The organism is Ruegeria sp. AI3 (assembly GCF_056541245.1).
Genome location: NZ_JBQFYA010000008.1, coordinates 1 through 54943, shown reverse-complemented (window position 1 = coordinate 54943; position 54943 = coordinate 1). Strand labels below are relative to the sequence as shown.

Annotated in this window: 56 protein-coding genes (1 of these 56 cut by a window edge); 30 read left to right on the top strand and 26 right to left on the bottom strand. The window is 60.3% G+C overall.

Annotation, left to right across the window (positions count from 1 at the left end):
- The 3 genes from ACRZ95_RS13160 to ACRZ95_RS13150 all read left to right on the top strand — a co-directional run.
- Window positions 1-320 carry the 3' portion of an RNA pyrophosphohydrolase gene (locus tag ACRZ95_RS13160; protein WP_170679418.1) on the top strand. The gene continues 166 nt to the left of window position 1, outside the view, so the window shows 320 of its 486 coding nt (coding positions 167-486); the start codon falls outside the window, past its left edge; its stop codon occupies window positions 318-320.
- A gap of 66 nt (window positions 321-386) precedes the next feature.
- Window positions 387-1760: a radical SAM protein gene (locus ACRZ95_RS13155; RefSeq protein ID WP_170679416.1), complete on the top strand. Its 1374-nt coding sequence runs from the start codon at window positions 387-389 to the stop codon at window positions 1758-1760.
- Complete coding sequence (locus tag ACRZ95_RS13150) at window positions 1757-2596, top strand: DUF547 domain-containing protein (protein WP_170679414.1); 840 nt, start codon at window positions 1757-1759, stop codon at window positions 2594-2596. The genes ACRZ95_RS13155 and ACRZ95_RS13150 overlap by 4 nt, the downstream gene beginning before the upstream one ends.
- 175 nt (window positions 2597-2771) lie before the next feature.
- Here the strand turns inward: ACRZ95_RS13150 and ACRZ95_RS13145 are convergent, their stop codons facing one another.
- Window positions 2772-3761, bottom strand: a complete 990-nt coding sequence (locus tag ACRZ95_RS13145; protein ID WP_170643666.1) for an adenosine kinase — start codon at window positions 3759-3761, stop codon at window positions 2772-2774.
- Complete coding sequence (gene nth / locus ACRZ95_RS13140; protein ID WP_170379832.1) at window positions 3758-4402, bottom strand: endonuclease III; 645 nt, start codon at window positions 4400-4402, stop codon at window positions 3758-3760. Before nth ends, ACRZ95_RS13145 begins: the two co-directional genes overlap by 4 nt.
- A 118-nt stretch (window positions 4403-4520) precedes the next feature.
- Here nth and ACRZ95_RS13135 point away from each other — a divergent pair, with 118 nt between their 5' ends.
- Entirely contained in the window at window positions 4521-5363 is an 843-nt protein-coding gene (locus ACRZ95_RS13135; protein WP_170679412.1) for a bifunctional helix-turn-helix domain-containing protein/methylated-DNA--[protein]-cysteine S-methyltransferase, read from the top strand.
- A gap of 50 nt (window positions 5364-5413) precedes the next feature.
- Here ACRZ95_RS13135 and ACRZ95_RS13130 read toward each other — a convergent pair whose 3' ends face one another.
- Window positions 5414-6853 carry an aldehyde dehydrogenase family protein gene (locus ACRZ95_RS13130; RefSeq protein WP_170679410.1) on the bottom strand — a complete coding sequence of 480 codons (1440 nt, stop codon included), beginning with the start codon at window positions 6851-6853 and terminating at the stop codon, window positions 5414-5416.
- 203 nt (window positions 6854-7056) lie between these two features.
- Between ACRZ95_RS13130 and ACRZ95_RS13125 the strand changes: the two genes are divergently transcribed.
- On the top strand, window positions 7057-7707 hold the full coding sequence (locus tag ACRZ95_RS13125) for a peroxiredoxin (RefSeq protein WP_170459651.1): 651 nt from the start codon (window positions 7057-7059) through the stop codon (window positions 7705-7707).
- Window positions 7708-7774: 67 nt separating this feature from the next.
- On the opposite strand, the gene ACRZ95_RS13120 is transcribed toward ACRZ95_RS13125, so the two are convergent.
- Entirely contained in the window at window positions 7775-8506 is a 732-nt protein-coding gene (locus tag ACRZ95_RS13120) for a glycosyltransferase family 25 protein (RefSeq protein ID WP_170679408.1), read from the bottom strand.
- Between the two features lie 198 nt (window positions 8507-8704).
- Here ACRZ95_RS13120 and ACRZ95_RS13115 point away from each other — a divergent pair, with 198 nt between their 5' ends.
- Window positions 8705-9340, top strand: a complete 636-nt coding sequence (locus tag ACRZ95_RS13115; RefSeq protein ID WP_170473102.1) for a DUF1326 domain-containing protein — start codon at window positions 8705-8707, stop codon at window positions 9338-9340.
- Between the two features lie 3 nt (window positions 9341-9343).
- Here the strand turns inward: ACRZ95_RS13115 and ACRZ95_RS13110 are convergent, their stop codons facing one another.
- Together ACRZ95_RS13110 and pnp are read right to left on the bottom strand one after the other, a co-directional pair.
- On the bottom strand, window positions 9344-9733 hold the full coding sequence (locus ACRZ95_RS13110) for a nuclear transport factor 2 family protein (RefSeq protein WP_170679406.1): 390 nt from the start codon (window positions 9731-9733) through the stop codon (window positions 9344-9346).
- 87 nt (window positions 9734-9820) lie between these two features.
- Window positions 9821-11968 (bottom strand): polyribonucleotide nucleotidyltransferase, encoded by a 2148-nt coding sequence (gene pnp / locus ACRZ95_RS13105; protein ID WP_170679404.1) that lies wholly within the window; start codon window positions 11966-11968, stop codon window positions 9821-9823.
- 426 nt (window positions 11969-12394) lie between these two features.
- Here pnp and ACRZ95_RS13100 point away from each other — a divergent pair, with 426 nt between their 5' ends.
- A complete protein-coding gene (locus tag ACRZ95_RS13100; RefSeq protein ID WP_170555456.1) occupies window positions 12395-13996 on the top strand; it encodes a BCCT family transporter in 1602 nt (533 codons plus the stop codon).
- Between the two features lie 108 nt (window positions 13997-14104).
- Here ACRZ95_RS13100 and rpsO read toward each other — a convergent pair whose 3' ends face one another.
- From rpsO to rbfA, 6 genes are all read right to left on the bottom strand, one after another.
- Entirely contained in the window at window positions 14105-14374 is a 270-nt protein-coding gene (rpsO, locus tag ACRZ95_RS13095) for a 30S ribosomal protein S15 (protein WP_170379357.1), read from the bottom strand.
- 143 nt (window positions 14375-14517) lie between these two features.
- Complete coding sequence (locus ACRZ95_RS13090) at window positions 14518-15507, bottom strand: calcium-binding protein (RefSeq protein WP_170679402.1); 990 nt, start codon at window positions 15505-15507, stop codon at window positions 14518-14520.
- 97 nt (window positions 15508-15604) lie between these two features.
- Window positions 15605-16108, bottom strand: a complete 504-nt coding sequence (locus tag ACRZ95_RS13085; RefSeq protein WP_170679400.1) for a DUF1643 domain-containing protein — start codon at window positions 16106-16108, stop codon at window positions 15605-15607.
- A 21-nt stretch (window positions 16109-16129) separates the two neighbouring features.
- Complete coding sequence (truB, locus tag ACRZ95_RS13080) at window positions 16130-17035, bottom strand: tRNA pseudouridine(55) synthase TruB (protein ID WP_170679398.1); 906 nt, start codon at window positions 17033-17035, stop codon at window positions 16130-16132.
- A 60-nt stretch (window positions 17036-17095) separates the two neighbouring features.
- On the bottom strand, window positions 17096-17830 hold the full coding sequence (locus tag ACRZ95_RS13075) for a phosphodiester glycosidase family protein (protein WP_170679396.1): 735 nt from the start codon (window positions 17828-17830) through the stop codon (window positions 17096-17098).
- A complete protein-coding gene (gene rbfA / locus ACRZ95_RS13070) occupies window positions 17827-18222 on the bottom strand; it encodes a 30S ribosome-binding factor RbfA (RefSeq protein WP_170379347.1) in 396 nt (131 codons plus the stop codon). The genes ACRZ95_RS13075 and rbfA overlap by 4 nt, the downstream gene beginning before the upstream one ends.
- 91 nt (window positions 18223-18313) lie before the next feature.
- Here rbfA and dapB point away from each other — a divergent pair, with 91 nt between their 5' ends.
- Window positions 18314-19123, top strand: coding sequence for a 4-hydroxy-tetrahydrodipicolinate reductase (gene dapB, locus ACRZ95_RS13065; protein ID WP_170679394.1), 810 nt, complete (start codon window positions 18314-18316; stop codon window positions 19121-19123).
- A gap of 94 nt (window positions 19124-19217) precedes the next feature.
- Entirely contained in the window at window positions 19218-20327 is a 1110-nt protein-coding gene (locus ACRZ95_RS13060) for an NADase-type glycan-binding domain-containing protein (protein ID WP_170679392.1), read from the top strand.
- A gap of 3 nt (window positions 20328-20330) precedes the next feature.
- Here the strand turns inward: ACRZ95_RS13060 and ACRZ95_RS13055 are convergent, their stop codons facing one another.
- From ACRZ95_RS13055 to tmpA, 3 genes are read right to left on the bottom strand one after another with little or no spacing between them, the layout of a single operon-like run.
- The gene (locus ACRZ95_RS13055; protein WP_170679390.1) at window positions 20331-20999 is read right to left on the bottom strand and encodes an ureidoglycolate lyase; all 669 of its coding nucleotides are present in this window, start codon (window positions 20997-20999) and stop codon (window positions 20331-20333) included.
- The gene (gene tmpB, locus ACRZ95_RS13050) at window positions 20996-21586 is read right to left on the bottom strand and encodes a (R)-1-hydroxy-2-trimethylaminoethylphosphonate oxygenase (RefSeq protein WP_170555472.1); all 591 of its coding nucleotides are present in this window, start codon (window positions 21584-21586) and stop codon (window positions 20996-20998) included. Before tmpB ends, ACRZ95_RS13055 begins: the two co-directional genes overlap by 4 nt.
- Window positions 21583-22719, bottom strand: a complete 1137-nt coding sequence (gene tmpA / locus ACRZ95_RS13045) for a 2-trimethylaminoethylphosphonate dioxygenase (RefSeq protein WP_170679388.1) — start codon at window positions 22717-22719, stop codon at window positions 21583-21585. Before tmpA ends, tmpB begins: the two co-directional genes overlap by 4 nt.
- Before the next feature lie 100 nt (window positions 22720-22819).
- On the opposite strand from tmpA, the gene ACRZ95_RS13040 reads away from it, so the two are divergent.
- On the top strand, window positions 22820-23674 hold the full coding sequence (locus ACRZ95_RS13040) for a LysR family transcriptional regulator (RefSeq protein ID WP_170679386.1): 855 nt from the start codon (window positions 22820-22822) through the stop codon (window positions 23672-23674).
- A 4-nt stretch (window positions 23675-23678) separates the two neighbouring features.
- Here the strand turns inward: ACRZ95_RS13040 and ACRZ95_RS13035 are convergent, their stop codons facing one another.
- Window positions 23679-23861 (bottom strand): DUF1674 domain-containing protein, encoded by a 183-nt coding sequence (locus ACRZ95_RS13035; RefSeq protein WP_170482141.1) that lies wholly within the window; start codon window positions 23859-23861, stop codon window positions 23679-23681.
- A gap of 90 nt (window positions 23862-23951) precedes the next feature.
- On the opposite strand from ACRZ95_RS13035, the gene ACRZ95_RS13030 reads away from it, so the two are divergent.
- The 8 genes from ACRZ95_RS13030 to ACRZ95_RS12995 all read left to right on the top strand — a co-directional run bounded on the left by ACRZ95_RS13030 (window position 23952) and on the right by ACRZ95_RS12995 (window position 32784).
- Entirely contained in the window at window positions 23952-25208 is a 1257-nt protein-coding gene (locus ACRZ95_RS13030; protein WP_170679384.1) for a transcription antitermination factor NusB, read from the top strand.
- Between the two features lie 90 nt (window positions 25209-25298).
- Window positions 25299-27038, top strand: coding sequence for a heparinase II/III domain-containing protein (locus ACRZ95_RS13025; protein ID WP_170679382.1), 1740 nt, complete (start codon window positions 25299-25301; stop codon window positions 27036-27038).
- Between the two features lie 22 nt (window positions 27039-27060).
- Window positions 27061-28650, top strand: a complete 1590-nt coding sequence (purH, locus tag ACRZ95_RS13020) for a bifunctional phosphoribosylaminoimidazolecarboxamide formyltransferase/IMP cyclohydrolase (protein WP_170679380.1) — start codon at window positions 27061-27063, stop codon at window positions 28648-28650.
- On the top strand, window positions 28650-29120 hold the full coding sequence (gene lspA / locus ACRZ95_RS13015) for a signal peptidase II (protein ID WP_170679378.1): 471 nt from the start codon (window positions 28650-28652) through the stop codon (window positions 29118-29120). Before purH ends, lspA begins: the two co-directional genes overlap by 1 nt.
- 50 nt (window positions 29121-29170) lie before the next feature.
- The gene (locus ACRZ95_RS13010) at window positions 29171-29686 is read left to right on the top strand and encodes a DUF3035 domain-containing protein (RefSeq protein WP_170555488.1); all 516 of its coding nucleotides are present in this window, start codon (window positions 29171-29173) and stop codon (window positions 29684-29686) included.
- A gap of 82 nt (window positions 29687-29768) precedes the next feature.
- Window positions 29769-31109: a M16 family metallopeptidase gene (locus ACRZ95_RS13005; protein WP_170679376.1), complete on the top strand. Its 1341-nt coding sequence runs from the start codon at window positions 29769-29771 to the stop codon at window positions 31107-31109.
- Window positions 31106-32410: a M16 family metallopeptidase gene (locus ACRZ95_RS13000; protein ID WP_170679374.1), complete on the top strand. Its 1305-nt coding sequence runs from the start codon at window positions 31106-31108 to the stop codon at window positions 32408-32410. The genes ACRZ95_RS13005 and ACRZ95_RS13000 overlap by 4 nt, the downstream gene beginning before the upstream one ends.
- 209 nt (window positions 32411-32619) lie before the next feature.
- A complete protein-coding gene (locus tag ACRZ95_RS12995) occupies window positions 32620-32784 on the top strand; it encodes a hypothetical protein (protein WP_170379318.1) in 165 nt (54 codons plus the stop codon).
- Between the two features lie 52 nt (window positions 32785-32836).
- Here the strand turns inward: ACRZ95_RS12995 and ACRZ95_RS12990 are convergent, their stop codons facing one another.
- Genes ACRZ95_RS12990 through deoC form a run of 3 tightly spaced genes read right to left on the bottom strand, consistent with a single transcriptional unit; the run spans window position 32837 to window position 37015 of the window.
- Window positions 32837-33646 carry an SDR family oxidoreductase gene (locus ACRZ95_RS12990; RefSeq protein WP_170679372.1) on the bottom strand — a complete coding sequence of 270 codons (810 nt, stop codon included), beginning with the start codon at window positions 33644-33646 and terminating at the stop codon, window positions 32837-32839.
- Between the two features lie 25 nt (window positions 33647-33671).
- The gene (locus ACRZ95_RS12985; RefSeq protein ID WP_170679370.1) at window positions 33672-36005 is read right to left on the bottom strand and encodes an aldehyde dehydrogenase family protein; all 2334 of its coding nucleotides are present in this window, start codon (window positions 36003-36005) and stop codon (window positions 33672-33674) included.
- 11 nt (window positions 36006-36016) lie between these two features.
- Window positions 36017-37015, bottom strand: coding sequence for a deoxyribose-phosphate aldolase (gene deoC / locus ACRZ95_RS12980; protein WP_170679368.1), 999 nt, complete (start codon window positions 37013-37015; stop codon window positions 36017-36019).
- Between the two features lie 202 nt (window positions 37016-37217).
- Here deoC and ACRZ95_RS12975 point away from each other — a divergent pair, with 202 nt between their 5' ends.
- From ACRZ95_RS12975 to ACRZ95_RS12945, 7 genes are all read left to right on the top strand, one after another.
- Window positions 37218-38171: a metal ABC transporter solute-binding protein, Zn/Mn family gene (locus ACRZ95_RS12975; protein ID WP_170679366.1), complete on the top strand. Its 954-nt coding sequence runs from the start codon at window positions 37218-37220 to the stop codon at window positions 38169-38171.
- Between the two features lie 3 nt (window positions 38172-38174).
- Window positions 38175-38978, top strand: a complete 804-nt coding sequence (locus ACRZ95_RS12970; RefSeq protein ID WP_170679364.1) for a metal ABC transporter ATP-binding protein — start codon at window positions 38175-38177, stop codon at window positions 38976-38978.
- Window positions 38979-38981: 3 nt separating this feature from the next.
- On the top strand, window positions 38982-40187 hold the full coding sequence (locus tag ACRZ95_RS12965; protein ID WP_170679362.1) for a metal ABC transporter permease: 1206 nt from the start codon (window positions 38982-38984) through the stop codon (window positions 40185-40187).
- A complete protein-coding gene (locus ACRZ95_RS12960) occupies window positions 40184-41113 on the top strand; it encodes a metal ABC transporter permease (RefSeq protein WP_170679360.1) in 930 nt (309 codons plus the stop codon). Before ACRZ95_RS12965 ends, ACRZ95_RS12960 begins: the two co-directional genes overlap by 4 nt.
- Before the next feature lie 287 nt (window positions 41114-41400).
- Window positions 41401-43263 (top strand): DNA mismatch repair endonuclease MutL, encoded by a 1863-nt coding sequence (gene mutL, locus ACRZ95_RS12955; protein WP_170679358.1) that lies wholly within the window; start codon window positions 41401-41403, stop codon window positions 43261-43263.
- A 57-nt stretch (window positions 43264-43320) separates the two neighbouring features.
- On the top strand, window positions 43321-44550 hold the full coding sequence (locus ACRZ95_RS12950; protein ID WP_170679356.1) for a DNA recombination protein RmuC: 1230 nt from the start codon (window positions 43321-43323) through the stop codon (window positions 44548-44550).
- A 28-nt stretch (window positions 44551-44578) separates the two neighbouring features.
- Window positions 44579-45895 (top strand): adenylate/guanylate cyclase domain-containing protein, encoded by a 1317-nt coding sequence (locus ACRZ95_RS12945; protein ID WP_170679354.1) that lies wholly within the window; start codon window positions 44579-44581, stop codon window positions 45893-45895.
- 13 nt (window positions 45896-45908) lie between these two features.
- Here the strand turns inward: ACRZ95_RS12945 and ACRZ95_RS12940 are convergent, their stop codons facing one another.
- The 3 genes from ACRZ95_RS12940 to ACRZ95_RS12930 are packed head-to-tail and all read right to left on the bottom strand — an operon-like array spanning window position 45909 to window position 47535.
- Window positions 45909-46313, bottom strand: coding sequence for a hypothetical protein (locus tag ACRZ95_RS12940; RefSeq protein ID WP_170679352.1), 405 nt, complete (start codon window positions 46311-46313; stop codon window positions 45909-45911).
- Window positions 46314-46358: 45 nt separating this feature from the next.
- On the bottom strand, window positions 46359-47009 hold the full coding sequence (locus tag ACRZ95_RS12935; RefSeq protein WP_170679350.1) for a ChrR family anti-sigma-E factor: 651 nt from the start codon (window positions 47007-47009) through the stop codon (window positions 46359-46361).
- 10 nt (window positions 47010-47019) lie between these two features.
- Window positions 47020-47535, bottom strand: coding sequence for a sigma-70 family RNA polymerase sigma factor (locus ACRZ95_RS12930; RefSeq protein ID WP_475220036.1), 516 nt, complete (start codon window positions 47533-47535; stop codon window positions 47020-47022).
- Between the two features lie 291 nt (window positions 47536-47826).
- Here ACRZ95_RS12930 and ACRZ95_RS12925 point away from each other — a divergent pair, with 291 nt between their 5' ends.
- The 4 genes from ACRZ95_RS12925 (at window position 47827) to ACRZ95_RS12910 (ending at window position 49629) form a co-directional block, all read left to right on the top strand.
- Entirely contained in the window at window positions 47827-48597 is a 771-nt protein-coding gene (locus ACRZ95_RS12925; RefSeq protein WP_170679347.1) for a DUF1365 domain-containing protein, read from the top strand.
- An 87-nt stretch (window positions 48598-48684) separates the two neighbouring features.
- Window positions 48685-49002, top strand: coding sequence for a DUF3775 domain-containing protein (locus ACRZ95_RS12920; RefSeq protein WP_170379290.1), 318 nt, complete (start codon window positions 48685-48687; stop codon window positions 49000-49002).
- 139 nt (window positions 49003-49141) lie between these two features.
- A complete protein-coding gene (locus tag ACRZ95_RS12915) occupies window positions 49142-49369 on the top strand; it encodes a DUF1127 domain-containing protein (protein WP_170379288.1) in 228 nt (75 codons plus the stop codon).
- A gap of 56 nt (window positions 49370-49425) precedes the next feature.
- On the top strand, window positions 49426-49629 hold the full coding sequence (locus ACRZ95_RS12910; RefSeq protein ID WP_170492715.1) for a DUF1127 domain-containing protein: 204 nt from the start codon (window positions 49426-49428) through the stop codon (window positions 49627-49629).
- A gap of 102 nt (window positions 49630-49731) precedes the next feature.
- On the opposite strand, the gene ACRZ95_RS12905 is transcribed toward ACRZ95_RS12910, so the two are convergent.
- From ACRZ95_RS12905 to ACRZ95_RS12890, 4 genes are read right to left on the bottom strand one after another with little or no spacing between them, the layout of a single operon-like run.
- Window positions 49732-50874, bottom strand: coding sequence for a saccharopine dehydrogenase C-terminal domain-containing protein (locus tag ACRZ95_RS12905; protein ID WP_170679345.1), 1143 nt, complete (start codon window positions 50872-50874; stop codon window positions 49732-49734).
- A 3-nt stretch (window positions 50875-50877) separates the two neighbouring features.
- Window positions 50878-51933, bottom strand: coding sequence for a saccharopine dehydrogenase (locus tag ACRZ95_RS12900; RefSeq protein ID WP_170679343.1), 1056 nt, complete (start codon window positions 51931-51933; stop codon window positions 50878-50880).
- 14 nt (window positions 51934-51947) lie between these two features.
- Window positions 51948-52562 carry a glutathione S-transferase family protein gene (locus ACRZ95_RS12895; RefSeq protein WP_170679341.1) on the bottom strand — a complete coding sequence of 205 codons (615 nt, stop codon included), beginning with the start codon at window positions 52560-52562 and terminating at the stop codon, window positions 51948-51950.
- A gap of 10 nt (window positions 52563-52572) precedes the next feature.
- On the bottom strand, window positions 52573-53223 hold the full coding sequence (locus ACRZ95_RS12890; RefSeq protein WP_170528781.1) for a histidine phosphatase family protein: 651 nt from the start codon (window positions 53221-53223) through the stop codon (window positions 52573-52575).
- A gap of 135 nt (window positions 53224-53358) precedes the next feature.
- Between ACRZ95_RS12890 and ACRZ95_RS12885 the strand changes: the two genes are divergently transcribed.
- Window positions 53359-54552, top strand: coding sequence for a Zn-dependent hydrolase (locus tag ACRZ95_RS12885; RefSeq protein WP_170679339.1), 1194 nt, complete (start codon window positions 53359-53361; stop codon window positions 54550-54552).
- The last annotated feature ends 391 nt before the right edge of the window (window positions 54553-54943 follow it).

Genomic DNA, 54943 nt, shown 5'->3' with positions numbered 1-54943 from the left:
CACTGCGTGAGCTGTGGGAAGAAACCGGGGTGACGGCTGATCTGGTCGAGGTCGTGGCCGAGACTGACGGCTGGCTGCCCTATGATCTGCCCCACGACATCGTTCCAAAAATCTGGAAAGGCCGTTATCGCGGGCAAGAGCAGAAGTGGTTTCTGCTGCGCTTCACCGGCCATGACGACCAGATCAATATTGCAACGGACCATCCCGAATTCACCAGCTGGAAATGGCAGGCCCCGGATCAACTGGTTGAAGAAATAGTGCCGTTCAAACGCGCGGTCTACGAACAGGTGATCGCGGGTTTTGCGGATCATCTGAGCTGATCACCAGCCTGCACGTTGCCGTGAGGGGGCGTGGTTCGGGTCAAGGCGTGCCTCTAGCTTGGGTGCATGAAAGACACCGTGCCAGACCCCATCACCATCAAACCCGCCGGACGGCGCTTTCAGGGCTCGGACCAGCGCGCGCCTCTGCGTGAGGGATTGCGCGGGTGCGGAGAGTTCGGCCCCTCTCAGACGGCAGGGCGGTTCTACCCGATGGCCTGCGTCGCGCTTGAGGTGACGCAGCGCTGTAATCTGGACTGCACGCTCTGCTACCTCTCGGACCGGGCCGAGATGACTTATGATCCTCCGCTTTCGGTCCTGTTCGCGCGGATTGCCACGATCCGCAGCCATTATGGCCGCGGCGTTTCCGTTCAATTGACCGGCGGCGACCCGACCCTGCGCAAGGTTGAGGACCTTGAGGCGCTTTGCCGCGAGATCAGGCGGCTGGGTATGCGCTCCTGCCTGATGACCAACGGCATCCGCGCCAGCCGGGCGATGCTGACGCGATTGGCCGCAGCGGGGCTGGATGACGTGGCCTTTCACGTGGACATGACGCAAGAGCGCAACGGGTTCACCTCCGAAATGGAGCTCAACCGCGTGCGCAAAGCCTATATCGACCGGGCGCGCGGTTTGGGGCTGCGTATTCTCTTCAACACAACCGTTTTTGGCGGCAACTTTGCTGAAATCCCCGCCTTGGCCCGCTTCCTGAGGGACCAGCCCGAGGTCGGTTTTGTTTCGTTCCAGATGCAGGCGGATACCGGGCGCGGCGTGTTGCGGGTGCGACCCGATGGAATCACGCAAGACAGCGTCATCCGCGCGGTCGAGCAAGGCTATGGCACGTCTTTACATTTTGACTCGGCAGCCGTCGGGCATTCCAGTTGCAACCGGTATAGCAGCGTAGTTTCGGCGGGGGGCAAGGCCGTGTCGTTGCTGTCGAACCAGCGCCTGGTGCAGCGGGTGATTGCGGCGCTTGAGGAGGTGGATGCAGGCCAAGACGCTCATATCCGCATCCGCCCGAGCGTGGGACGCCTGATCCGCCGCCATCCACTGCTGGCCCTTTGGGCGCTTGGCCATCTGGCGGGCTGCCTTTTGCGGCTGGGGTCGGGGGTGCTACGCGGACCGATACGGCGGCAGGCCGTGTTCATCCACAATTTCATGGCTGCGGATGCGTTAGAGGAGGACCGCTGCGCCTCCTGCGTGTTCATGGTTGCGACGGCCAACGGGCCGCTCTCCATGTGTGTCCACAACGCACAGCGCGATCAGCATCTGGCCGCGCCGGATCGAGTAGACAGCCCGATGGGCACCTATTGGTGGAACGCGGCGACGCGCGGCCTGTCGGCTCGCCCGGACTTGCCCGCGCTGAAAGACCCTAGGGTGGCCCCGCTGAAACGCCTCAAAGGGCAGTTGCGCGCTGCTCGTCAAAGCCGAAAGGACGCTTCATGAGACAGGTTCTGATCCTGATGCTGCTGCCGCTTCTGACCGCCTGCGCCAGTGTGGAGAGGCTGGCCTTGCCCGCCGCGACGCCCTTGCCCGACACGGCCCTGACCCGCGCCGCGCCCCCTCCGGGCGAAAGGGTGGATCATGGCGATTGGACCCGCTTTCTGACCCGCTACGTAGCCCCCGATGCGCGTGGAGTGAACCGGGTGGCTTATGGGCAGGTGAGCGCGGCAGATCGTGCGCTGCTGGATGATTATCTGACCGAGCTGCAGGCTGTTGATCCGGCCAATCTGACCCGCGATCAGCAATTGGCCTATTGGATCAACCTCTATAACGCGCTGACGGTGGATGTGGTGCTTGAGGCCTATCCGGTCGCCTCGATCCGAGACATCAAGGATGGGCCGTTGTCGATTGGCCCGTGGGGTCGCCCTTTGACTGTGGTCTCTGGCCAGAGCTTAACCCTGAACGACATCGAACACCGCATCATCCGACCAACTTTCAATGAGCCGCGCATCCACTACGCGCTGAACTGCGCAGCGGTGGGGTGTCCGAACCTGATGGCCCGCGCGTGGGAGGCCAAGACGCTGGAACGTGACCTCGCCGCATCCGAGCACGCCTATGTCAACGACCCGCGTGGGGTGCGGTTTGATGATCAGGGGCGGTTGATCCTGTCGAAAATCTACATCTGGTTCCGCGAGGATTTTGGGCCGAATGAACAGGCCGTGATTGCCTATCTCGGAACAGCAGCCGACCCGGAGTTGCATCAGCGCCTCAAACAGGCGCGACGTGTGAACGCTTATGAGTATGATTGGGCGTTGAACGATGCAGGGGCTGGCTCCTAACGGCGCGGAGCAAAGGCCATAGGCCGCCGCGCCAGCGCCGACCCGCCCCCAACGGGGCGGCGCTTTTGCAGCCTTGAATATTGCTCGAACCTATCAGTATCTGACTGCCATAAAGCTTTTATATCCGAGGCCGGATGCGCCACCCCGCGGGTCGGCGCTGTCCCGGCTCAGCGCTTTACAGCAATCCTTCTTCCCGCAGCAATTCTTGCAAGTTGGCTTCGGGGCGTGGGCCGATATGGCTGATCACTTCGCGTGCACAGACATTGCCAATCTTGGCGCAGGTCTCATAGTCGCGGCCGGTGGCCATGCCGTACAGGAAACCGGCTGCGAACTGATCGCCTGCGCCGGTCGCATCTACGGGCACTACTTTTTCGACCGCAACATCGTGACGGGTGTCGCCGTTCAGAACCGTCACGCCGTCGCCCGAACGGGTGCAGACGACCAGAGGGCAGATTGCGGCGGTTTTGGCCAGTGCGTCCTCAAGATCGTCGGTTTCGAACAGCGATTTGATCTCAGCCTCGTTGCCGATCACGAAGTCCAGTTCGTTCTCGATCAGCAGCAGGAAATCGACCCGGTGACGCTCGACGCAGAAAGGATCGGAAATGGCGATACCGGCCTTGCCGCCGCCTCTGTGACAGGCGCGCGCGGCCTCAAGAAACGCGGCTTTACCCTTTTCCTTGTCGAACAGATACCCCTCGAGGAACATGATCTGGCTGTTTCCGGCAACCTCGTCCGAGACGTCCTGAGACGACAGTTCCGAGGAAATCCCCAGATAGGTGTTCATCGACCGCTCACCATCGGGCGAGACGAAGATCATCGAGCGTGAGGTCGGCAGCTCGCCGCCCGGCACAGGTGGGTTCACGAAATCCACGCCGTCTTCGTTCATCGCATCGGCATAGAATCTACCCAACGCGTCATCATGCACACGGCCAATAAAGGCAGCATCCAGACCCAGCGCACCCGCGCCCGCAATGGTGTTCGCGACCGAGCCGCCCGGTGTCTGCACCCGACCCTCCATCGAGGCATAGAGCACTTCGCCACGCTCTTGCTCGATCAGTTGCATGATGCCTTTTTCAATGCCCATCAGTTCCAGGAAACTGTCATCGGCCTGGGAAATGACATCCACAACGGCATTTCCGATGCCGGTCAGTTGGTAGGTTTTCATAGGGTCTTGTCCTCGAATTGACAGAGATCACGGATGATACAGGTCGGGCATTGCGGCTTGCGCGCCTTGCAGTGATAGCGCCCGTGCAGGATCAGCCAGTGATGTGCATGGAGTTGAAAGTCGGCTGGAATATTGTCCTCGATGGCGCGTTCGACGGCGTCTACGTCCTTGCCGGGGCAAATACCAGTGCGGTTGCCGACACGGAAGATATGCGTGTCCACCGCTTGCGCCGGTTGCCTCCACCACATGTTCAGAACCACATTGGCCGTCTTGCGACCCACACCGGGCAGGGATTGCAGCGCCGCGCGGGAATTGGGAACCTCGCCATCGTAGTCCTCGACCAATATACGGCTGAGCTTGATGACGTTCTTCGCCTTCTGGCGGAACAGGCCGATGGTTTTGATATGCTCGATCAAGCCCTCTTCGCCCAGATCCAGCATCTTTTGCGGAGTGTCCGCGATCTTGAACAGCGCGCGCGTGGCTTTGTTGACGCCCGCATCGGTCGCTTGCGCCGAAAGCGCCACTGCAACGACCAGAGTGTAGACGTTCACATGCTCCAGCTCGCCCTTGGGTTCCGGGTCTGCTTCTTGAAAGCGCGTAAAGATCTCGCGGATCGTGTGATAATCGAGTTGCTTTGCCATCCGAGCCTTAATGCCGCCCAAGGGCCAATGACACAAGCCCAAAGCCAATGCGCAAGTTCCGGGTCGCAGGGGCGTGACCGGCGCGTTATGGTTTGGATCAACAGATGAGGTGAAAGCCATGAACGTCCAGACCCCCGAAAGTGGATACCACTACAACGTCATGCGCCGCGCGATCGAGTTGATTGATCAGGGCGGCGAAACCCTCAGCCTCGAAGAACTGGCCAGCCAGATGGGCATGAGCCCCGCCCATTTCCAGCGCCTGTTCTCGCGCTGGACCGGGGTGTCGCCAAAACGCTACCAGCAATATCTGACGCTGGGCCATGCCAAAGCCCTGCTGCGGGAACGGTTCACCACGTTGGAGACTGCCCACAACGTCGGTCTGTCCGGCAGCGGCCGGTTGCATGATTTGTTCCTGAAATGGGAATCCATGAGCCCCGGTGAATACGCCCGCAAAGGCGCGGGGCTGACGGTCTACTGGGGATGGTTCGATTGCCCCTTTGGTTCGGCGCTGGTCATGGGGACCGACAAGGGCATCTGCGGCATGGCGTTCGGTGCCGAAACCGGCGAGGCCGCCGCGATGGAGGATATGACTTCGCGCTGGCCCAAGGCCGATTTCGTCGAGGATCCCGAAAAGCTGCGTTCTTGGGTCGAGGCCTCTTTTGGTGCGAACCGGTCCGAGACACCACTGCATCTGATCGGCTCACCGCTGCAGATCAAGGTTTGGGAGGCGCTGATGCATATCCCCTCGGGTCAGGTCACGACCTATTCCGAGATTGCGCAGCGGGTGGGGTCGCCTCAGGCGGTGCGCGCGGTGGGAACAGCGGTTGGCCGCAATCCGGTCAGCTGGCTAATCCCCTGCCACCGGGCCCTGCGCAAGTCGGGCGGTCTGGGCGGATACCACTGGGGTCTGCCGGTGAAGCGCGCGATGCTCGCCTATGAGGCCGCGCAGGCGGATGCCTGAAATAGAGCGAGGCACCGCGAGGTGCCTCACCGCTGGATCACCAAGGGTGTTTACTCGGGCACCCAACCACCGACGGCTTTGACCTCAAGGAAGTCTTCCAGACCAAATACGCCGCCTTCGCGGCCGTTGCCGGATTGCTTCATCCCGCCGAACGGAGATCCCGCGCTGCGCGACTGACCGTTCATCTCAACCATCCCGGACCGCAACACCCGCGCCATGCGGTTGGCGCGCGCGCCGTCCTGTGTTTGGACATAGTTGGTCAGGCCATAGGGCGTGTCATTGGCGATCTCGACGGCTTCTTCCTCGGTGTCGAAGGGGATCATGGTCAGAACCGGGCCGAAGATCTCCTGCCGCGCAATGGTCATCTGGTTGTTGGCATCGGCAAACACCGTCGGGCGCACATAGTAGCCCTTGTTCAGCCCCTCGGGCCGTCCGGTGCCACCTGCGACCAGCCGCGCGCCTTCATCGATACCGGCTTGGATCAGGTCCTGAATTTTGGTCCACTGAAGCTCATTCACAACGGGGCCGATATGGCGGCCTTCCTCCGTGGCCGGGCCGACCGTGACAGCGTTGGCCACTTCGGCTGCGGTTTCCACGGCCTTGTCATAAATCGGGCGCTGCACCAGCATCCGGCTGGGGGCGTTACAGCTTTGGCCGGTGTTGTTCATCATGTGCAGCACACCGCGTTTCACGGCCTTTTCATCCGCATCCTCAAAGATCACGTTGGCGCCTTTGCCGCCCAGTTCCAGATGCACCTTTTTCAGCGTATCGGCAGCGCTTTTCGAGATCGCAGTGCCCGCGCGGGTCGAGCCGGTGAAGCTGATCATGTCCACATCCGGATGCGCAGAGAGTTGCGAACCGACACCCACGCCATCGCCGTTCACCAGATTGAATACGCCCGGTGGAAAACCGGCCTCGTCCATCAGTTCGGCAAAGATCATCGCGTTCAGGGGGCTCTGCTCGGACGGTTTCAGAACCATCGTACAGCCCGCGATGGCCGCCGCGCCGACCTTGAGGGTAATCTGGTTCATCGGCCAGTTCCACGGCGTGATCAGACCGGCGACGCCCACGGCTTCATAGATGATACGATCGTTGGGGGCGTGATCGCCCAGAGGGCGTTCGAATTCAAACGCCTTGGCGGCGCGGATGAAGTTCTTGAGGTGATAGATCCCGGCACCGGATTGAGCCGTGCGAGACATGTCGATCGGCGCGCCCATCTCAAGCGACATGGCCTGCGCCAGATCCTCGGACCGGGTCATGTAGAGGTCGGCCAGCTTTTCAACCAGGGCGATACGCTCTTGGACCGGCGTGGCCATCCAGCCGGGCAAGGCCGCCTTGGCCGCGGCAACAGCAGCGTCAGTGTCGGCCTGAGAGCCGAGGGAGATCACCGCGCAGGGTTCCTCGGTCGAGGGGTTGATGACTTCGAAATCATTCGCCTCAGATGGAGCAACCCATTGACCGTTAATGTAGAAATCGCGTTTTTCGATCATGGCGTATCCTCCAGGCCGTGATGTCAAAGACTGGTTTTGTCGCGCAGTCTGTCATTCGCTCTGAGGCGCGGCAAGGGGGTAATTTGATCAAATTTGCTTGGCGAAGCCTTGGAAAAAGACTTTTGCGGAAGGTTTAACTCTGGCGCAAAGTGGTTAGGTTCACTGCATTCGACTCGGTCAGTAACCAAAGAAGGAGTTGCACCATGGGTTTGCGTATCAACGACACGGTCCCGAATTTCACCGCAGAGACGGATCAGGGCACCATTCAGTTTCACGATTGGATTGGTGACAGCTGGGCGATCCTGTTCTCGCATCCCAAGGACTTCACCCCGGTTTGCACCACCGAGTTTTCGGCTGTGGCCCAGTTGAACGACGAATGGGCGGCGCGCAACACCAAGGTGATCGGTGTTTCGGTCGACGGGGTCGAAGACCACAAGAAGTGGAAGAAAGATATCGAAGCCTATGGCAAGGCCAACCCCGGTTTCCCGATCATTGCAGATGACGGGCTGGCGGTGTCCAAGGCCTTCGACATGCTGCCCGCGGAGGCCTACTTGCCCGACGGCCGCACCCCTGCGGATAGCGCCACCGTGCGTTCGGTGTTCATCATTGGACCCGACAAGCAGTTGAAGCTGTCGATGACCTATCCGATGACCGTGGGCCGAAACTTTGCCGAGATCCTGCGGGCGCTGGACGGGCTACAGATGTCGTCCAAGGGTGTTGCGACGCCCGCCAACTGGGTACCGGGTGAGGATGTGATCATCCCGCCGACCGTTTCGAACGAAGATGCCAAGGCGAAGTTTGGTGAGTTCGAGACGATCTTCCCTTATCTGCGCAAGACTAAGGCTCCGTCCTGATTTAGGTCGGGTCAGGGGGGCTGTCTGCCCCCCATCGCGCTTGAGCGCGATTCCCCCGAGGATATTTTCAGCCAGATGAAGCAGGCGGGCGCTGCGGGTGCAGGTGGAGCTGTGCTCGGTAAGCGGCGCGTTTGACTTCGCGGGTCAGTTTGTCTGAGAAGGGTGGTTTTGTCTGGATGGTCGAGCCGCCGATTTCGCGGGCCACTTCGCGGTTGCCGCTGCCCAAAAGGGCGTGAATTGGCTGACCGGTGATCCAGTGCATTTGCAAGAAGGTATCCACGGGGCGGTCGATTTGATCCGTCGCCTTGAGGAGCCGTTTTGCGGCATTGCGGCCGACCATTTGGCAGACGCATTGCAGGCCGATCACTTTGGGCAGGATCAGGCTCAGGCCGTTTTCTTCTGCCAATATTTTGGCCGCGACTTCGCGTTGTTTGACAGGGATGCGGATATAGTGATCCAAGGTGGCGATGGCGTGCAGCATTTTGACTGCTTCGGCCATTTTGTCAGGATCGACGCGCAGGTCATCCTCGGTGATGATGGCCAGATCAATCTCTTCATCCACCAGTTTCTGCCAGAGACGCCGGTGGCTTTGGAACACGCCGATTTCCGCGGGGCGCAGGTCGAACGGGTAGTGCGGCTTGTGCAGGGTGCCGGGATGCAGGCGGACATCTGCGATCTGGTCCGGCTCGCGCCCATTGGTAGCCTCAAACAGTTCGGCATTCGGCAGGTCGTTGCACAGCTGGTCTGCATTGGCGCGGCGGGCCGTGCTGGAAGACATATGGATGACAAAGGATCGCATGATGCGTGCATAGAACACGGGCGCGTGAGGGGGAAGAGCAACGCGAGAGAAATGGGCGTTCATTTTGCAAGCTGAACTAGTGCGAGCGGTGTCGGCGACCGGTTCTTGAAAGGACAGAAATATGCTAGGGTGCGATAGGCAGACGAACCAGGCATCCGCACCATCGGGCGATCACACTGTGACACACAGGAGAAGACGATGGCTTTTACAGATTGGTATGTCGAAGGTGATGCTTTTGGGAACTGTAATTGCGGCTACGCGTGCCCTTGCCAGTTCGAGGAACTTCCAACACAGGGCAATTGCCGTGGTTTCGAAGTGCTTGAAGTCTCGAAAGGCCATTTTGGAGATACCGACTTAGCGGGTGCCAAGGCCGCTTTGATCTATGCCTGGCCGGGTCCGATCTTTGAGGGCGGCGGCGAGATGCAGGTGATCATCGATCCAAGTGCGTCGGACGCTCAGAGGGCCGCACTAGAAAAGGTCTTCCACGGGGAAGAGACCGAAGAGATGGCGACCCATTGGTTCGTCTTCCGTGCGATGTGCAAAACCGTGCATGAGACTCTGTTTCTGCCGATAGACTTCGAGATGGATATGGAGGAGCGTACGGCCAAGGTGTCTATCGGTGATGTGCTGAATTCGACTGGCCGTCCTATTGAAGCGCCGCATGGTGGTGGCCCACATCGCGTGCGGATCGACATTCCCGGCGGGATTGAATTCACTTTAGCCGAGATCGGCAGTGCCTCGACCAAGGCCGACGCGGCGATCAAGCTGGACCTGAACGACAGTTACGGGCAGTGGCATCTTATGAAGCACGGGCCGTCGGGGGTGGCGCACTAAGGATCAGGCTTCTCCAAAATCCACAAGAACCGGTGCGGTGTCGTAGATGATCCGCACCGATTGGAATCGGGTTTGATCCTCGGTCAGTTCAAACAGGTCTACGCATTCAATCGTTTCAGGGTGCCCGTTTCGGATGGTGCGGGTGTAGTTGAAATGAACCGCCATCTGCGGCGCACCGGATGTATCGGCAAAGGTGTTCTTGTGAAGGGTGGACCGGTCGCTCGTGATGTTCATAACGTTGGTATAGAAGTCACGCGCCGGTTGCTTGCCCGATATCGGAGAGGTTGCCGTCGCGTCCTCGGCAAACAGGTTTAGCATCGCGGTTAGGTCACCGCTTTCGATGGCTTGTAGGTACAGCCGCGCCAGTTCATCCATCTGCTCCTTGTTAGACATCGCCAACCCTCCTGCTGGGCGGCACTGTAACACAAAAAAGGCCCCGGCGGTTTCACCGGGGCCTTAATCATTTGAAAGAGGAACAGATTACTCTGCGTCTTCTTTCTTTTCTTTCTTCTCGGGAACGATCTCTTCGCCGGTTTCCTGATCGACCACTTTCATCGACAGGCGCACCTTGCCGCGATCGTCAAAGCCCAGCAGTTTGACCTTTACTTCCTGACCTTCCTTCAGAACATCCGACGGATGGTTCAAACGGCGGTTTTCGATCTGGGACACGTGGACCAGACCGTCGCGCTTGCCAAAGAAGTTCACGAAGGCACCGAAGTCGACGATCTTGACCACTTTACCGGTGTATATCTGACCTTCTTCCGGCTCGGCCACGATCGAATAGATCATGTCGTATGCCTTCTGAATTGATTCACCATCGGGCGAGGCGATCTTGATGACGCCGTCGTCGTTGATGTCGACCTTGGCGCCCGAAACCTCAACGATTTCGCGGATGACCTTACCGCCCGAGCCGATCACTTCGCGGATCTTGTCGGTCGGGATGTTCATGGTCTCGATGCGCGGAGCGTGAACCGAGAATTCGTTGGTCTCGGACAGGGCTTTGCCCATTTCGCTCAGGATGTGCATACGGCCGTCTTTGGCCTGGGCCAGAGCGGTTTCCATGATCTGGGGCGTGATGCCTGCGACCTTGATGTCCATCTGCAGCGAGGTGATGCCGTTTTCGGTCCCCGCCACTTTGAAGTCCATGTCACCCAGGTGGTCTTCGTCACCCAAGATGTCGGTCAGAACAGCGTATTCGCCGTCATCTTCCAGGATAAGACCCATGGCCACACCGGCAACCGGTGCTTTCAGCGGAACACCCGCATCCATCATCGACAGCGAACCACCGCAGACCGAGGCCATTGATGAGGATCCGTTCGATTCCGTGATCTCAGACACCACGCGAACCGTGTAGGGGAAGTCGGTCGGCGCAGGCAGAACCGCCTGCAGCGCACGCCATGCCAGTTTGCCGTGGCCGATCTCACGACGGCCGGGCGAGCCAACGCGGCCCACTTCACCCACCGAATACGGAGGGAAGTTGTAGTGCAGCAGGAAGTTCGATTTGAAGTTGCCATGCAGCGCGTCGATGAACTGCTCATCGTCACCAGTGCCCAGCGTAGTCACGGCCAGCGCCTGTGTTTCACCACGGGTGAACAGGGCGGAACCGTGTGTACGCGGCAGCAGCGAGGTTTCGGCTTCGATGGCACGCACATCGGTGGTCGAACGACCGTCGATGCGCTTGCCGCCCTTGACGACGTCACCGCGCAGGATGCCAGCTTCCAGCTTTTTCATCGCCGAGCCAAGGTTCGCGTCTTCCAGCTGTTCCTCGGTCAGCGCTTCTTTGATCGCTTCACGGGCCGCGGCAACAGCGGCGGTGCGCTCTTGCTTGTCGGTGATTGCGAAGGCGGCGCGCATCTGCTCTTCACCGGCTGCGGCAACAGCGGCGTACAGCTCCGAATAGTCGGGGGCGACGAACTCAAACGGCTCTTTCGCGGTTTCTTCGGCCAGATCAATGATCAGGTCCAGAACCGGCTGGATTTGCTCATGCGCAAAGTTCACGGCACCCAGCATTTCAGCCTCGGACAGCTCGTAGGCTTCGGATTCCACCATCATCACGGCGTTCTTGGTACCGGCGACAACCAGGTCCAGACGCTGCTCGGGGTTCAGGCGCAGGTCCTGCATGTCGTCCACGGTCGGGTTCAGGACGTATTCGCCATCCACGAAACCAACACGGGCACCGGCGATCGGGCCCATGAACGGCGCGCCGGAAATGGTCAGAGCAGCGGATGCCGCGATCATCGCAACGATGTCGGGGTCGTTGACCAGATCGTGGCTCAGCACGGTGCACATCACCAGAACTTCGTTTTTGAAGCCGTCAACGAACAGCGGGCGGATCGGACGGTCGATCAGACGCGCGGTCAGCGTCTCTTTCTCGGTCGGGCGCGCCTCGCGCTTGAAGAAGCCACCCGGAACTTTACCGGCGGCATAGTATTTCTCTTGGTAGTGGACGGTCAGCGGGAAAAAATCCTGACCGGGCTTTTGCTGCTTGGCAAAGGTCACATTGGCCATGACGCTGGTTTCGCCCAGCGTGGCGATCACGGTGCCGTCCGCCTGACGGGCAACCTTGCCGGTTTCCAGTGTGAGCGTCTCTTCGCCCCACTGCATAGATTTCTTAGTTACATCAAACATATGCATATCCTAGAACGGAGCACTCCCGCCCCTGCGGGTCTCCGGTTTGCATGGCGGCCCCATTGCCGCCGACCCCACTTTATCTTCCATTCGAGTGCCGGGGTCAGGGCACAACGTCTCAGATACCCGCGCGCATACATGAGAATGCGTTGAAAGGAAAGGGGAACCGCTGCGATTGGCAGAAACGTGCAGACTGGAATTTAAGCACCCTGCGCTGCGCTTTTTTTGGGGCTGCGAAATGTCAGTTCCCAAGGGGCGTAAGATTCAAAAAAATGAATGAGTTTTGAAAAAACTGTATGCAGTGTAGACTGTTACCACTGAACCCACGGTCGAAGAGACGGGAATACGCCAAGAGGGTAACATACTCATATCCGTCAGCCGGCCGACTACCTTGGCGTTTGCAGCTTGCGAGCAAAGGGGCAAAGTATGGCTCAAACCAAGAAAATGCTGGATCCGGATCCGCGGATCTACGATTTCGAAACCGAGTATGAATTGGGTCAGGACAACGTCCGGCCATTCGGTTTAGATATCCACAACCCGGTTTTCCTGATCTCGAGTATTTTGATCTTTGCGTTCGTCTTGATCGCATTGGCCAATCAAGAGGCCGCGGCCGCCTTTTTTGGCTGGCTCAGGCCATGGCTCACCAGCACGTTTGACTGGTTCCTCGTCCTGTCAGTTAACGCCATCACCCTGTTCTGTCTGGTTCTGATCGTTCTGCCTGTCGGCAAAGTCAGGATCGGCGGCAAGGACGCCAAGCCTGACTATTCCTATGCCGGATGGATCGCGATGATGTTCGCCGCCGGTATTGGTATCGGTCTGCTGTTTTTCGGCGTGATGGAGCCGGTTTACTACAACTTTGCCGAAGGCGGGAACGCCCGGCCCCTGGGTATCGACATCGCAGTGCCCGGCAATGAGTATATCGGTATTGTTGGCACGATCCATCATTGGGGCCTTGAAGGCTGGGCGGTTTATGCCGCGGTTGGTTTAAGCCTTGCGATCTTTGCCTACAACCTTGACCTGCCTCTAACTTTGCGCTCGGCTTTCTATCCTCTTCTGGGTGAGCGTGTGTGGGGCTGGTGGGGTCATCTCATCGACACACTGGCGGTGTTTGCCACGCTGTTCGGTCTTACCACCTCTCTGGGTCTTGGGGCGCAGCAAGTTGCTGCTGGATTGTACGAGGTATTCGGTATCGAACCCAGTCCAACCGTCACTGTCCTGCTGATCATCGGCATTACGCTGATCGCGCTTGGTTCAGTCCTGCTGGGTATGGATGCGGGCGTGAAACGGCTAAGTGAGATCAACATGATCATGGCCGTTGGTCTGTTCCTTTTCGTCATCATTGTCACCGGAGTGGGTACAGCCATTTCGCGGTATTTCAACGTAATGGTGGATTACGTGACCCATCTGCCGGCACTATCCAACCCGTTCGGGCGAGAAGACACCAGTTACTTCCACGGCTGGACAACCTTCTACTGGGCCTGGTGGATCGCGTGGTCGCCCTTTGTGGGCATGTTCATCGCCCGAATTTCGAAGGGCCGCACGGTGCGTGAGTTCATCCTCTGCGCGCTACTGGCCCCCACGGCGGTCTGCGCCCTGTGGATGTCGACCTTCGGCGGCGCGGCGATCGACATGCTGAACGCAGGAGGAGCCGAAGGCGTGCGCGCAACCGTGATCGACAGCTATGCCCCCGAAGGCGCCCTGTTTGGGTTCCTAAAGGAACTGCCGCTCTATGGCATCATCGCGCCGATCGCCCTGATTTTGATTGTTGTGTTCTTTGTGACCTCATCGGATTCAGGTTCGTTGGTGATTGATACCATTACCGCCGGAGGCAAGATGGACGCTCCGGTGATCCAACGGGTGTTCTGGTGCACGCTCGAGGGTCTGGTGGCGATCGCCCTGCTCTTGGGCGGCGGTCTTGCGGCCCTGCAAGGCGCGGCAGTGTCGACGGGCATCCCGTTCACACTGGTGGTTCTGATGATGTGCTACTGCCTATGGCTGGCGCTTAAATCGGAAAAAGCCAAGATGTAGCAGCGCAAGTTGCACGCAGGGCCTTCTAGCCCTTGCCAATTGGCAACACCAAAAAAAACGCCCGCTGTTTCGGCGGGCGTTTTGATATCAGCTTGATCAGCTCTGACCTTAGCGGCGGATGCCCAGCTTTTTGATCAGGTCCTGGTAGCGTGCTTCTTCCTTGCCCTTCAGGTAGTCCAGCAGCTTACGGCGCTGGGCGACCATTTTCAGCAGACCGCGACGACCGTGGTTGTCTTTCTTGTGGGTCTTGAAGTGCTCGGTCAGGGTGGTGATGCGCGAGGTCAGGATGGCAACCTGGACTTCAGGCGAACCGGTGTCGCCCTCTTTGGTGCCGAATTCTTTCATGACGCGTGCTTTTTCAGCGGCAGTAATCGACATCGGGGTCTCCTTCAAAGGTTAGAGTTAATGGCGCAGGCCGGGATGTCGTCCAGCACAGGCCCATGGAGAAAACCGCACCGATTCCGATGCGGATGGGCGCGTATAGGCGCTTTTGGCGTGAATGGCAAAGGGATTCTGACGGTTCAGCCAGCAGGCAGGTATTCCGCCAATTCGGCCTCGGTCAGGAGATGGATGTCGTCCACCGTCAACCCGTCGGCCCCGAACAGATGCGCGACTTCGTGGCCGTTGAGGCTGACGCGGGTCAGGTTCTCATTCTCGGGGTCCTGCTCGATTTCGATCTCGGGTGGGTCCTGATCTTCCCAGGTGATCAGCAGGCGGTCCTCACCAGGTTGAAAGCCCATCACGGTGACTTCGGATTTCTCCGTGTCGGCGATGATGTCATCCGCGCCAGCGCCTCCGGTCGCGACGTCGCCGTCTTTGGCCAGTATCGTGTCCTCTCCTGCGCCGCCGTTCAGATAATCGGTTTCGCCGTCATCCTCATCGCCCAGCAACAGGTCGTCGCCATCGCCGCCGAACAACACGTCCTCACCTGCGCCGCCGGTCAGAGTGTCATCACCATAGCCGCCATGCAGGGTATCGTTGCCGTCTCCGCCGTTCAGATCATCGTCACCCTGACCGCCATACAGTGCGTCACTGCCTTTGCCGCCCTGCAAATGATCGTCGCCGAAATGACCGTAGAGCCTGTCATCGCCCTCATCCCCGAACAGGGTGTCATCGTCTGCCTCGCCATGCAGCAGGTCATCGCCCTGACCGCCGGACAGGGTGTCCTCACCTTCGGCTCCATGCATCACGTCGTCGCCATCGCCGCCCATGATGTGGTCATCACCGCCATAGCCGTTGATCTGGTCCATGCCGTCCTGCCCGGTAATGACATCGGCGTTGTCACTTCCGGCGATCACCAGATCGCCTTCATGTTCAGAAATCACCGTTCCGCCGGTGTCCTGCGCCGGCTCGACGCTCTCGCCCACATCAAGGAACTCACCTTCGCCGATCTCGGTCTGGCTTTCGTCCTCCGCGCCCTCGTCCTGCTCATCTTCTTCGATGAACGCATCCCCAATGGCGTATGCCGCGCCGCCGACGGCGGCCAATCCGATCAACCCGGCCAGAAACATATCGAACCCTCCGAAAGAAATGAGACGCCTTGGCGGCACTGTTCCATTCGAACGGTTCATCGGTCAAAGCATAGCTGGCCGAGTGGTTAACCCTTTGTCACCAGAGTTCGGGCTGCTGTGTATAGGCGATGTAAAGCGGATGTTTGGGGTGCCCGGCTTTGGACAGGCCCAGATGAAACAGAGGTTGCCCGGTGCCGCGCAGCAGCGCCTCAACCGCCGGGCCGCGGTCCAGATGCGCGCCGTGGGTGCCCCAGGCGGCAATGACCTGATCGGCCCATTGGACGCCCTCCAGAATGGTCGCGTCGTTTGCCGGACCGACCGGATCAGCGGCGGCGCGCATTTTACGCGGATCGGTGTCGCGCCAGGCAAAGATGTTGGTGACCTGAAACGCCCCGAACCCCAGCGCCCGTGAGCGGCGTTCGCAGCGCTCGACCGTCGGGTCGTTCTGCACCTCGGTCGCGGTTGACGGGTTCAGCATCACAAACAGCGCCTTGCGTCCCGCCGGATCCCAAACACGGGTCAGGCTGTATCGGTACTTCTCGCAATCCGAGTAGACGGCGGTCGAGGGCGCATCGCCCTTGGTATGCGTTCGGGTGATCATGCCCTTCGCCTAACACAGGGCTCAGGCGACGAACACCCGGCTTGGGTGCAGCTCGCCGGATTTGTAGATGCCCACCGCCACGGCCTTGCCGTCCAGCGAGGCCCAGGCTTCATCGCCGTATTCCACGTCCGAGGCCAGAACCATGCCCGGATTTCCGTTGCGCAGACGGGTGGCGCCTTCGGGGGTGCATTTCAGCTCGGGCAGGTCCGAAAGGCCGGTTTCCAGCGGGTGCAGGTAGTCGTCCAGCGCCTCGGTCTTGGCCATCTCGTCGATCTGTTCGATGGACAGTCCATCTTCGGCCTCAAACGGGCCGGACCAGATGCGGCGGAGTTCCTTGACGTGGCCGTGGCAGCCCAACGTCTCACCCAGATCCCGCGCTATCGAGCGGACGTATCCGCCTTTGCCACAGGTCATCTCCAGCACCACATGGTCTTCGTCAGGGCGGTCGACGAGGATCAGTTCCTCGACCCAGAGGGGGCGGGCGGACAGCTCCACCTCTTCGCCGTCGCGGGCTAGCTTATAGGCGCGTTGCCCGTCGATCTTCACGGCCGAGAACTTGGGTGGGACCTGCATGATATCCCCCAGAAATGGGGCGAGTGCCTGTTTGATATCGTCATCCGAAGGGCGCGCATCGCTTTGCGCAATCACTTCGCCCTCGGCATCGTCCGTGTTGGTCGCCTGACCCAAACGCACGGTGAAAGTGTAGGCTTTCAGCGCATCGGTAATGTAGGGAACGGTCTTGGTCGCCTCACCCAAAGCCACGGCCAGAACACCGGTTGCTTCGGGGTCCAGAGTACCCGCATGGCCCGCTTTCTTGGCGTCCATCGCCCAACGCACCTTGTTGACCACCGCGGTCGAGGTCATGCCCGCAGGCTTGTCCACCACCAGCCAACCGGAAATGTCGCGGCCCTTGCGTTTGCGTCCCATCTTGCACCTTGCCTTTTGCTAAGGCGCGCGGGTTAGCGGATCGTTTTGCCGCTGTCAAACTCAGGGCGCGTCTTCGACGACGCCCACGATTGGCCCCAGCGAGAACCCGATATCCGACCGGTTGCTGGCGCGCTCATACATGCGAGAGATATTTCCATCGAGGAACAGCGCATTCGGTGTCTCCAGCACGTCGCGGAACAGCCGGCCGAATTCATGGAAGGTCACGTAATCATCAGAGATGGCAAAGACCGTGCGCGTGCCATCGGCACTGGTGCCCACACCGTTGCGAATGTAGCGCGAGGTCGAATCGGGCAGGAACCGAGGGTGCAGTTCGCCGTCGATCACCAGCATCGGGCCGGATTGGGTTGCAAATCGGCACTGCGGGGCCTGATCGACGAAGGAGAGTGTTTCGAACACGTCAGCGCGGCCCTCACGGATGCAGAACACCCCGTTGGGCAACAAACCGAAATTACCGGGCCCGGCATTCGGGATCACGCGCATCTTCTCTTGCCCGTTTTCGACATAGTAGCCCACGGGCGAGCGGTCGTCGTGATACATGCCCGCATTCATCGCAAAGGCCAACCGTTTGCCTTCGGGCGCGAGCGTATCGTTCACAGATGAGAAATGCCCAAGCAAATCGCCTTCGTTATCGTTTAGAAACAGGCGTATGTCTTCCGAGGCATCGACCTCGCAGACCGTATACCGCTTGTCCTCATGGGTCAGCTTTTCACAGGTGACCGCATGGGCCTGCGCGGCCCAGAGAACCGCGCCAAGTGTTACGAATGCCCGGATCACTCGTCCAGATCGCGGCGCACCGCGTCCTGTTCGAACATACGGCGGGTGTCGTCCAGCCGGTCGAACGTGTCATCCAGACGGAACCGCAGATCGGGCGAGAATTTCAGGTTCAGCTTTTTGCCGATCATGCGCCGTAGTTCGCCTTTGTTGCGAGCGAGCAGGTCGATCACATCCTCTTGGCCTTTTCCGCCCAGCGGTAGCACATAGGCGGTGGCGATCTTCAGATCGGGCGAGGTGCGGACCTCACCTACGGTAATCGACATACGGTTCAGGTCGGGATCGTGGACATCTCCGCGCGCCAGAACTTCGGACAGGGTGCGGCGGATCAGTTCGCCGACACGCAGTTGCCGTTGGGACGGGCCGGGGCCATCGTGGAATTTGTTCTTTGCCATAACGACGATCTAAGCCCTAACCGAGCCTTTGCCAAGCGGGCGCGAACCGGGTAGGAGGCTTTGAGCCGACTTAGCGAAAAGGACCAGCGCAATGACCCATATTCCGGGGATCGTCATCACAGGGGCTTCGGGCCGTATGGGGCAGATGCTGATCAAGACTGTGACTGACAGTGATCAGGCGCGTCTGGTTGGGGTCGTTGAGCGCGCAGGACATGACTGGATCGGTCAGGATGTCGGCGAGGCGATGGGCGGGCAGACGCTGGGTATAACCGTGACTGACGACCCGCTTGAGGCGTTTGCACAGGCGCAGGCGGTGATCGATTTTACCGCGCCCGAAGCGACGCTGGAGTTTGCGGCACTTGCAGCGCAGGCGCGCTGCGTTCATGTGATCGGCACCACAGGCATGAGCGATGAACAGATCGCCGCGCTAGAACCAGCATCGCGCCATGCCGTGATTGTGCGGGCTGGGAATATGAGCCTTGGCGTCAATCTGCTGGTGCAACTGACCAAAAAAGTCGCCGCTGCGCTGGATGAGGATTTCGACATCGAGGTGATCGAAGGCCATCACCACCACAAGGTCGATGCGCCCTCGGGCACGGCGCTGATGCTGGGTGAAGCTGCCGCTGAAGGGCGTCGCGTTAAGCTGTCGGATGTGGCCGACCGGGGCCGCGATGGTATCACCGGGGCCCGTAAACGCGGAGACATCGGCTTCCATGCCATTCGCGGCGGAGACATCGTGGGTGAACATGACGTCCTGTTCGCCGCGCCAGGCGAACGGATCGTTTTGCGCCATCTGGCCACCGATCGCGCCATCTTTGCCCGCGGCGCGCTGAAGGCGGCGCTGTGGGGGCAGGGCAAGGCACCGGGTCAGTATGACATGGTGGATGTGCTGGGGCTCTAACCCAACACAACCAATGAGATTTTTTGAACATGGGCTTTACCTGACGCCGGGACTCGATCCATGCTTGCCTCGTAAGACAAGGGGGAAGAGTGCTTTGGTCAAGTCTGTTGCAGGGGCGTTTCTGCTTTCGCTGGCCGCTGGTAGCGTTTTGGCCGAGGATCAGCAGGTGGTGTGCACGGTCGAGGGCTGTAAGGAAATCACGCTGCAAAAGCCCCGCTTCAGCGAGTCCAGTGCGTTTTCGGTGCAGCAGGTTTGGGGTGTGGTGGACAGTATCCTGGCCGTGTCTGGCCTGTTGCCGAATTTCGAGGTGCTTGAAACTACCGAGGTTGATAACGCAGCGGCCGTAATCTTCAAAGAACAACGGTACTTGGCATTCAACCCGGACTGGCTTTCGCAATACGAAGCGGACCCGAACGCCTACTGGCAGCTTTATGGTGTGATCGCCCATGAGGTCGGTCATCATCTTCAGGGACATACGATTGTCGAAGGAGGGTCGCGCCCCCCCACCGAGTTGGAGGCAGATGAATATGCCGGGTTCGTTCTTGCCGCACTTGGGGCCAACCTGACGCAGGCTCAGTCCCTGTGGGAGACGTTGCCCGCACAAGGCTCAGCGACCCATCCGCCCCGCCATCAGCGCCTTGCAGCGGTTGAGCGCGGATGGCTGCGACGCAATGGGCAGGCACCATCCACTGCGACGCCAACGGCTCAGCCGCCTGCGCCCGAAGTGCCACCGCCACCGGGTTGGCTTATGAACAGCTGCACCGGTATTTCGGTTGCCGGGCAGTGGGCGGATTTGTGTTTCAGTTCAGTTTTGAAGGCACAGGGCAGCAACAACTATGGCCCTCGAAATGTGACGGACCAGGATCACCGCACCGCTTGGGTGGAAGGCGCGCCGGGGCATGGGTACGGTGAAGCATTCGTTCTGGCTTTTGATTCACCCACGCAGATCAACCGCTGGGCAATTCGGAACGGCTATGCCAAATCTGAACGGACCTTCATCCGCAACAGTCGTGTGCGCGAGCTGAAGTTGAGCTTTTCGAATGGTTCGACGACATCTTTCACGATCGACGACACATCAGACTGGCAAGAGACCAGCGCTTTGGCCAACTATGGTGCCGTATCCTGGGTCGTGTTCGAGATCACCGATGTCTACCCCGGCACGCATTATCAGGACACGGCGATTACCGAGCTTGTCTTCGAGTGATCGTCAAAGATCCTTTACCTTGTCCGCGCGCAGCGGGCAGGCGAGATAGACGCCGAATTCCTTGCCGATATCCGCGCTGACGCGAGCGTGAACCGCGCCTTGCCGGTCGAGAAAGCGCTGGTTGTCTTCGACCGGGAAAATCCCCTCATGCCAGATTCCGGGATGGATATAGAGGCCGCGTGAGCCATCGCACCAAAAGGCCACCACCCTTCCCGGTGTCAGATTGTCGCCCGGCAGGGCAACGGGAACGATGAAGGGCTTGTTGTCCAGCGGCCAGAACATCTGTCCACCGTCTGGGTGATAGTTCATGTGCCACAAAAGGACTTGATCGCGCGGTGCGCTCTGCCGCTCGACCTGTGCCTGCTGAGGATCAGTTGACCAGCCCAGCACATAGTGGCCGCCCACCGCCTCATTCCGGCCATAGAGGACATCGCCTTTCCACTGACCATGGAACGTGCCTTCGACCCAGCCGCCTTCATCGCCGGTGCCTTCGTCGATGGGCCGCCAGCCTTGCTGCGGCCAGCGGGTGATCTCGATCTCGAATCCTTCGGGGTCATCGACCAGACAGCCATAGCCTTTGACCGAAGCGTCCGTGGCGCGGATCAGAGGAACCTCGTGCCACGGCAGCGAGGGTTTGGTGCTGGCTTCAAAGATATATTCCGGGGCGTTCATGGCGTACCCATATGCTTGTCGACCATACGCTGCACCATCGGGGCGAAATGTGCAAAGTCAGGGGTTTCCATATCCGCGCGCTTTCCGGCCTCATCGAGATATCGCACCTGAATGATCTCTTTAAGGTTCGGGTTGGCCTCGAACGCGGTCACTTCCTCGGAACTCATCGGGCCGCCTTGCAGTTCCAGCGTGTGGACCGAGGCGGCGGACAACCGGTTGAAATACTCGGGCTTTGTGGCGCAAAGATACCGTTTGGCCGCCACATGATAGCGGCAGCAATCGGTGATGACGGACGGGAAGAACTGCTCGAGTACTTCAGCACCTGCGTCTTCGTGATGGCGATCTTCGGTATCATCCGGGTGATATGTCCCGAATTCCGAGGTGAAGTGGCCGATGTCATGCAGCAGGGCCCCCACGATGATCTCTTCGGGCATGCCGTTCTGTTCGGCGATGGTGGCCCCTTGCAGCATGTGTTCGGCCATGGTCACGGGTTCGCCCAGATATTCCTCGCCACCACGGCGGTCGAAGACATCTCCGATGAAAGCCACGATATTGTCGCGGTTCAGAGTCGTAAAATCGGGTTTCATTCCGCCGCCTCCGGCTGTGCAATGTCCATAGCGGCCAGAGTGGACAGCAACCCGTCCTTATCGGCGTAGCAGCCCTGCAGCCACCGCGACCCTGCGCCCGAATAGCCAAGTCGCGCGTGCAGCACGCGGGTGTTGTCGACGATGAAGCTCTCGCCCGGTTCAAGCTTGAACGACACGCCCATCGCAGGGTCGTCGATGATGTCCCCCAATTGGCGGTAGGCGGCGTAGTAGGCCTCCATCTTGTCGAAGGGCACATCCACAAAGGGCGCGGAGGAGCGATTGTTGAACCGGATGCCGATAATTTCGCCATCCGGAGACAGCTCGATCATCGGACGGCGTGACCGCAGGCAAACCCCGTCTGAGCCTTTGTATTCGAATCGCGCCGGGTAGCCTGCCAGCAAGGCAAAGCCTTCGGGGTTCTGGTCGCGCAGTCTTTCGGCGGCGCGGAACCCGTCAAGCACGATCGAGTCGCCGCCCTCGGCGCTGTTTTCAAGGCAGTATAGGATTTGTAGCGTCGGCACCGGATCGCGGTAGGGATTGTCGGTGTGGGCCTGCAATCCCAGCCCGGTAAAGGCGAGGTTGGTCGGGTTCACCTCAGTCCGGACCTCGAAATAGGGGCCGTAATTGGTCTCACGCACATAGCCGAAAAGGTTGGCCACCATCAGCAGCGACTCGGGCTCGGTCGGGCCACTGGTCAGTTTGGCAAAACCGTATTCGGCCACAGCCGCCAGCCAATTGCGTTTGGCGCTGGGGTCGGCGTGAACCGCATTCCAGTCGCCGCTGGGGGCTGCGATGCCGCTTTCCCATGTGGTGATGCCGGGGGCGATGCGCCCGAACGGGGCGCTTTGATCGCGATCGTAAACATGATCGGCCAGCCATTCGGCGGGGAAGGTGACGGTTTTACCCTCTGGCTGGAAGGTGACGCTCAGATCGCCGTCGATCACCTCGGCCGCGCTGACTGAGGTGTTTTCGGGGATGTCGCCAATGGTGATCAGGCGCTGCCCGTTGCCTGGCGCGCGCGTGTCCGGGTCAAGCGCGTTGTCGCGCAACCAGATGGCATGAAATCGGGCCGAGGTTCCGTTGGTGAATTCAACAGTCACAACCGAAGGGTCAAAGGTAGCGGTGCGCAGCATGGGGTCTCTCCTGTTCAGCGCGGGCTTTGCTTGAAAGGGATACGCTCCTCGTGCCATTACCACAATTAATGCTTATTTTGTCTGAGGGTTGGTTTTTCTAATGGCTAAGGAAAAGATCGGGTTGCCGCCTCTGGACTGGCTGCGGGTGTTCGAGGCGGCTGGTCGACTGGGCGGTTTCTCGGCCGCTGCACGTGAGTTCGGTTTGACGCAGGCCGCGGTCAGCCAGAGGATTGGCAACCTTGAGGCCTGGCTAGGGCGTACGCTTTTTGTGCGCGAGGCGCGGGGCGTGTCGCTGACCATCGAAGGCGAAAGCTATCTGCCGCTGGTGCAGGACAGCCTGCAGGCGCTGGAACGCAACACCGAAGACCTGTTCGGTAAATCCCCCCGAGAGCTACGGGTCGCGGGGCTTTCTTCCCATATCCATGCGCTGGTTTTGCCGGCCTTGCCAGCCTTTCTGACCATGCGGCCCAAGGTGCGGGTGATGACGGATTCGGTGACACGCAGAACGTCGCTAGAGGAGGAGCGGACATGGCTGCAAATCCGTTACGGTCGTGGTGTCTGGCCGGGGCGCAAGGCCAAGCTGATCGCGTCCGAGGTGCTGGCTCCGATGGCCGCGCCGGGTGTGTCCTGGGGCGCGCCGGTGATTGATCTGCGGGGCGAGCGGCCCGGCTGGCAGGACTGGGCGCAGGGCGCGGGGATCAAGGACCTGCCGCAAGGCCAGATCAGCTTTGATTCCGTCGGGCATGCGATGAAGGCGGCGCGGCAGGGATTGGGGGTTGTTCTGGGCTCGGTGCCCCTCGCTGCAGAAAGCCTACAGTCGGGGCGTTTGCGCAGGCTGGACCTGCCAGAGCTGAGGACCAAGGATGGCTATTGGCTGACATGGCCCGAGGATCGGGCCAAATCGAAAAAGCAGCGCGCGTTGTTGGATGATTTCCTGCAAGCGCTGCGGGGATGAGCCATCAAAAATCGATGGCGATGCCCTTTTTCTCCCAATCGCCATAGCGCGCCGGGTCTGGTCCTTCACGTCCGCCCAGCTCTTTCGGCATGTCTTTTGCCTCGGCTTCGGCCTTGCGGCGGCGCTCGGCGGCCTCGGCCAGTGCGCGCTGGGCTGCGGGCGGCAGATCTTTGGTATCGTCACTCATGACATCGGGTTCCTTTCCGGTCACGGCCTTGATATACGCCACCGTCCGCCAAAGGCAATGCGGACGACAAGCACATCAAAAGGCGGTTCCATGTCCGACAATGCAACAGCGGCGCGACGCAGCGCGATCCTTCTGCTGGATCAGATTTTGGGCGAGGGGCGGCTTTTGTCCGAATGTCTGGCCGCAGGCGCGCTGGACCGGTTAGCCCCGGAAGACCGGGCGCGGGCGCAACGCCTGACACTGGAAACCCTGCGCGGGCTCGAACGCGCGGACCGGCTGCTCGACAACCACCTCAATCGCACCCCGGCGCTGACCGTCCACAATGCATTGCGTCTGGGCGCGGTCGAACTTTGTCACGGCGAGGCCGCCCATGGTGTAGTGAATTCCATGGTCGAGATTGTTGCCCGCTCACGCAAGCATGGGCGTCTCAAGGGATTGGTGAATGCAGTGCTGCGCAAGGTGGCCGCCGAAGGGCCAGACGCTTGGCCCAAGATGCGCGTGCCGCGTCTGCCGGACTGGCTGCGTGATCCGCTGGTCATGGCCTGGGGGGCAGAGGCCGTTGCTGGTATGGAGCAAGCGCATTTCGCAGCCGCCCCACTGGATCTGACGGCCAAACCGGGGGCGGATGCGCCGGGTCAGGCCCTGCCGACCGGGTCAATGCGCGTGCAAGATGCGGGGCAGGTTTCGGCTTTGCCGGGCTACAATTCGGGCGATTGGTGGGTGCAGGATGCGGCGGCGGCGATGCCTGTGCGCGTGCTGGCCCCGCAGGCCGGTGAGAAAATCCTCGACCTTTGCGCCGCACCGGGGGGCAAGACGCTGCAACTGGCCGCTGCTGGCGCCGAGGTGACGGCACTGGATATATCGGAGCAGCGGTTGGAGCGGGTGCGCGAAAACCTCACGCGCACCGGGTTGGAGGCAACTGTCATCGCAGGCGACGCGCTGGACCATCAGGGTCAATATGATGCGATCCTGCTGGATGCGCCCTGTTCGGCGACCGGTACGATCCGCCGTCACCCGGATCTGCCCTTTGCCAAGGATGGCTCGGAATTCGGCGGTCTGATCGAGTTGCAGACGCAGATGCTGGCCCATGCCTGGAGCCTGCTCAAGCCAGGCGGGCGGTTGGTCTATTGCACCTGCTCTTTGCTACCTGACGAGGGCGAGGTGCAGGTCGAAGAGGCGCTGGACATGTACCCGGACATGGCGGTGGATCGCGACGCGTTGAAGCGCGACGGTGTCGAACAGGACTGGATCACCGAGGAAGGCGGCCTGCGTTTGCGGCCCGATTATTGGCCTGATCGCGGCGGGATGGATGGATTCTACATCGCCTGTCTGAACAAATCCGCCTGAGCGCATGCTTTTCGATGACTTGACGATCGGCGCGGTCTATCGTTGGGTCTCAAGCGCCAGCAGAGCGCAAGAGGCAGAGTAACGAGCGTCATGTCAGATACGGACACCATGACCAGCCGATGGATGCGGTTCCAGAACCGTCTCTATGCGCGCCTGAGCCAACGGCAAAAGGCGGTCACGGGGTTTGTCACGCAGCCTGAACCGCGCACCGTCGGGTCTTTTGCCCGTGGTCGTCAGCTGGTGGCGGGCAATCTGCTGTTTTCCGGATATCTCGTCGAGGCACAGGATACTGGCCTGTGGGAGGTCACAGCCCCCAGTCTGGGCTTTGACGACGAGAGACACGGCTTTGCCTGGCTGGATGATCTGGCGGCAGTCGGCGATATGCGGGCGCGAGACAAGGCGCAGCGCTGGGTCTGGGGCTGGATCGAGGCGCATGGGCGCGGGCAAGGGCCCGGGTGGGTTCCCGATCTGACCGGACGGCGTGTCATGCGCTGGATCAATCACGCGTCTTTCTTGCTGCGCGGCGCAGACGAGGCGCAGAGCAAATTGTTTTTCCGGTCTCTCGCGCAACAAACATGGTTTCTGTCTAAACGCGCGCATGCCGCAACGCCGGGATTGCCGAGATTTGAGGCACTGGCCGGTCTGGTCCAGGCTGGATTGGCCTTGCAGGGGCTGGAGGGGATGGCCGATCCAGCCCTGCGTGCGCTGGCGCGCGAATGCGAACGGCAGGTCGACAAACAGGGCGGCATCCCAACGCGCAACCCTGAAGAGCTGCTTGAGGTGTTTACGCTGCTCGGCTGGACGTCCGCCGCTCTCAGCGATCTTGGGCGCGGCACGCCGGTGGCGCAGGCCGCAGCGATCAAGCGGATCGCGCCTACATTGCGCAGTTTGCGCCATGCGGATGGCGCTCTGGCCCGGTTCCATGGCGGCGGGCGTGGGATCGAAGGCCGTTTGGAACAAGCGCTGGCTCAAAGCGGGGTCAAGCACAAGGCGGCAACGGAATTGCCCATGGGTTTTGCCCGGCTCTCTGCCGCCCGCACGACGGTGATTGTGGATGCCAGCCCTCCGCCCGTTGGCGCGGCCTCGTTGAACGCGCATGCCTCAACCACGGCGTTCGAGCTGACCTCGGGCCGGCGTCCGCTGATCGTGAATTGCGGCTCAGGGGCCAGTTTTGGGCTGGATTGGCGTCGGGCGGGACGGGCCACGCCGTCTCATTCCACGCTCTGTCTGGATGGATATTCCAGCGCGCGTCTCGCCAAACCTGTGACGGGTAGCGAGCGGCAGGCGCTGGTGGATGCGCCGCAAGACGTTCCCGTGGATTTCGAGGACGCGTTCGAGGGCATCCGCTTTATGGTTGGCAACGATGGCTATACCAAGGTTTTCGGCCTGACCCACGCCCGCACGTTCGAGCTGCGCTTTGACGGGCGTGAGCTGACGGGCGAGGATATCCTGCTGACCACAAGCGAAAAATCCAAGCGGCAGTTTGACAAGGCGATGGATGCCTCGGGCCTTGCAGGTGTCGGGTTCGACATCCGGTTCCACCTGCACCCGGATGTGGATGCGGCCGTGGATTTGGGCGGCTCCGCAGTGTCGATGGCACTCAAAAGTGGCGAGATCTGGGTTTTCCGCCATGATGGCGTGGGAAAATTATCCGTCGAGCCAAGCGTTTACCTTGAAAAAGGGCGTTTAAAGCCGCGCGCGACAAAACAGATCGTTCTATCTGGCCGCGCAATGGAGTATGCGACGCGCATCCAGTGGACGTTGAGCAAGGCGCAGGATACAGCCTATGCCGTGCGCGACATGCACCGGGACGAACCCGAATTCGACTGACGCCAAAAGGACCTTTGGACCCATGACCGACCTTCACCCCGTGCGCCGCGCGTTGCTTTCCGTTTCCGACAAGACCGGGCTGATCGAGCTGGGAAAGGCGCTGGCCGAGCGCGGGATCGAATTGCTGTCCACTGGTGGAACCGCCAAGGCACTGCGTGATGCGGGGCTTGAGGTTCGGGACGTCAGCGAGATCACCGGCTTCCCCGAGATGATGGATGGCCGTGTGAAAACGCTGCACCCGATGGTGCATGGCGGCCTTCTGGCGCTGCGCGACAATGACAGTCACGTCGCGGCCATGGATGAACATGGAATTGGTGCGATCGACCTGCTGGTCGTGAACCTCTACCCTTTCGAGGCGACCGTGGCCAAAGGGGCCGACTATGACACCTGCATAGAGAATATTGATATCGGCGGTCCGGCGATGATCCGCGCGGCGTCCAAGAACCATGCTTTTGTGAATGTGGTTGTGGATGTCGAAGACTATTCATCGCTGCTTGACCAGTTGGAAGAGAACTATGGCAAGACGTCCTATGGCTTCCGCCAATGGCTGGCGCAAAAGGCTTATGCCCGCACAGCGGCCTATGACACAGCTGTTTCGAACTGGATGGCTGATGCCCTGCAGTTGGAGGCCCCCAAGCGCCGTGCCTTTGCCGGTGAGCTGAAACAGACCCTGCGCTATGGCGAGAACAGCCACCAGCAGGCGGCGTTTTATACCGATGGCACCAACCGCCCCGGCGTGGCGACCGCCCTGCAGCATCAGGGCAAGGAACTGAGCTACAACAACATCAACGACACTGACGCAGCCTTTGAGCTGGTTGCCGAGTTCAACCCTGCCGACACTGCCGCCTGCGCGATTATCAAACACGCCAACCCTTGCGGTGTCGCGACAGGCGCGAGTCTGCTGGACGCGTATAAATCGGCTTTCGATTGCGACCGGACCTCGGCCTTTGGCGGGATTGTTGCGCTCAACCAGCCTCTGGACGCGGAGACAGCGCAGGAAATCACCGGCATCTTCACCGAGGTCGTCATTGCCCCCGGTGCCTCGGATGAGGCCAAGGAGATCTTTGCCGCCAAGAAGAACCTGCGCCTGTTGACGACCGAGGGTCTGCCGGACGTAACCGCCGGTGGCAAAACCGTGCGTCAGGTGGCCGGTGGCCTTCTGGTCCAAGACAAGGATAACGGCTTTGTCGGCATGGATGACCTGAGAGTGGTCACCAAGAAAGCTCCGACCGACGAACAGATGCGAGACCTTCTGTTTGCGTGGAAAGTCGCCAAACACGTCAAATCCAACGCTATCGTCTACGTTAAGGACGGGGCGACCGTCGGGGTTGGCGCAGGCCAGATGAGCCGCGTCGACTCGGCGCTGATTGCGGCCAAGAAAGCCGAACGCATGGCTGATGTGCTTGGACTGCCGCAGCCGCTGACCATCGGCTCAGCCGTAGCCTCGGATGCGTTCTTTCCCTTCCCTGACGGTCTGATGGAAGCCGCCGAGGCCGGTGCCACTTGTGTGATCCAGCCCGGCGGCTCGATGCGCGATGACGAAGTGATCGCGGCGGCGGATGAGGCCGGTCTGGCCATGGTCTTCACCGGCATGCGCCACTTCCGCCACTGATGCGCAGCCGTCTTCTGCTCTGGGCTGCACTCACGGCCTTTCTGATCGACCAGATCAGCAAATATCTGGTCGTTCACGTGATGCGCGTGGCCGAGGGCAATATCGAGGTGCTGCCGCCGCTGCTTGTTTTCAAATATGGCGAGAATCGCGGGATCAACTTTGGCCTGTTTCAGGGGAATTCCGACGCCGCGCGTTGGGTTCTGATTGGTATCTCGGTTGCCGTCTGCATCGCTGTAGCGATCTGGCTGTGGCGGTCGGCCCCAACCAAAGTGATGCTGCTGAGCGGTGGGCTGCTGATTGGCGGAGCGCTGGGCAATGTGGTTGACCGGGTGCTGTATGGCTATGTTCTGGATTTCCTGAACATGTCCTGTTGTGGCATCAACAATCCCTTCGTGTTCAATCTGGCCGATGTGTTCATCTTTGCCGGCGCCATCGGACTTGTGTTGTTCGACAATAAAAAGGCCTCGTGACGCGCCCGAAGAGATGCGTTAAAAGCACCTGAAACAGGTTGGAGACTCTGATGCGGTTGTCGCGCGCCCTACTTGCCATGATCCTTGGTGCAGCCGTTGCAGGTTGCAACAACCCCGGCCTGCGCGATCTTGACCCTCCGGGGGAAGGGCCGGATGAGTTCTCCGTGCTGCCGGTCAAACCTCTGACCCAGCCGAAAGACTATGCGTTTCTGCCAGCCCCCACACCGGGCGGTGGCAACCTGACGGATCCGAACCCGAACGCAGACGCCGTAGTGGCCCTTGGGGGCAACGCGTCGGCGCTGAACCCGAATGCGGCGATCCCATCGTCAGATGCCGCGCTTGTAACTGCCTCAAGCCGTTATGGCGTTCCGGCAAACGCGCGCGCCGTGGTCGAGGCTGATGATGAAGCCTTCCGCAAGCGCCGTGGCCGTTGGACCGGTCTGCGCCTGTTCCCGGTCGATCGCTACCAGCAGGTTTACGAACGTCAGTCGATCGATCCCTTTGTCGAGACCGATGCAGCCCGTCGTATTGGTGTAGAGACTCCGTCTTCACCTCCGAATGAATAATTCTTTAACTTTCTGTCATCTCCCTTGATCCCGCCGGGCTCCACCGTAGTTTGAAGTCTAGAAACGAAACGGAGGATGCCCCATGGTTCGGGCTTTGGCACTATCTGCCGCCCTGATTGCAGCCACCCCGGTCCTTGCCGAGGACGGGAAAGAGGCGGTCACGACCTTCACTTTGGACAACGGCATGGATGTCGTCGTGGTCGAGGATCACCGCGCGCCGGTCGTGCAGCACATGGTCTGGTATCGCGCCGGATCGGCAGATGAGCCGATCGGGTCGTCCGGCGTGGCGCATTTCCTCGAACATCTGCTGTTCAAGGGCACCGATACTCTGGCACCGGGCGAGTTCTCGGCCACGGTTGCGGCCAATGGGGGCAATGACAACGCTTTTACCTCCTATGACTACACGGCCTATTTCCAGCGCGTCGCGGCCGACCGACTGGAGCTGATGATGCAGATGGAGTCGGACCGGATGCGGAATATTCGCTTGTCCGAAGACGATATTGCCACCGAACGCGACGTGATTCTGGAAGAACGGAACCAGCGCACTGACAACAACCCGCGCGCGCTGTTTGGCGAGCAGATGAACGCGGCGCAATACCTCAACCACCGCTATGGCGTCCCGATCATCGGCTGGCGGCATGAGATGGAGACGCTGGACATGGAGGACGCGCTCTCCTTCTACCAGACGCACTACGCCCCCAATAACGCCATCCTTGTCGTGACCGGAGATGTCGACCCGGACGAGGTGCGTAGTCTTGCGGATCAGTATTACGGTGTGATCCCGGCCAATCTGGATCTGCCGGAACGCGTCCGCTCGCAGGAGCCTCCGCAAACCGCGGAACGTCGCCTGACCTACAAAGACCCGCGTGTGTCGCAGCCCTATGTGCAGCGCAGCTATCTGGCCCCGGAACGCGATCCGGGCGCACAGGAGAAAGCGGCAGCCCTATTTCTGTTGGCCGAGCTTCTTGGGGGCGGCACGACCTCATATCTGAACGAGAAACTGCAATTCGAAGATCAGGTCGTTACCTATGCAGGCGCGTTCTACCGAGGCGTCTCGTTGGATGATACCACCTTTGACCTTTTGGTTGTTCCGGCCGAAGGCGTCTCGCTGCAAGAGGCCGAGGATGCCATGGATCGGGTCGTGGCGGAGTTCATCGTCGAGGGCGTGAACGAAGAAGATCTTGACCGGATCAAGATGCAACTGCGCGCCTCGCAGACCTACGCCCGCGACAATGTAGACGGCATCGGCAACCGCTATGGTCGAGCCCTGACCAGCGGATTGACGGTTGAGGATGTACAGGCCTGGCCCGACGTCCTGCAGGCCGTGACCGGGGATGAAATCATCGCCGCCGCCCGCGAGGTTCTGCAACTGGAAAGCTCGGTCACCGGCTGGCTGATGAAGGATGATGAGGTGACCCAATGAAACGCATCTTTGCAACCCTGATCGCCTTTGTCATCGCGCTGCCCGCATGGGCCGAGATTGAGATTGAGGAGGTCACCTCTCCCGGTGGAATCACCGCATGGTTGGTCGAGGATCACTCGATCCCCTTCGCAGCGCTCGAGCTGCGCTTTCGCGGTGGTACCTCGCTGGATGACCCGGACAAGCGCGGCGCGGTTTACCTGATGAGTGGCCTGATCGAAGAGGGCGCGGGTGATATGGACGCCCGCACCTATGCGCGCGAGTTGGAGTCGCTGGCCGCCTCATTCACCTATAATGCCGGGGACGACTCGGTTTCGATCTCCGCCCGCTTCCTGACCGAAAACCGGGACGAGGTGATTGATCTGCTGCGAACAACCTTGCTTGAGCCGCGCTTTGATGAAGACGCGGTGGAACGTGTGAAGGCGCAGATCCTGTCCGGCCTGCGCTCGGACCAGACCGATCCGAACGATATAGCCGGTCGCAGCTTTGCCGCTATGGCCTATGGCGATCATCCCTACGGGTCCGAGGGCAAAGGCACACTTGAAACCGTGGCAGCCTTGACGCGCGACGATGTAGTCACCGCTTATGAGAGCGTATTTGCTAAGGATCGCCTCTACGTTGGCGCTGTCGGCGACATCACAGCCGAGGAACTGGGCGTGCTGCTGGATACCCTGCTGCTGGACCTGCCCGAGACTGGCAAACCGATCCCGGAAAAAGCCGAGGTTCAGATCGAGGGTGGCGTAAGCGTGGTCGAATTCGACACGCCGCAATCCGTGGCGCTGTTCTCGCAGAAAGGGATCGACCGTGATGATCCTGATTTCTTCGCGGCTTTTGTCCTGAACCACATCCTTGGCGGCGGCGGTTTCGAAAGCCGCCTGATGCAAGAGGTGCGCGAAAAGCGCGGCCTGACCTACGGCGTCTATTCCTATCTGGCGCCCAAGGACCTGGCCTCGGTCTATTTGGGTTCAGTTTCTTCCTCCAACGATCGCATCGCTGAAGCCGTCGAGGTTATCCGCGACGAATGGGCCCGGGCGGCGTCCGAGGGTGTGACCCAGAAGGAGTTGGACGACGCCAAGACCTATCTGACCGGCGCCTATCCGCTTCGGTTTGATGGCAACGGCCGTATTGCCGGGATCATGGTCGGGATGCAGATGCAGGGTCTGCCAATCGACTATATCGCGACTCGCAACGACAAGGTGAATGCGGTGACGCTGGATGAGATCAATCGCGTCGCGTCTGAACTGCTGGACCCAGAGGGCCTGCACTTCACCATTGTCGGAAAACCGGAAGGGGTGGACGGCTGACACCGTCCCCCCACGCTGAGGGCAGGATACCTATTGATAACGAGCGATGCGCCGCTTACCGGATCGGCAACTCTCCGCCTTAACTTACCGTTAACGCGTCTTGGCCATACTTTAGCCAGAAATGTCGAGAATTCTGTGATAATCGGAGTATGAGATGAGATTCCCTTGGTCCTCATCTCTTGTCACAGCTTGGGATGGATAGTGACGCTATGGTAGTTGCGATTATGGGATTGGGCACAGTTGCAGGGTTGCTGACCTTTGCGGCAGCTTTGATTCTAGGCCAATCCCTGCTCAGCGCCTTTGCACTTTACGTGGTGGCCGGCGTCCTGACCTCGCTGCTGGTCGCCGCAGGGATCTATTTCAGAAGCTCTTGAGCTAGCTGTAGCCGAAACAAAGCCCCGCGGCTGAACATTCAGCCTTCAAGCTTTAGCCCTCTTTCGCCGCCCGCAGCATCTGACCCATCATCTGGCCAAACTTACCCGAGCCGCGCTGATACAAGGCTCCATCAACGGCCATGACTGTGCCGCTGATATAGCTGGCCATATCAGAGCTGAGGAACAGGCAGGCATTGGCCACGTCCTTCGGTTGTCCCCAACGGCCCAATGGAACGTCCTTACGCAGCGCTTCGCCCGCATCGGGTGTTGGCGCAAGGCGTTTGGCCCCTTCGGTGCCCTCGATGAAACCAGGCACAACCGAGTTCACACGGATGCCTTCGACGCCCCATTCCATGGACAGTGTTCGGGTGATCTGATCAACACCCGCCTTGGCCGCGCAGACATGAGCCTGCCCTTCATAAGGCAGATAGGATTGCGGGGCCGAGATGTTGATGATGCTGCCACCAGGCCGTTTGAGGTAAGGGTAGGCCCCTTTCAGAACATGAACGGTGCCCATCAGGTCGATGTCGACAACTGTCTTGAATGCATTGACGGACATCTCGGACATCAGCGCCGGGAAATTCCCCGCCGCACCTGACACCAGCACGTCGAAATCACCAAACGCATCATGGAACTGTTTCAACCCCGCCGCCACGGCGTCCGGATCGCGCACGTCAAACGCCGCACCGATGGCCTCTGCCGCGCCTGCCGCTTTCAGCGCAGCGACGGTATCATCCACTTTTTCTTGTGAGCGGCTGGCAACCGCCAACCTCGCGCCCGAGGCCGCAAAGGCCTCGGCAATGCCCCGGTTAATACCGCTGGTGCCGCCAATGACGATGACGGTTTTGTTTGCAAAGTCCATGTGGGCCTCCCGTGATGCGGGAGCCCTACTCGCCGTAGGGCACCCAGATGTTTTTCACTTCGGTCGCAGCCTGAAGGAAGCGGCGGGAATGGTCCATGCTCCAATCAAATGCCGTCGCGTTATTGACCCAGGTCCGTTTCAGGTTCCCGGCTGAGACAACCTCAATCTCTTTCGACAGATCCGTCGATGAGAAAGACCAGACCGCATCCACGTTCAGGTGCGAGGCCAGCGGCTTCGCCAGTTCCGCATGGCTGCCGGTCAGGATATTGACCACACCTGCGGGCACGTCCGATGTTTCGAGAATCTGATAGAAATCCGTCGCCGCCAGCGGATACGGCTCGGATGCGGCCAGTACGACCTGGTTGCCCATGGCGATCGCAGGCGCCATGGCCGAGACCAGCCCAAGCAGAGGGGCCTCATCCGCGCAGAGCGCGCCGATCACGCCAACGGGTTCTTTCATGGCGATTGCCACGCCCCGGATCGGAACGCCATGCACCTGACCGTCATATTTGTCGGCCCAGGCAGCTGCGGTGAACAGGCGCTGGATCGAGGCTTCGACCTCTTTCACGCCGTCTTTCTTGCCGGTCATGGCGTCGATACGGGCGGCGAACTCACCCGCGCGGGCCGAGAGGTTCTCGCCGATATAGTACAATATCTGTGCCCGCAGATGGCCGGTGGTCTTGGACCAGCCTTTCGCGCCAGCGGCGGCCTCAACCGCGTTGCGGACGTCCTTGCGGTTGGCAAGACCTACATGACCCAAAAGACCGGACTTACCCCAAACAGGCTTGGAGTACCCCCCGTCGGGCCGCGCCTGCTTGCCACCCACATACATCTTGGCGGTGCGGTCGATGGGATCTACCGGAGCACCTTCGCCCATGGTCGCCACGACTTTTGCCAGCGGCTTGGCCTTGCCTTTGGGCTTGGTGTAGGCCGTCAGCCCCTCCCAACCGCCTTCACGGCCAAAACCACTTTCGCGCACTCCGCCGAACCCGGCTGCGGCGTCGAACAGGTTGGTGGCGTTGACCCAGACCACGCCCGCAACCAGCTTGGGCGCGATATCCAGCGCGAGGTTCACATTCTCGGTCCAGACCGTAGCGGCCAGGCCGTAGCGGGTGTTGTTGGCCAGTTCTACGGCCTCAGCTGGGGTGCGGAAGGTCGAGGAGACCAGAACCGGGCCAAAAATCTCCTCCTGCATCAGAGGGTCCGAGGTCTCGAGCCCCGAGATCAGCGTCGGAGGGTAGTAGCAGCCGTTTTCCGGCAGCTCACAGGCGGCCTGATGGACATGGCCTGCGGTGTTGCTGTCGACCATGGATTTGATCGTCTGCAGCTGAACCGGGTCCACAACCGCGCCGACGTCGATGCATTTGTCCAGCGGATCACCGATGCGCAAGCCGTCCATCCGGGTGCGCAGCTTGTCGTGGAAGCGGTCGGCAATGCCCTCCTGCACCAGCAGACGGGACCCTGCACAGCAAACCTGCCCCTGATTGAACCAGATCGCATCTACCAGCCCCTCGATCGCACTGTCGATGTCAGCGTCGTCGAAGACGATATAGGCGGACTTGCCTCCCAGCTCCAAGGTCAGTTCCTTGCCCGAACCCGCAGTCGCCTCGCGGATACGCCGCCCCACAACGGTCGAGCCGGTAAACGCGATCTTGTCCACGTCCGCGTTTACGATCATCTCACCCACCGCGCCGTCTCCGGTCACGATATTGACGACGCCTTTGGGTAGCCCGGCCTGTGAGCAGATATCAGCGAACAGCAGCGCGGTCAGCGAGGTATATTCGGCCGGTTTCAACACCACCGTATTCCCCATCGCAAGCGCGGGCGCAATCTTCCAGGCCAGCATCAGCAAAGGGAAGTTCCACGGGATGATCTGCCCGCATACGCCCAAGGCCTCTGCATCGGGCAACTCGCTCTCCATCAATTGCGCCATACCGGCGTGATAGTAGAAGTGGCGTTGCGCCAGAGGGATGTCGATGTCACGCGATTCACGGATCGGCTTGCCGTTATCCATGCTCTCCAGCACGGCGAACAGGCGCGAATGTTTCTGCAACAGCCGCGCAATGGCATAGAGATACCGCGCCCGGCCTGCGCCGCCCAGTTTCTCCCACTTGGGTTGCGCCTTGCGGGCAGCCGCGACGGCCGCGTCCACATCAGCTTGCTTGGCCTGGGTCAGCTTGGCCAAAACCTCTCCGGTCGCTGGGTTGCGGCTTTCGAACCCTTTGCCCGGTTTGGTGAAACTCCCGTCGATATAGTGACCGAACTTGTCGCCCTGATCGACCAGCCAGGCCAAAGCTTCTGCTGCGCTTTCAGGGGCGGGGCCATAGTCCATGGTCTCGAAGATTTCTTTGACTGTCATTGTGCTTTTCCTCAGCCCATGGAGTGGCGATAATCGGCGGAATACGCGCCCGTCACATAATGTTCCAACTGCCGTTCGATATCGCCCAGCAGTGATGAGGCGCCAAAGCGGAACAGGTCCGGCTCCAGCCAGCGGTCGCCCAGCTCATCCTTGATTAGCGACAGGTAGACCAAGGCATCCTTGGCCTTGGAAATGCCGCCCGCAGGCTTGTACCCGACACGATATCCGGTGCGGTCATAGTAGTCGCGAATCGCGCGGATCATCACCAGCGATACGGGCAGAGTAGCGTTGACGCTTTCCTTCCCGGTTGAGGTTTTGATGAAATCCGCCCCCGCCATCATGCAGACCAGCGAGGCGCGCGCGACGTTGCGCAGGCTGCCCAGCTCTCCGGTCGCCAGAATGGCTTTGACATGCGCATCGCCGCAGGCCACGCGGAACGCCTTCATCTCGTCATACAAAGCCTGCCAATCGCCCGACAGCACGTGACGGCGTGAGATGACAATGTCGATCTCTTCCGCTCCGGCTTTCACGCTTTCTTCTATCTCGGCCACGCGCAGATGGAACGGCGACAAGCCCGCCGGAAACCCGGTGGAGACGGCAGCCACGGGTATCCCAGTGCCTTTCAAAGCGGCAACGGCAGTCTCGATCATGTCGTGATAGACGCAGACGGCCCCTGTGGTGATTGCGGGCATATCCAGCGCTTGCAAAGTTGCTGGCGCAACCGGTTGCCGCGCTTTAGCGCACAAACGGCGCACGCGTCCCACCGTGTCGTCACCTGACAGTGTGGTGAGGTCGATCATGGTGACCGCCTTCAGCAGCCACGCAGCCTGATGTTCCTTCTTCACCGACCGCCGACCGGGCAGGGTCGTGGCCCGGCGCTCGATCGCCGAGGTATTGGCCTGCACGGCGCGGACCCAATCCAGATCAAGATCCATTCCGGGGTTTCTGGGTTCGGTGACTTGCGGCAGATGCGCGGTGCGCACGGGGCTGTCTGAGCGCTGCGGTTCCATTCTCACATCCTTTGGGAGGTTTGCGCCAAAATCGCACGGCTTGGCAGTAAATGGAAGGCAGCAGAGCGGCCTTGCGGTATTTTTTTGACCATTTGGACAAATAAAATGGGATTTTGTTGCGACTAATTCGCAATAGCATTGACTTAGTTGCGAGTCGTTCTCATATTTAATCGCAACAGGGTCCGAATTCCGGAGATCAACTATGATTCGTCGCAGTTTCCTTGCTGCTATAGCTATCGCTAGCGCCATGCCGCTTGCTGCATGGGCGCAGGCGCCGCTGAAAGTCGTGGCTACGACCGGCATGATTGCCGACGCCGTGCGACAGGTCGGTGGCGATCAGGTCGAGGTAAAGGGCCTCATGGGCCCCGGTGTCGATCCGCATGCCTACCGTCAGACCCGCAGCGATATCGTCGCCATGACCCGCGCGGATCTGGTGCTGTGGCACGGTCTCTACCTTGAGGCGCAGATGGAAGATTTCTTTGAAGACCTCGGCCGCAAGCAAACCGTGGTTGCCGTGGCCGAAAGCGTCGATAAATCGAAGCTGCGCGCGCATGATGACTATGCCGACAAATATGACCCGCATATCTGGATGAGTCCGGCCCTTTGGGCTGATGTGGTCACCAAGGTCCAAGAGACGCTAACCGCGGCCCGCCCCGAAGCTGCCGAGATTTTTGCCGCAAACGCACAGGCGCATCTGGTCGAGCTGGACGCCCTGACAGCCTATGCAGAACAGGCCCTGACCGCAGTGCCCGAAGACAGCCGCGTGCTGCTGACCGCTCACGACGCCTTTGGCTATTTCGGCGCGGCTTATGGCTATGAGGTGATGGGCGTTCAGGGCATCTCGACCCAGTCCGAGGCCGGTCTGAACCGGATCGGAGAATTGGTCGACACTTTGGTCGACCGCCAGTTGACGGCCGTGTTCGTAGAAAGCTCGGTGTCGGATCGGTCTATGCGCGCGCTGATCGAAGGCGCGGCGGCCAAGGGGCACAAAGTCTCGGTCGGGGGTGAGCTGTATTCCGATGCCATGGGCGAGCCAGGTACCTATGAGGGCACCTATGTCGGCATGCTGGATCACAATATCACCGTGATCGCAGGGGCCTTGGGGGCGGATGTCCCCGATCAGGGGCTGAACGGCAAACTGTCTGCGGGGTTTTGAGTGATGCTAGAGCTTGCAGCGGTTCAGGGTGTTTCCGTCGAAGACCAAGGGATTGAGGCCAGCCCGCTGGCGGTGCGTGGTCTGACAGTCTCATACGGTCAGAAGCCTGCTGTATTCTCGGTGGATATGACAGTTCAGCCGGGGGCGATGACGGCGATTATCGGCCCGAACGGGGCAGGGAAATCAACACTCCTGAAAGCGGCGCTTGGGATCGTCACGCCCTTGTCCGGGCAGGTGACTGTATTTGGTCAACTGCTCGAGGAACAACGTGCCCGGATCGCCTATGTCCCGCAGCGCGCCAGTGTTGACTGGGATTTCCCGACCCGCGTTATTGACGTGGTCCTCATGGGCCTGTCGCGTCAACTGGGCCTGTTGGGCCGTGTCCGCGCGCGGCACAAAGCGGCTGCAATGGATTGCCTGAACCGCGTTGGCATGCGCGATTTTGCAGATCGTCAGATCGGCCAGCTGTCCGGCGGCCAGCAACAGCGGGTGTTCCTAGCCCGTGCCTTGGCGCAGGACGCCGATCTTTACCTGTTGGATGAGCCCTTCGCCGGTGTCGATGCGGCCACCGAAAAAGCCATCATCGCAGTGCTGAAATCGCTGAAGGAGGCGGGCAAGACCGTGGTAGTCGTCCATCACGATCTGGCCACGGTCACGGACTACTTTGATCATGTCTTCCTGATCAACACGCGCAAGATCGCCGAAGGCTCGGTGGCGCTGGCCTTTACCGCTGAAACCCTTCAGTCCGCATACGGAGGCCGCTTGGCCACCGCGCAAATCGACCAGATTTCGCGCGCGCTGGGGTAGGGAATGCTCTGGGATGCGCTCAGCCTGCAGCTTGGCTACAACGCCACGCTGGTCGCTATTGGTGCGAGTTTGCTTGGAGTCTCGGCCGGTGTCACCGGAACCTTTCTGTTTTTGCGCAAACGCGCGCTGGTCAGCGACGCGATCAGCCATGCCACATTGCCGGGGGTCTGCCTGGCCTTCATGCTGCTTGTGGCTTTGGGTGGGGACGGGCGCAACCTGCTGGGTCTGCTGGCCGGATCGGCGGTGTCGGCTTGGGTTGGTCTGCTCTGCCTGAACTGGCTAACCCGCCACACCCGACTGGCCGAGGATGCAGCCATCGGCGCGGTTCTGTCGGTGTTCTTCGGCTTCGGCATCGTCCTGTTGACCGTCATTCAGACTATGGGCGTTGGTCGGCAAGCGGGGTTGGAGGGCTTCCTTCTCGGATCAACCGCCGGGATGCTGTGGGCGGATGCCTTGATCATCGCGATCGGAGGTGCGGCGACTCTGGTGCTTGTGATGATCCTGCGCCGCCCGATGACTTTGGTGGCGTTTGACCCCGAATATGCCGCCGCCCGGGGCTTGCCCGTGCATCGCATTGACCTTGCCATGATGGGTCTGGTGATGGCGGTCACTGTGGTGGGCCTGAAGATCGTTGGTCTGATCCTGATCGTGGCTTTGCTGATCATCCCTCCAGTCACCGCGCGGTTCTGGTCCGAGCGGTCGGATCGCGTCGTCTTGCTGGCCGGTCTCGCGGGTGGTTTGGCGGGCTATATCGGCGCCGCCTTGTCGGCCACTGCGCCGAATCTGCCGACTGGGCCTATCATCGTTCTGGTCAGCTTCGCCTTCTTCGTCCTGTCCCTGTTCCTCGCCCCGGTCCGCGGGATTCTGGCCGCCGTTCTGCGCCATCTGAGGTTCCAACGTCGGGTGCATATCCGGCAAGGGCTGTTGGCTTTGGCACAAGGCCAGAAGATCTACGAACCTCTAACCCTGCGCCTGTTGCGCCACGCTGATCTTGTGCGCGCCGATGGCGTAGCGACCGAGGCTGGCAAAGCTCGCGCTGCAAAAGCGTTGCGCGATGAAAAGCGGTGGGAGGTCGTGCGCGCGGATCAGGCGCATGAGGCGACTGCCGCGCTATACGATGGCCTGCGTGACATCGAAACCGTACTGACCAAGGATCAGATCGCGGAAATAGACAATCGCATCGGCGGACCACAGGGGGTTCCGACATGAGCGGTGAAGAATTCGTTCCCCTGTCGCTGACGCCACTGCTGATCGGCACCTTCGCGGCGATAGCCTGCGCCTTGCCCGGCAATTTCCTCGTGCTGCGCAAACAGGCGCTGATCGGGGATGCGATCAGCCATGTGGTCCTGCCCGGCATCGTTGTGGCCTTTCTGCTGACCGGAGCGATCTCCACCTGGCCCATGATGCTGGGCGCGGCGGGAGCGGCGATCGTTGCCGTTGTTCTGATCGAGGCGATCCGGAGGCTGGGTCAAATCGAGCCGGGTGCGGCGATGGGTGTGGTCTTTACCACGATGTTTGCGGCAGGTGTGCTGCTGTTGGAGCAGACGGATACCTCAACCGTGCATCTGGATGTGGAACATGCGCTTTACGGCAATCTGGAAAGCCAGATCTGGCTGGATGCGACGGGCTGGTCCTCACTTTGGGACTTGCAGGCCTTGGCCGGGCTGCCGCCTGAACTGCCTCGGATCGCGGTGACGATGCTGGGTGTTCTGCTGTTCACATGGCTGTTCTGGCGGCCACTGAAAATCTCGACCTTCGATGAGGGGTTCGCTCGCACCATGGGTATCCGCACGGGCGCGCTAGGACTGGCGTTGGTCATCGTCGCCGCGATCGCTGCTGTTGCCGCCTTTGATGCCGTCGGCTCGATCATCGTGATCGCCATGTTCATCTGCCCCCCTGCTGCGGCGCGCATGATGACCAACCGGCTGGAGACGCAAATCGCCTGGAGCGTGGGATTCGCCATCCTCTCAGCTGTTTCGGGATATGTGCTGGCCGGGTATGGCCCGCTTTGGCTGGGCGCGGCGGACGCCGTCAGCGCGGCAGGGATGATCGCCACCATGTCCGGCGCGATCCTGGCCCTGACCGCCATTTTCGGCCCGTGCCGCACCCGAGTGGGTGCGCACACACCTGCGTGAAGCGGCACTTTCCTGCCACTGGTTCCCGCAGGTCATCGGCTGAACTTTGCCCAGAGTAAATAAAGATGACTCTTAATAAGCAATTTAACTAATTGCATGTTAGGTCAATTACATTACCGGCTAACAACTACCACTCACTTCGGTAAGTCCGGGCAGGGTTCGGTGAGGGCGGCACAGCCAGCCCCCGAACACTGTCCGGCCCCCCTCCTTCTTGATCTGAAAGATCGGCCGATATTACGGTTCAATCCGGTGGCAGAATCGGGCCGTGATGTGCTAGGTCTGGTGGTATGGCGCAGACGACCCCCAATATCAGCGAAACACGACCCGTTATCCGGCAGCTCGACGATGCTGCGATCAACCGCATCGCCGCGGGTGAAGTGGTCGAACGCCCGGCCTCGGCCGTCAAGGAACTGGTCGAGAATGCCATCGACGCCGGAGCCACCCGTATTGCCATAGATATCGCGGGCGGGGGCAAGACCTTGATTCGTGTCACCGATGATGGCTGTGGTATCGCGCCCGAGGATCTGCCGCTGGCCTTGTCGCGCCATGCGACCTCGAAAATCGACGGGTCGGACCTTTTGAACATTCACACCTTCGGCTTTCGGGGTGAAGCTTTGCCCTCGCTCGGCGCGGTAGGTCGCTTGTCGATCACCAGCCGCGTTCCGGGCGCGAATGCGGCGTCAATTGCGGTTTCGGGCGGCAAGATGGAGGCGGTGAAGCCCGCCGCCCTTCGTGCAGGCACAGTGGTCGAGCTGCGCGATCTGTTTTTCGCCACGCCGGCACGGCTCAAGTTTATGCGAACCGATCGGGCCGAGGCTCAGGCCATTGGCGATACGGTCAAACGCCTCGCCATGGCTGAGCCTTCCGTCACGTTCACCTTGCGCGATGTTTCGGGCGGAGGTCAGGGTCGCGTGACCTTCCGCGCCGACCGCGAGAATGGCGATCTTTTCGATGCCCTCCACGCCCGTCTGGCCCGCGTGATCGGTCGCGAGTTCGCCGATAACGCCCTGCAGATTGACGCGACCCGCGAAGGTATTCGGTTGTACGGCTATGCTGCCCTTCCGACCTATTCGCGCGGGGCTGCGGTCGCGCAATATCTGTTCGTCAATGGCCGTCCAGTCCGTGACAAGATGCTGACTGGCGCGCTTCGGGCCGCGTATTTCGATTTCCTCAGCCGCGACCGACACCCTGCTGCGGCGCTTTTCATCGACTGCGATCCGACGCTGGTGGACGTGAACGTGCATCCCGCCAAGTCAGAGGTTCGGTTCCGCGATCCCGGCGTCGCGCGTGGTTTGATCGTATCCGCCCTGCGCCACGCGCTGGCCGAAGCCGGACATCGGGCGTCCTCGACTGTTGCCAACGCGACTTTGGGCGCGATGCGGCCCGAGGCGCCGCAGCCTACCCCTGCGCGGGTCTACCAGATGGACCGGCCGTCGCAGGCGGCCCGGCAAGCCGCGTATCGGGCGCAATCCCCCGGCTTTGCTGAATTGGCAAGGGACTATAGCGGCAGCATCGTTGAGCCGACCCCGGTTGTGACCCCGGTGACCGCTGAAGAACCCGCGCCTCAGGACCTGCCCTTGGGGGCAGCACGCGGTCAGGTGCATGAAAATTACATCATCGCACAAACCGCCGACGGGATGGTCATCGTCGACCAGCACGCGGCGCATGAGCGGTTGGTTTATGAAAAGCTCAAAACGCAAATGGCCGAGAACGGTGTCGCCGCGCAGGCTTTGCTGATCCCCGAGATCGTCGAACTGTCCGAAGGCGATTGCGCGCGGCTGATGGCAGTGGCCGATGACCTTTCACGCCTTGGCCTGACGCTGGAGCCTTTTGGCGGCGGTGCCATTGCCGTGCGCGAAACCCCTGCCATTCTGGGCGAGGTTGATGCCCGCGCGATGATCCTGGATATCCTCGATGAGCTTGCCGATCAGGGCGACAGTCAGATGGTGCAGGCGCGGATTGAGGCGATCCTCAGCCGCGTTGCCTGCCGTGGTTCGATCCGCTCTGGCCGCCGGATGCGGGCCGAGGAAATGAACGCCCTGCTGCGCGAGATGGAGGCCACCCCGCATTCCGGCCAATGTAACCACGGGCGACCCACTTATGTTGAACTGAAACTCAGCGATATCGAGCGCCTGTTCGGGCGCAGTTGATCTGGTCACGCGAAGCGTCTAAAAAGATAGAAACAAAACGAGAACATACAGGTTTATATGATCGAGATTGCAGGCACCCAATATGCACTGAATGACCCCGTAATCCTCGTTGCGGGTGGCGTTCTGGCGCTGGTTCTTTTGTTGCTGTTTCTGTCGCTGCGGGCGTCGCAACGTTCCGCGCGGATGGCAGAGCCCCTCGCGCGACAGATGGCGCATCTGGGGCAACATGTGCAGGCGTTGGGGCAGGGGCAGGAGCAATTGCGCGGCGGGTTGCAGCATGTCTCGGACACGCAGGCCAATGCGCAGGTGCAGGTGATTCAGACGGTCGAATCCCGCCTTTCCTCGGTGCAGCAGCAGATGAATGACCGACTGGCCGACAATGCCATGAAATCGGCCCGCGCGCTGGCCGAAATGCAAGAGAGGATGAAGGAATCGCTGCACGGGTCCTCCAAGCAGACCGCGACTTCGCTGACCCAGCTTCAGGAGCGGTTGGCCGCCATAGACAAGGCGCAGGACAACATCACCAAGCTGTCCGGCGATGTGTTGTCGCTGCAGGATATCTTGTCGAACAAACAGACCAGGGGCGCGTTTGGTGAGATTCAGCTGAATGACATAGTCTCCAAAGCGCTTCCGCATGACAGTTTCCAGTTGCAGGCAACCCTCTCGAACGGACGCCGGGCGGATTGTCTGATCCATCTGCCGAACCCTCCGGGGCCGATTGTGATCGACAGCAAATTCCCGTTGGAAGCCTATGAGGCTCTGATTGGATCGACCAATGACGCCGAGCTAAAGGCGGCGGTTCAAATGTTCCGCAGCACGGTGCGCAAACACATCAACGATATCGCTGAGAAATACATTCTGGATGGCGAAACAGCCGATGGCGCGCTGATGTTCCTGCCGTCCGAGGCGGTCTATGCCGAGTTGCACGCCAAGTTCCCCGAATTGGTGCAGGAGAGTTTTACCAAACGCGTCTGGATCGTGTCACCGACCACCTGTATGGCGACGCTGAACACGATGCGCGCGATTCTAAAAGACGCAAGGATGCGGGAACAAGCAGGCGCCATCCGCAAAGAACTGGGAATGCTGCACAAGGATGTCGAGCGTCTGGGCGACCGCGTTGCCAATTTGGATCGTCATTTCGGGCAGGCGGCCAAGGATATCTCGGACATCAAGATCAGTGCGGAAAAAGCTGGCCGCAGGGCGCAACGGCTTGATAACTTTGATTTTGAGGAATTGGCGCCAGAGGCCCCCTCGGAGGTCGTCCCTTTGACGCGGCACGAGGGCTGAGTGCGCATCCTGACAGACAGGTTGCAGAATGAAAAATGCGGCGCACCCGCCAGAAATTGACCAACTGCTGAGAACGGCCGAGCAAGACGCGGAACAGATCGTTGGCCTGTTGCGAATGGGTGTTGCGGCGGGCCTTGGCGTCTTTTTCCTCGTCACCATCCAACCGGTTTCGAACAGCGGACATGCGGTTCTGGAGCGCCAATGGGCGTTCGCGTTCGGAACCCTCTTTGCCTATTTCTTGCTTGGCTTCGTGACATGGATCGCGGCTCGCAGGGGGCGCTTTTCGGGTTGGATGGCCTGGCCTGTGTCAGGCGCAGATTCTGTGTTCCTGATTGTTTCGGTTTGGTTGGGCTTGCTCAATACCGGCCTTGTCGGGGACGAGGTCTTCGTTTTGCCCGCCGTCTGGCTGGCCCCTGTGGTTCTGGCTTTCGGAGTATTGCGCGGCAACCCCAAGGTCATGTTTATGCAGGTTGTCTTGCTGTCGCTTGGGTTTCTGTTCCTGATCGGGATAGATGCAGGATCCGCGAGGGGTCACACAGACAGTCCTATCTGGCTGTTTCTGGCACCCCCTCCCAACCTGATCCGTGTCTTCATGATCGCCCTGGCCGGGGTGGTTCTGATCGTCGCCGCAAGGCGGGTTCACAAGTTGCTGTTCCAATCCATAACTGAGGCGCAGCGTCGCGCAAACCTGACGCGTTACCTGCCCTCGCAGGTCGTTCAGGACCTCGGCGACAGCGGATTGGCGGCGTTGAAGAACGGACGCCGCCAGAAGGCCGGTTTGATTTTCATCGACCTGCGCGGATTCACAACACTGTCGCAACAGCTGGAGCCGGATGAGGTCTCTGAGCTTATCTCAGACTACAGACGCCGGGTCTCGGCTGTCGTGCGTCGGGAAAACGGTATCATCGACAAGTTCATCGGAGACGCCGTCATGATCGTGTTTGACGGTGAGCAGGCCGCAAAACGCTGCCTGAACTGCGGCGCAGGACTGTTGGACGAAATGGCCCGCTGGACCGCCGAGCGCAAATCGGCGGGCCTTCCTTCACTTGGCACCGGAATCGGCTTGCATTGGGGTGAGGTGTTTCTCGGCGTGATAGGCGATCAGGACAGGCTGGAGTTTTCGGTGTTCGGAGACGCGGTGAACACAGCCGCGCGACTTGAAAGCCTGACCCGCGATCTGGAAATGGATATGATCGTCTCGAACGACCTTATTCAAGCGGCCGGAGAGCCGGTCCTGTTGGACAGGCTGGTCAGCATCCCCCCGATCGAGGTCAAGGGCCGCAGCGGCGCGTTAGAGCTGTTTGGGGTTCCTATCCGGTCTGAAAACGCCGAAGTCGACAGCTAGCCCAAGTAGCAACTTACTGGATCGACAGGTCCAGATTGTAGCCCACGGTTTTGCCCGTATCCCGGTCATTTCCCATCAGATAGACACGGATCGTATAGTCTCCGTCTTCGGGCAGATCGATCCGGGCGGTGTTTCCGTCGATCGAACCGTTATAGATCGCGACGCCATCGCTGCCGGGGGGCAGGATGTTGAAATAGACCACACCATTGCCATTGGTGTCGCTGACCTTGAGGTCGGCAAACATCTCTTGCCCGGCTTTCGCGCCGAGCGAGTAGTCAAAATACTCATCTCCGGTCACGGTACCGTTGACCATTGTGCCAAAGTTGCCTGGCTCGAACTTCACATCGGCCTTCATCTGGGCTGACGCAATCGTGGCAAAGCACGCAAAGCCAAACGCAATCAAATATGTTCGGGTCATGAAATATCTCCTGTCAGAGGCAGTTCTGATCCGAATTATACACGATCAGATCCGCAAGAACGGCTGGAAAAGGCGCGGCATCAGTTTGCTAAACTTCAGCGGTGCGTCCGTGACGGCCAGACAGATGCAATCCTCGGTGATGTCCGCCGTCGGCGTGTGATGCAGATCTTCATCTGCAATCTCGACATCGCCACGGGCAAAGCGATCAACCTCATCCGAAAAGGCACCCTGAAGAACCATCGTCAATTCAGTACCGTTGTGGCTGTGATCCGGGACGGCGACACCTGCAGGGATGAACAGCAAGCGGGCGGTGGCCTCTTTGCTGGTCGGCAGGATCGCTTGTTTCACACCCATACCAATCGGTTTCCACTGAATGTCATCAACTGTCCCACCGACGTAGTCTTGCAGGGGGGTCGGCAGGATGGCGCAGCCCGGACGTGCGGGCTTGGGGGTCGGTGCGCCTTGAGAGATCAGTGCCATCGTCGCGGCGAGGGATGTGTCGCTCATGCTTACTGCGTCAGATTGTTCATCCAGAACATGTCCGCCCACGGCCTCATAGCTTTCGGCGCGCGCACGGCAGTGGTCGCAAAGCGACAGATGGGTTGCGACCATCAGGTCGAACGCCTCGGGCAGTGAGCCGGCGGCATAGGCCATCAGCAGCTCATCTGTCAGGTGATGTTTAATCGACTGGCTCATCTTGCTCATCTCAGTTCATCGCGTGGCGCAAGCGGTCCAGCGCCAACCTAATACGTGATTTGATCGTTCCCAGGGGCAACCCAGTCTGAGACGCAATCTCTCGGTGACTCAGATCACCGAAATACGCCTTCTCGATCAGCTCTCTCTGCGCCTCGGGCAACGCCAGCATGGCGGTGCGCAGCTGCGCGGTTTCCTGTTGTAGCGCAAGGACATCGTCCTGGTCCGGCTCAGCCTCGGGGCCCCATCCCAGTTCCTCGGGTTCAGGGCGGCGTTGCTTGCGCAGGACGTCAATGCGCTTGTTCCGAGCGATGGTGAACACCCAAGTGGCCACCGTGGCCCGTGACGGATCGAACAGATGGGCCTTGTGCCACAAGGTCGCCATCACCTCTTGCGCGCACTCTTCGGCCAGCGCGGCGTCGGATCCTGACTTCATCAGGAACGCCTTTATACGCGGCGCGAAATGCTGGAACAGCTCGGCAAAAGCCGCCTGGTCCTGCGCGTCTCGGATGCGCCTGACATGGTCCACCCACTCGGTCCTGGTGTCGCAACTGCCGTTCGTTCCGTTCACCTGTCTACCCTTGATGCGTTTCTTTGCGCGCCAAGGCTGAGGGGCGGCCTGTTCAGCCGCAGGTTCGTCCAAGGTCACGGTATTGATCTCGGTAAACATAACCGGATTACGCGGGGGGCACCAAGGCGGATCACTTTCATGCGACAAAAAAAGTCCAAACCGGGGTGGATTCCGTATTTCAAATGACGTCTCTTTTCTGAAAAGGGCGCAAGTCGAACAATTTACGGGCAAAGCAGGACGCGCGGCGGAATGAAAAATATCGACCACATAGCAGGTTACACCTATCACGGTCGCAAAGGGGCGATTGAAAACGCCTTTCGCTATTCGGTCGATTACATCCTGCTGGACCCCGAGGCCGATCTGTCCACGCCGCTGCTTTTTTCGGTCGACCGGGTGAACATCACCAATTGGCGCAGCTCAGATCACGGTGGTGAACCGGGGCAGGGGATCGGAGCCCCATGGCTGCGCGCCCGGTTTGAGGAATTGGAGGTGCCCCAGCCCGCGCGGATCATGTTGCTGACGCAGCCGAGGGTTCTGGGCCATGTTTTCAACCCGGTCAGTTTCTGGTTCTGTTTCGATCAGGAAGGGCAGCTTTACGCCGTGGTCGCTGAGGTCACGAACACTTACGGGACGCGCCACAGCTATGTTTGCCACAAGCCGGGTTTTGCGGTCATCGACCCCTCGGACCGGGTGGTGGCGGACAAGCTGATGCATGTGTCGCCCTTCCAGAAGATTGAGGGGAACTACACATTCCGCTTCGACTATCGTCCCGACCGCGTTGGGGTTTGGATCGACTATGGGCGGGAAGGAGGCGGGCTGATTGCCACGCTGACGGGTCCGCGCCAGCCGCTGACCAACCGCTCTATACTATGGTCGTTGGTGCGGCGTCCGTTTGGTGCGCGGCGCACCTTTGCGCTGATCGTATGGCAGGCAATCAAGCTGTGGATCAAAAAAGCCCGGTTTCGTCCGTTCCGCACGGCTCCTGTCCCGGATCAACCGGTGTCGCGGGTTCGGCGATAGTTGCCCCTCTGTTTGCGTAAGATCAAAGACTCAGGGCGCGTGTCGGGGTCTGATGTGTAGAAACCGCGAACAAGAGGAGCTGAAGGCATGTTGGAAATTTCGGCAAGGAAAGTGGCTCAGGTTGCCATGATGGGGCGTGAACTGGGACGGGCCGAAGGTGAGCTACGCGCCTTTGTCGACCGGATGAGCGAGGATGAGCAGGCCGAGCTGGTCGCCATCATGTGGATCGGGCGCGAAAGCTTTTTCGCCGAGGATCTGGCCGAGGCCATTGCCACCGCCAAGTCCGAGGCTTCGACCCCCTGCGCCGACTATCTGATCGGTACACCCCATCTGTCGGATCATCTTGAGAACGGGTTGGATGCCTTGGGCATATCGGCTGAGGATATCGAGAACGATCTGATGTAGCCGAAGGCTCCGGATAGCGCGTGGCATCGCGCTCCATCTTCCTAAAGAAACTTTAATGGAACGCTGCTTTTTGGTTAACGCAGCGTCCCTTTATTTGATGTCAGTACTGCACTGAAAATCAAATTTAGGAGGAAAATAAATGGCACATACACATACTGCAGAAGCCCGGACTGGCCTCTTTGACGGTTTGTTCTCGAACTACGCGGACGCAAAGGTCGAGTTTTTTCGGAGACGCATTTTCTCGAACACGGTGCGTAATCTGGAAAGACTTTCGGATCACCAACTCGCGGATATCGGGATTGATCGGAGCGAGATCAAACAACGCGCCTATGAGAGCGTTTTCAACGGTGCCCCACTTCGACAATGAAACAGGGTCCGCGACCGTTCGCAAACGCCGTTTTTGTAATGAGTGAGGTAACGAATATGTTTGATGTCATCCCGCCCGCAAATCAGCCAACGCCGTCCGCTACGGCACTACTACTGTTTGATCGCGCCATGCGTATCAGGGCCATAAGTCCGGAAATTGTGCGTGCTGCGCAGTATCTGGATGGCCTAAGCGACAATCAGTTGGCCGAGTTGGGCATAAACCGCAGCGATATCGAGGACACGATCAATCGATATATCTGACGCTCGGGCGTCGTACGGAAAGCCAGGCTTAGAAATGGAAATAATACGAGATTGAAGGCCATTCCAGACATGCTGGGATGGCCTTTTTCTTTTCCCGGCTGGTTAACCCAAGTGATCCACGATTTGCAGATGCTGCGCGAGCGTGTCGATTTCACCCATCCAGCCTTGCACCAGTTTCGGGTCGCTGGGTGCTGCGTGAACGCCAGCAGGGATGGCGCGGTTCAGGACGGCTTCAACCGCCAGTGAGACCGGGATCGACACCAGACGCGCCATCGCGGTGCCGCGTTCATCGCCCCAGGCATCCATGACGTAGGTTTTGTGCCAAACCTCAACGCCGTCTTTCTCGGCTTTCAGGCCAACGCACAGCACCACGCGGTCGGGCTCGCCTTCGTCATAGGCGTTTTCGGCCCAGAACTGATCCGACATCTCTTTCAGACGCGCGTCGCCTTCGGGGCCTGAGAGGGTCTCGATTTCGGAGAATACGTCGGCCCAGGCATCGGTCCAGCCGTTCAGGCGCAGGGTGCCGCGGACGAATTCTTTGACCGGCCAGTGATCCTCAAACTGGTATTCGGCCATAAAGGGCAGCGAGTCGCGATTTGGGTAGACCTCAAAGCTCTCGGGGGTTGGCAGCGGCGCGATATAGCTGCTGATCGCGTCCCATGGGCGGGCGATGTCCAGCGGGGCATAGTCGCGTATGGATTTCGACGGCGACCGCAGTGCTTTGAGCACACCTAGTGGCGACCAGCTGAACTTGTAGCGGAACGGGTTCGGGTTCTTAGGGATGCCGCCACAATAAGAAATAAAACTCAGATGGTTCTGCGCGTCAAATGCATCCGAGGCGCGGTAGTCGGCCACCAAAGCATGCGCCATCAGGTGGTCGATGCCCGGGTCCAGCCCGACCTCATTGACCAAAGCCACACCAGCTTCACGCGCCTTGTCATCCAGCGCGCGCATTTCGGGAGCGATGTAGGAGGACGAGACGAAGTTCGCTGCTTTGGAGATTGCCAGCTCCGCCAGCGGCACGTGCCAATCGCCCGGCAACATCGAGACGATCACGTCGCCCTTCTCCAGCACCGCGCCCAGAGCGTCGATGTCGAAGGCACGGATGTCGTCGGTCAGGTCTCCGACCTCGGCTTCGGCCTTTTCGATGGTTCGGTTCCAGACGGTGACCTTGTGCCCGCCCTCGATCAGGCGGCGCAGGCCGGGGATGGCCGACAGGCCGGTGCCACACCAGTGAATCGTCATCGCTCAGAGTCCTTCGATATGAGTTTTGTAGGTTGCTTCTGCCCGACCCCAGACGCCGCTGTCCAGATCGGTGAGCGTCAGCAGAGACGGCAGCAGTTGCGCCGCGTAGTCTTGTGAGCTTTCGACCGGCAGCATTGAGGGCAGGTTGTCGATGGCCATCACGTCCATCACTGGGTCGGTGGCAACGCGCAGGGCGGGGGCCTCCCACGTGGTGGCGCGGTCATAGACCGGGACCGGATTGTAGTCGCTATCCGGGTCGCAGGCCACGTCACCGATGGCGGTCAACTTACGCGGCGCGGTCAGCGCCTCGCGCGGAACAAAGACCGGCGTGCCGGGGCGCGCGAAGATGCAGTTCAGGAACAGGTCATGATCCAGGATGTCCGGGAATGGGCCTCCGCTGGCGGTCTCGGCCATGTCCCATTTAGTGACGCTGACACCCATCGCTTCGCACATATCTGCGGCACCCGTACCCACTCGGCCTAACGCGCCGATAACGATGGCACGGGGGCGGTCGGCGCCGGTGGCGTCCAACTCGGCCAGCAATTCGGCGTTGAGCGCATCTTTGTTGGCATAGACGCCTACGGGCGGGCATTCCTGTCCGCGTTGCTGCGCGGCCCATGTTTTCAGCGTGACCGCCGCGCCCGCATATCCAGCCCAATAGCCAAAGGCAGCGACGCGGCGGCCGTCTTCGTCGACCAGATATTCCAGATCATAGAGCGTGCCGCCGCCCGCCTTGAACCGCTCTAGCAGTGCCCGACCGGAATGTTGGCCCTTGTAGGCATGGCCAAACATGATGTGGCGATGAGGCAGGGGGGTGCCGTCCTCGGGCAGCTCTTTCAGGCCGAAGATGATCGCGTCCTGCGGGGCCTCGGGCCAGCTGTTTTCAGCCGCGATCTCGCAGCCTGCGTCCTTGTAACCGTCCAGCGGGATGGCGCGGACAGAGCTTTCTTCGACCGTCAGACGGATGCCTGCCGCGATCAGCGCGGCGGCGCCTTCGGGGGTCAGGCCGACCCGTTCTTCGTTCGGGCGCTGTTCTGCCCGGACCCAGAGATGTGTCATCATATTTCCTTTTGTCAGAGCATTCCGGCGGCCTGCACCGCCTGAACCGAACCCCGCGCTTCCATCGCCTCGCGGAAGGCGAGGATTTTGGGGAAGGCCGAGACATCTACGCCGTCGCCCTCCAGCCAACTGCACACCACATAGAGGTAGGCATCGGCAAGCGAGAAGGTCTCACCCAGAACGAACGGCCCGCGCAGCCCGTTCGACGAGATGTATTTGCAGGACGCGGTCATGGTCTGCGCGACCTTGTCCTTCATGTCTTTCCAGCTGGATTTCTTGTCGGCCCAGCGGTGCCCGCGCATCTTGTGGGCATGGTTCACATGCATGGTCGAGGCGAGGTAGTACATCACCTCGCGCATCCGCGCGGCCATGACCGGGTCTTCGGGGACCAGCCCGGCTTGCGGCGCGATGGTTGCGATATAGTCGAGCAACGCGCCGGTTTCGGTCAGGATACCGCCATCCACCGCCAGCGCCGGAACCCGGCCCTTGGGGTTGATCTGCTTGTAGGCGGGTCTGGTCTGTTCGCCATCGGCAAAGTCCAATCGGATCGCCTCATAATCCAGACCGGCCTCCTCCAGCGCTATGGCGACAGCGACCGAGATGGTGCGGGGAGCGTAGTAAAGCTGCATCGTGACCTCCCTACAGATGGGTCTGGGCGAACTGACGGTCTGGCGCTTCCAGATGCGGGGTCGCGTTGAAAAGAACCGGGCTGAGCTGCGCTCCAATCGGATGCAGCCGGTGCATCGAGGTGTTCATGATGGCAAGCGCCACCCGCGCCATCGACGGGATATCCAGCCCCATTGCCTGCCGCACCACCATCGAGATCAGCCCACCCGAAGTTACGACAATGGCCGGCCCACCCTCGGTTCCGATCTCATGCAGGGCGTCACTGACGCGGGTTTCAAACTGTTCGAAACTTTCGGGCGCATCCTGGATGTCGCCAGCGGCCCACGCAGCGAATGTGCGGGGCAGGTGGTCAACGAACCCTTCGCGATCAGTCGGGATCGCCACGCCGTGCTGTTCGTGAAACAGTTGCGCCAAGGTGAAATACTCGATCTCGTTCAGGCGTGCATCTCGAACCGGCTCAGGCAGTCCCATGCTCGATGCGGTTTCGACATGCCGGGTCAGCGTGCCGCAATAGACGCGAGGATAATGCGCGCGCGTGTCGCGCAAATGCGCGCCCAGCCAGCGCGCCTGCTGGTGGCCCAGATCGCTGAGCTTGTCATAGTTTACCTCGTCCCGCGCTGCCGTGTTGGCCTGACCGTGACGAACCAGTGTGATATGTGACATGGCGGTCCCTCTTGCTGGCAAGTCTTAGGGCAGGTTCCGGGCCGGGGCCAGAGGGGTTAGGCAAAAATCGAAGGGTGATTGCAGGTTGCCAGCTGGGCGCTATGGTTGGCCGCGCAAGACGTTTGGGGGGAGTTCATGGCAATCAACGAAAACCGCTTTTTGGCTGATCTGCACAAGCTGCGCGAATTCGGTGCCTCGGGCGTGGGCAAAGGCGTTATCCGCCCCGCCTATTCCGAGGCCGACATTGCCGCCCGGAAATGGCTGGCGAACCGGATGGCAGATGCGGGCCTTACCCCGCATTTCGATCCGGTCGGGAACCTGTTTGGTTTGACGGACGGGCCGTCCTTGCTGATGGGGTCACATAGCGATAGCCAGCCCGAAGGCGGCTGGCTCGACGGTGCGCTAGGCGTGATCGCCGCGCTTGAGATTGCGCGCAGTAGCGATCAGCCAGTCTCGGTCGTCAGCTTTCAAGATGAAGAGGGGCGGTTTGGTGTTACTACAGGCTCGGCCATCTGGTCGGGCGGTCTGTCTTTGGATCAGGCGGACGAGCTGACCGACCATGCAGGCATACCCTTTGCCAAAGCCCGGGGCGCGATGGGCGATCTGGCCGAGAGTTTTGTCGATCCCTCCCGTTTCACCGGCTTCATCGAGATGCATATCGAGCAAGGCCCGACGCTTGATACCCAGAAAGAGCAAATCGGAGTTGTAACCGAGATCGTTGGCATTCGCGATATGGTGGTTCAGTTCGACGGTCAGCAGAACCACGCCGGAACCACGCCGATGCATCTGCGTCGCGACGCGTTTCAGGCTCTGTCTGCGTTCAACGCCCGTCTGAACGACCGGTTCCGAAACGTGGTTACGCAGCAAACCGTCTGGACAATTGGGCATGTGGATTTGCACCCCAACGCCTCGTCCATTGTGCCGGGGCGGGTGCGGTTTTCGATGCAATGGCGTGACGGAGATGCCGACCGTCTGGCAAGGATGGAGGAGATCATTCGCGCCACAGCCGCCGAGATCGCCGCAGAGATGGGCATGGGCCTGAGCTACGGTCCGATGCTGGGGCTGGAGCCGGTGGCCATGGACTCCTCGCTTCGCGCCGCGTTGGAGCATGGGGCCGAACAGGTCGCGCCCGGCAAGTGGCGCAGGATGCCCTCGGGGGCGCTTCATGATGCCACCAACGTCTCGCGCCTGATGCCGGTTGCCATGCTGTTTGCGCCGTCTATTGACGGAATCAGTCACGATTTTGCCGAGGATACCGCCGAAAGTGACCTGATCGCCGGGCTTCATGTGCTGGATCACGTCGTTCAAAGGCTGCAGCCAAAACCGTAGTGAATTGTAGCGAATACGCAAATTCTCGATTGTAAGCATGACCATAGCCAATCTCCGAGTTGAAAGTGCAGCTTCGCAAATGTGCCAGTTACCAGCGCTGAGAACATCGTCTGTTGCCTAACGGAAAAAAGTTTCCTATAGGAACATTACCGATGCATGCGCTCGTATACATGCCCGCTCTGGCTGCGGTTCTGGGCCGAAACACCAAGGCTGAATCGTTGCATTAGATCCAAGTTGGGGCAAACTTACGGGTATGCGTTCCGACCACTCGATACGAAAAGGTATCTGCCATGACCGACGCACCGAAGCGCACTCCTCTTTACGATTTGCACGTCGAGCTTGGCGGCAAGATGGTTGATTTTGCGGGCTGGGAGATGCCTGTTCAGTATCC

Bases quoted from the DNA above. Each gene is read 5' to 3' on its own strand.
- ACRZ95_RS13155 (WP_170679416.1), top strand. From the start codon at position 387: ATGAAAGACACCGTGCCAGACCCCATCACCATCAAACCCGCCGGACGG.
- ACRZ95_RS13150 (WP_170679414.1), top strand. From the start codon at position 1,757: ATGAGACAGGTTCTGATCCTGATGCTGCTGCCGCTTCTGACCGCCTGC.
- ACRZ95_RS13145 (WP_170643666.1), bottom strand. From the start codon at position 3,761: ATGAAAACCTACCAACTGACCGGCATCGGAAATGCCGTTGTGGATGTC.
- nth (WP_170379832.1), bottom strand. From the start codon at position 4,402: ATGGCAAAGCAACTCGATTATCACACGATCCGCGAGATCTTTACGCGC.
- ACRZ95_RS13135 (WP_170679412.1), top strand. From the start codon at position 4,521: ATGAACGTCCAGACCCCCGAAAGTGGATACCACTACAACGTCATGCGC.
- ACRZ95_RS13130 (WP_170679410.1), bottom strand. From the start codon at position 6,853: ATGATCGAAAAACGCGATTTCTACATTAACGGTCAATGGGTTGCTCCA.
- ACRZ95_RS13125 (WP_170459651.1), top strand. From the start codon at position 7,057: ATGGGTTTGCGTATCAACGACACGGTCCCGAATTTCACCGCAGAGACG.
- ACRZ95_RS13120 (WP_170679408.1), bottom strand. From the start codon at position 8,506: ATGCGATCCTTTGTCATCCATATGTCTTCCAGCACGGCCCGCCGCGCC.
- ACRZ95_RS13115 (WP_170473102.1), top strand. From the start codon at position 8,705: ATGGCTTTTACAGATTGGTATGTCGAAGGTGATGCTTTTGGGAACTGT.
- ACRZ95_RS13110 (WP_170679406.1), bottom strand. From the start codon at position 9,733: ATGTCTAACAAGGAGCAGATGGATGAACTGGCGCGGCTGTACCTACAA.
- pnp (WP_170679404.1), bottom strand. From the start codon at position 11,968: ATGTTTGATGTAACTAAGAAATCTATGCAGTGGGGCGAAGAGACGCTC.
- ACRZ95_RS13100 (WP_170555456.1), top strand. From the start codon at position 12,395: ATGGCTCAAACCAAGAAAATGCTGGATCCGGATCCGCGGATCTACGAT.
- rpsO (WP_170379357.1), bottom strand. From the start codon at position 14,374: ATGTCGATTACTGCCGCTGAAAAAGCACGCGTCATGAAAGAATTCGGC.
- ACRZ95_RS13090 (WP_170679402.1), bottom strand. From the start codon at position 15,507: ATGTTTCTGGCCGGGTTGATCGGATTGGCCGCCGTCGGCGGCGCGGCA.
- ACRZ95_RS13085 (WP_170679400.1), bottom strand. From the start codon at position 16,108: ATGATCACCCGAACGCATACCAAGGGCGATGCGCCCTCGACCGCCGTC.
- truB (WP_170679398.1), bottom strand. From the start codon at position 17,035: ATGGGACGCAAACGCAAGGGCCGCGACATTTCCGGTTGGCTGGTGGTG.
- rbfA (WP_170379347.1), bottom strand. From the start codon at position 18,222: ATGGCAAAGAACAAATTCCACGATGGCCCCGGCCCGTCCCAACGGCAA.
- dapB (WP_170679394.1), top strand. From the start codon at position 18,314: ATGACCCATATTCCGGGGATCGTCATCACAGGGGCTTCGGGCCGTATG.
- ACRZ95_RS13055 (WP_170679390.1), bottom strand. From the start codon at position 20,999: ATGAACGCCCCGGAATATATCTTTGAAGCCAGCACCAAACCCTCGCTG.
- tmpB (WP_170555472.1), bottom strand. From the start codon at position 21,586: ATGAAACCCGATTTTACGACTCTGAACCGCGACAATATCGTGGCTTTC.
- tmpA (WP_170679388.1), bottom strand. From the start codon at position 22,719: ATGCTGCGCACCGCTACCTTTGACCCTTCGGTTGTGACTGTTGAATTC.
- ACRZ95_RS13040 (WP_170679386.1), top strand. From the start codon at position 22,820: ATGGCTAAGGAAAAGATCGGGTTGCCGCCTCTGGACTGGCTGCGGGTG.
- ACRZ95_RS13035 (WP_170482141.1), bottom strand. From the start codon at position 23,861: ATGAGTGACGATACCAAAGATCTGCCGCCCGCAGCCCAGCGCGCACTG.
- ACRZ95_RS13030 (WP_170679384.1), top strand. From the start codon at position 23,952: ATGTCCGACAATGCAACAGCGGCGCGACGCAGCGCGATCCTTCTGCTG.
- ACRZ95_RS13025 (WP_170679382.1), top strand. From the start codon at position 25,299: ATGTCAGATACGGACACCATGACCAGCCGATGGATGCGGTTCCAGAAC.
- purH (WP_170679380.1), top strand. From the start codon at position 27,061: ATGACCGACCTTCACCCCGTGCGCCGCGCGTTGCTTTCCGTTTCCGAC.
- lspA (WP_170679378.1), top strand. From the start codon at position 28,650: ATGCGCAGCCGTCTTCTGCTCTGGGCTGCACTCACGGCCTTTCTGATC.
- ACRZ95_RS13010 (WP_170555488.1), top strand. From the start codon at position 29,171: ATGCGGTTGTCGCGCGCCCTACTTGCCATGATCCTTGGTGCAGCCGTT.
- ACRZ95_RS13005 (WP_170679376.1), top strand. From the start codon at position 29,769: ATGGTTCGGGCTTTGGCACTATCTGCCGCCCTGATTGCAGCCACCCCG.
- ACRZ95_RS13000 (WP_170679374.1), top strand. From the start codon at position 31,106: ATGAAACGCATCTTTGCAACCCTGATCGCCTTTGTCATCGCGCTGCCC.
- ACRZ95_RS12995 (WP_170379318.1), top strand. From the start codon at position 32,620: ATGGTAGTTGCGATTATGGGATTGGGCACAGTTGCAGGGTTGCTGACC.
- ACRZ95_RS12990 (WP_170679372.1), bottom strand. From the start codon at position 33,646: ATGGACTTTGCAAACAAAACCGTCATCGTCATTGGCGGCACCAGCGGT.
- ACRZ95_RS12985 (WP_170679370.1), bottom strand. From the start codon at position 36,005: ATGACAGTCAAAGAAATCTTCGAGACCATGGACTATGGCCCCGCCCCT.
- deoC (WP_170679368.1), bottom strand. From the start codon at position 37,015: ATGGAACCGCAGCGCTCAGACAGCCCCGTGCGCACCGCGCATCTGCCG.
- ACRZ95_RS12975 (WP_170679366.1), top strand. From the start codon at position 37,218: ATGATTCGTCGCAGTTTCCTTGCTGCTATAGCTATCGCTAGCGCCATG.
- ACRZ95_RS12970 (WP_170679364.1), top strand. From the start codon at position 38,175: ATGCTAGAGCTTGCAGCGGTTCAGGGTGTTTCCGTCGAAGACCAAGGG.
- ACRZ95_RS12965 (WP_170679362.1), top strand. From the start codon at position 38,982: ATGCTCTGGGATGCGCTCAGCCTGCAGCTTGGCTACAACGCCACGCTG.
- ACRZ95_RS12960 (WP_170679360.1), top strand. From the start codon at position 40,184: ATGAGCGGTGAAGAATTCGTTCCCCTGTCGCTGACGCCACTGCTGATC.
- mutL (WP_170679358.1), top strand. From the start codon at position 41,401: ATGGCGCAGACGACCCCCAATATCAGCGAAACACGACCCGTTATCCGG.
- ACRZ95_RS12950 (WP_170679356.1), top strand. From the start codon at position 43,321: ATGATCGAGATTGCAGGCACCCAATATGCACTGAATGACCCCGTAATC.
- ACRZ95_RS12945 (WP_170679354.1), top strand. From the start codon at position 44,579: ATGAAAAATGCGGCGCACCCGCCAGAAATTGACCAACTGCTGAGAACG.
- ACRZ95_RS12940 (WP_170679352.1), bottom strand. From the start codon at position 46,313: ATGACCCGAACATATTTGATTGCGTTTGGCTTTGCGTGCTTTGCCACG.
- ACRZ95_RS12935 (WP_170679350.1), bottom strand. From the start codon at position 47,009: ATGAGCCAGTCGATTAAACATCACCTGACAGATGAGCTGCTGATGGCC.
- ACRZ95_RS12925 (WP_170679347.1), top strand. From the start codon at position 47,827: ATGAAAAATATCGACCACATAGCAGGTTACACCTATCACGGTCGCAAA.
- ACRZ95_RS12920 (WP_170379290.1), top strand. From the start codon at position 48,685: ATGTTGGAAATTTCGGCAAGGAAAGTGGCTCAGGTTGCCATGATGGGG.
- ACRZ95_RS12915 (WP_170379288.1), top strand. From the start codon at position 49,142: ATGGCACATACACATACTGCAGAAGCCCGGACTGGCCTCTTTGACGGT.
- ACRZ95_RS12910 (WP_170492715.1), top strand. From the start codon at position 49,426: ATGTTTGATGTCATCCCGCCCGCAAATCAGCCAACGCCGTCCGCTACG.
- ACRZ95_RS12905 (WP_170679345.1), bottom strand. From the start codon at position 50,874: ATGACGATTCACTGGTGTGGCACCGGCCTGTCGGCCATCCCCGGCCTG.
- ACRZ95_RS12900 (WP_170679343.1), bottom strand. From the start codon at position 51,933: ATGACACATCTCTGGGTCCGGGCAGAACAGCGCCCGAACGAAGAACGG.
- ACRZ95_RS12895 (WP_170679341.1), bottom strand. From the start codon at position 52,562: ATGCAGCTTTACTACGCTCCCCGCACCATCTCGGTCGCTGTCGCCATA.
- ACRZ95_RS12890 (WP_170528781.1), bottom strand. From the start codon at position 53,223: ATGTCACATATCACACTGGTTCGTCACGGTCAGGCCAACACGGCAGCG.
- ACRZ95_RS12885 (WP_170679339.1), top strand. From the start codon at position 53,359: ATGGCAATCAACGAAAACCGCTTTTTGGCTGATCTGCACAAGCTGCGC.